38 protein-coding genes and 2 tRNA genes are annotated in these 45582 nt (G+C 38.8%); 31 read left to right on the forward strand and 9 right to left on the reverse strand.

The window, feature by feature from the left end:
* Nucleotides 1-535 precede the first annotated feature (535 nt).
* The 5 genes from H5116_RS10800 to ihfA all read left to right on the forward strand — a co-directional run bounded on the left by H5116_RS10800 (nucleotide 536) and on the right by ihfA (nucleotide 6331).
* On the forward strand, nucleotides 536-1591 hold the full coding sequence (locus H5116_RS10800; RefSeq protein ID WP_182716116.1) for a DUF2066 domain-containing protein: 1056 nt from the start codon (nucleotides 536-538) through the stop codon (nucleotides 1589-1591).
* The gene (gene hda / locus H5116_RS10805) at nucleotides 1591-2301 is read left to right on the forward strand and encodes a DnaA regulatory inactivator Hda (RefSeq protein WP_002960693.1); all 711 of its coding nucleotides are present in this window, start codon (nucleotides 1591-1593) and stop codon (nucleotides 2299-2301) included. Before H5116_RS10800 ends, hda begins: the two co-directional genes overlap by 1 nt.
* Before the next feature lie 344 nt (nucleotides 2302-2645).
* Nucleotides 2646-3626 carry a phenylalanine--tRNA ligase subunit alpha gene (pheS, locus tag H5116_RS10810; RefSeq protein ID WP_182716117.1) on the forward strand — a complete coding sequence of 327 codons (981 nt, stop codon included), beginning with the start codon at nucleotides 2646-2648 and terminating at the stop codon, nucleotides 3624-3626.
* Between the two features lie 15 nt (nucleotides 3627-3641).
* A complete protein-coding gene (gene pheT, locus H5116_RS10815; RefSeq protein ID WP_002960691.1) occupies nucleotides 3642-6029 on the forward strand; it encodes a phenylalanine--tRNA ligase subunit beta in 2388 nt (795 codons plus the stop codon).
* A 2-nt stretch (nucleotides 6030-6031) separates the two neighbouring features.
* Nucleotides 6032-6331 carry an integration host factor subunit alpha gene (gene ihfA / locus H5116_RS10820; RefSeq protein ID WP_002960690.1) on the forward strand — a complete coding sequence of 100 codons (300 nt, stop codon included), beginning with the start codon at nucleotides 6032-6034 and terminating at the stop codon, nucleotides 6329-6331.
* 238 nt (nucleotides 6332-6569) lie between these two features.
* Here ihfA and H5116_RS10825 read toward each other — a convergent pair whose 3' ends face one another.
* Entirely contained in the window at nucleotides 6570-7370 is an 801-nt protein-coding gene (locus tag H5116_RS10825; RefSeq protein ID WP_024596170.1) for a DUF2989 domain-containing protein, read from the reverse strand.
* 174 nt (nucleotides 7371-7544) lie between these two features.
* Between H5116_RS10825 and H5116_RS10830 the strand changes: the two genes are divergently transcribed.
* The 10 genes from H5116_RS10830 (at nucleotide 7545) to ccoG (ending at nucleotide 20662) form a co-directional block, all read left to right on the forward strand.
* Nucleotides 7545-8987: a glyceraldehyde-3-phosphate dehydrogenase gene (locus H5116_RS10830; RefSeq protein ID WP_002960684.1), complete on the forward strand. Its 1443-nt coding sequence runs from the start codon at nucleotides 7545-7547 to the stop codon at nucleotides 8985-8987.
* Between the two features lie 183 nt (nucleotides 8988-9170).
* The gene (locus tag H5116_RS10835; RefSeq protein WP_002960683.1) at nucleotides 9171-10298 is read left to right on the forward strand and encodes a M14-type cytosolic carboxypeptidase; all 1128 of its coding nucleotides are present in this window, start codon (nucleotides 9171-9173) and stop codon (nucleotides 10296-10298) included.
* Nucleotides 10299-10676: 378 nt separating this feature from the next.
* Complete coding sequence (locus H5116_RS10840) at nucleotides 10677-12179, forward strand: sodium:alanine symporter family protein (RefSeq protein WP_002960681.1); 1503 nt, start codon at nucleotides 10677-10679, stop codon at nucleotides 12177-12179.
* Between the two features lie 139 nt (nucleotides 12180-12318).
* Nucleotides 12319-12645 (forward strand): hypothetical protein, encoded by a 327-nt coding sequence (locus H5116_RS10845; protein WP_002960680.1) that lies wholly within the window; start codon nucleotides 12319-12321, stop codon nucleotides 12643-12645.
* A gap of 1 nt (nucleotide 12646) precedes the next feature.
* Nucleotides 12647-12928: a YeaC family protein gene (locus tag H5116_RS10850; protein ID WP_007378333.1), complete on the forward strand. Its 282-nt coding sequence runs from the start codon at nucleotides 12647-12649 to the stop codon at nucleotides 12926-12928.
* Complete coding sequence (locus tag H5116_RS10855; RefSeq protein ID WP_182716118.1) at nucleotides 12918-15599, forward strand: DUF349 domain-containing protein; 2682 nt, start codon at nucleotides 12918-12920, stop codon at nucleotides 15597-15599. Before H5116_RS10850 ends, H5116_RS10855 begins: the two co-directional genes overlap by 11 nt.
* A 95-nt stretch (nucleotides 15600-15694) precedes the next feature.
* On the forward strand, nucleotides 15695-16249 hold the full coding sequence (locus tag H5116_RS10860; protein ID WP_182716119.1) for a DUF1439 domain-containing protein: 555 nt from the start codon (nucleotides 15695-15697) through the stop codon (nucleotides 16247-16249).
* A gap of 68 nt (nucleotides 16250-16317) precedes the next feature.
* Nucleotides 16318-17622: an AarF/ABC1/UbiB kinase family protein gene (locus H5116_RS10865; RefSeq protein ID WP_182716120.1), complete on the forward strand. Its 1305-nt coding sequence runs from the start codon at nucleotides 16318-16320 to the stop codon at nucleotides 17620-17622.
* Nucleotides 17623-17715: 93 nt separating this feature from the next.
* The gene (locus H5116_RS10870; protein ID WP_182693059.1) at nucleotides 17716-19134 is read left to right on the forward strand and encodes a sigma-54-dependent Fis family transcriptional regulator; all 1419 of its coding nucleotides are present in this window, start codon (nucleotides 17716-17718) and stop codon (nucleotides 19132-19134) included.
* Nucleotides 19135-19279: 145 nt separating this feature from the next.
* Entirely contained in the window at nucleotides 19280-20662 is a 1383-nt protein-coding gene (gene ccoG, locus H5116_RS10875; protein ID WP_182712924.1) for a cytochrome c oxidase accessory protein CcoG, read from the forward strand.
* 40 nt (nucleotides 20663-20702) lie between these two features.
* Here the strand turns inward: ccoG and H5116_RS10880 are convergent, their stop codons facing one another.
* The 3 genes from H5116_RS10880 to H5116_RS10890 all read right to left on the reverse strand — a co-directional run bounded on the left by H5116_RS10880 (nucleotide 20703) and on the right by H5116_RS10890 (nucleotide 22953).
* Complete coding sequence (locus H5116_RS10880; RefSeq protein ID WP_182693656.1) at nucleotides 20703-21113, reverse strand: hypothetical protein; 411 nt, start codon at nucleotides 21111-21113, stop codon at nucleotides 20703-20705.
* 73 nt (nucleotides 21114-21186) lie between these two features.
* Nucleotides 21187-22101, reverse strand: a complete 915-nt coding sequence (locus tag H5116_RS10885; protein ID WP_182671832.1) for a M14 family metallocarboxypeptidase — start codon at nucleotides 22099-22101, stop codon at nucleotides 21187-21189.
* A 114-nt stretch (nucleotides 22102-22215) separates the two neighbouring features.
* Entirely contained in the window at nucleotides 22216-22953 is a 738-nt protein-coding gene (locus H5116_RS10890; protein ID WP_182716121.1) for a hypothetical protein, read from the reverse strand.
* A gap of 271 nt (nucleotides 22954-23224) precedes the next feature.
* Between H5116_RS10890 and H5116_RS10895 the strand changes: the two genes are divergently transcribed.
* Nucleotides 23225-26074 carry a UvrD-helicase domain-containing protein gene (locus H5116_RS10895; protein WP_182716122.1) on the forward strand — a complete coding sequence of 950 codons (2850 nt, stop codon included), beginning with the start codon at nucleotides 23225-23227 and terminating at the stop codon, nucleotides 26072-26074.
* Nucleotides 26075-26200: 126 nt separating this feature from the next.
* Complete coding sequence (locus tag H5116_RS10900) at nucleotides 26201-28471, forward strand: bifunctional diguanylate cyclase/phosphodiesterase (RefSeq protein WP_182716123.1); 2271 nt, start codon at nucleotides 26201-26203, stop codon at nucleotides 28469-28471.
* A 23-nt stretch (nucleotides 28472-28494) separates the two neighbouring features.
* On the opposite strand, the gene H5116_RS10905 is transcribed toward H5116_RS10900, so the two are convergent.
* The 3 genes from H5116_RS10905 to H5116_RS10915 form a co-directional block, all read right to left on the reverse strand.
* Nucleotides 28495-28893 (reverse strand): hypothetical protein, encoded by a 399-nt coding sequence (locus tag H5116_RS10905; protein WP_002960664.1) that lies wholly within the window; start codon nucleotides 28891-28893, stop codon nucleotides 28495-28497.
* A gap of 1 nt (nucleotide 28894) precedes the next feature.
* Nucleotides 28895-29809 (reverse strand): zinc dependent phospholipase C family protein, encoded by a 915-nt coding sequence (locus H5116_RS10910; protein ID WP_182716124.1) that lies wholly within the window; start codon nucleotides 29807-29809, stop codon nucleotides 28895-28897.
* A 98-nt stretch (nucleotides 29810-29907) separates the two neighbouring features.
* Nucleotides 29908-30495: a hypothetical protein gene (locus H5116_RS10915; RefSeq protein WP_024596834.1), complete on the reverse strand. Its 588-nt coding sequence runs from the start codon at nucleotides 30493-30495 to the stop codon at nucleotides 29908-29910.
* Between the two features lie 262 nt (nucleotides 30496-30757).
* Here H5116_RS10915 and H5116_RS10920 point away from each other — a divergent pair, with 262 nt between their 5' ends.
* Both H5116_RS10920 and H5116_RS10925 read left to right on the forward strand, forming a co-directional pair.
* On the forward strand, nucleotides 30758-32395 hold the full coding sequence (locus H5116_RS10920) for a cyanophycinase (RefSeq protein WP_182716125.1): 1638 nt from the start codon (nucleotides 30758-30760) through the stop codon (nucleotides 32393-32395).
* Between the two features lie 92 nt (nucleotides 32396-32487).
* On the forward strand, nucleotides 32488-32736 hold the full coding sequence (locus H5116_RS10925) for a hypothetical protein (RefSeq protein ID WP_024596835.1): 249 nt from the start codon (nucleotides 32488-32490) through the stop codon (nucleotides 32734-32736).
* 439 nt (nucleotides 32737-33175) lie between these two features.
* Here the strand turns inward: H5116_RS10925 and H5116_RS10930 are convergent.
* Together H5116_RS10930 and H5116_RS10935 are read right to left on the reverse strand one after the other, a co-directional pair.
* Nucleotides 33176-33252 (reverse strand) — tRNA-Pro (locus tag H5116_RS10930).
* Between the two features lie 111 nt (nucleotides 33253-33363).
* Nucleotides 33364-33987, reverse strand: coding sequence for an arylesterase (locus H5116_RS10935; RefSeq protein WP_182716126.1), 624 nt, complete (start codon nucleotides 33985-33987; stop codon nucleotides 33364-33366).
* Here H5116_RS10935 and H5116_RS10940 point away from each other — a divergent pair, their 5' ends adjacent.
* The 12 genes from H5116_RS10940 (at nucleotide 33988) to H5116_RS10995 (ending at nucleotide 45506) form a co-directional block, all read left to right on the forward strand.
* A complete protein-coding gene (locus H5116_RS10940) occupies nucleotides 33988-34701 on the forward strand; it encodes an ABC transporter ATP-binding protein (RefSeq protein ID WP_008137049.1) in 714 nt (237 codons plus the stop codon).
* Nucleotides 34691-37192: an ABC transporter permease gene (locus H5116_RS10945; RefSeq protein ID WP_182716127.1), complete on the forward strand. Its 2502-nt coding sequence runs from the start codon at nucleotides 34691-34693 to the stop codon at nucleotides 37190-37192. The genes H5116_RS10940 and H5116_RS10945 overlap by 11 nt, the downstream gene beginning before the upstream one ends.
* A 130-nt stretch (nucleotides 37193-37322) precedes the next feature.
* Nucleotides 37323-37847 (forward strand): crossover junction endodeoxyribonuclease RuvC, encoded by a 525-nt coding sequence (gene ruvC / locus H5116_RS10950; RefSeq protein ID WP_002960649.1) that lies wholly within the window; start codon nucleotides 37323-37325, stop codon nucleotides 37845-37847.
* 2 nt (nucleotides 37848-37849) lie between these two features.
* A complete protein-coding gene (ruvA, locus tag H5116_RS10955) occupies nucleotides 37850-38467 on the forward strand; it encodes a Holliday junction branch migration protein RuvA (RefSeq protein ID WP_002960647.1) in 618 nt (205 codons plus the stop codon).
* Between the two features lie 7 nt (nucleotides 38468-38474).
* Nucleotides 38475-39482, forward strand: a complete 1008-nt coding sequence (ruvB, locus tag H5116_RS10960) for a Holliday junction branch migration DNA helicase RuvB (protein WP_002960645.1) — start codon at nucleotides 38475-38477, stop codon at nucleotides 39480-39482.
* A gap of 963 nt (nucleotides 39483-40445) precedes the next feature.
* Nucleotides 40446-41150 (forward strand): protein TolQ, encoded by a 705-nt coding sequence (tolQ, locus tag H5116_RS10965; protein WP_002960643.1) that lies wholly within the window; start codon nucleotides 40446-40448, stop codon nucleotides 41148-41150.
* Complete coding sequence (gene tolR / locus H5116_RS10970) at nucleotides 41137-41565, forward strand: protein TolR (protein ID WP_002960641.1); 429 nt, start codon at nucleotides 41137-41139, stop codon at nucleotides 41563-41565. The genes tolQ and tolR overlap by 14 nt, the downstream gene beginning before the upstream one ends.
* 4 nt (nucleotides 41566-41569) lie before the next feature.
* On the forward strand, nucleotides 41570-42496 hold the full coding sequence (tolA, locus tag H5116_RS10975) for a cell envelope integrity protein TolA (RefSeq protein WP_182716128.1): 927 nt from the start codon (nucleotides 41570-41572) through the stop codon (nucleotides 42494-42496).
* 9 nt (nucleotides 42497-42505) lie between these two features.
* Nucleotides 42506-43864, forward strand: coding sequence for a Tol-Pal system beta propeller repeat protein TolB (gene tolB, locus H5116_RS10980; RefSeq protein WP_182716129.1), 1359 nt, complete (start codon nucleotides 42506-42508; stop codon nucleotides 43862-43864).
* Nucleotides 43865-43898: 34 nt separating this feature from the next.
* A complete protein-coding gene (pal, locus tag H5116_RS10985; protein ID WP_002960636.1) occupies nucleotides 43899-44441 on the forward strand; it encodes a peptidoglycan-associated lipoprotein Pal in 543 nt (180 codons plus the stop codon).
* Between the two features lie 13 nt (nucleotides 44442-44454).
* Nucleotides 44455-45204, forward strand: a complete 750-nt coding sequence (gene ybgF / locus H5116_RS10990; protein ID WP_033021320.1) for a tol-pal system protein YbgF — start codon at nucleotides 44455-44457, stop codon at nucleotides 45202-45204.
* 226 nt (nucleotides 45205-45430) lie between these two features.
* Nucleotides 45431-45506, forward strand: a tRNA-Lys gene (locus H5116_RS10995).
* The last annotated feature ends 76 nt before the right edge of the window (nucleotides 45507-45582 follow it).

Raw genomic sequence — 45582 nt, forward strand, 5'->3', positions numbered from 1 at the left:
GTGAAACGAAACAGCGCCGATGATAGTGTAGCATTTGCTATGTGAAAGTAGGACATTACCAGGCTTCAAATTGTAGAGAGCCCGACTAGAAATAGTCGGGCTTTTTTACGTCTGCAGAAAAGTGAGATATGCGCAATTAACGCACACTCACAGCAATATTCATCTCGTAGGTCGGGCGAGCGTAGCGACTCCCGACACAAAGAGAGTGTAGCATTTGCTATGTGACTCTCCACCGCTGTGGGCACTACGACATCCTACTGCGTAGCGCACCGACTTCAAATTGTAGAGAGCCCGACTAGAAATAGTCGGGCTTTTTTACGTCTGAAGAAAAGTGAAATGCGCGCAATTAACACACATTCACATCAACAGCATCACGTAGGTCGGGTGAGCTTAGCGACTCCTGAAGTTAATTTAATCTTTTTTATTTTTTATAAAAGCTAATTACTCTCATTTCCTTAGATAACAAATTTAATTTTGCTTTGTTACTGTCTTTGATTTAGGATCAAATCAGTTTAAAACCAAGAACTAACAGCCTGTGTATAGATTATTAATTAGCGCCATATCCATTTTATTTTGTTTTTCTGTGTCGGCAGTTGAAGTAACTGATCTATATCAAGATATTTTAAAAGTGGATGACAAAACACGAGATACTCGATTAGCTGCGAGTCGAAAAGCTTTGCTTAATGTTTTAGTGAAAGTAAGCGGTGATGAAACTGCGGATCAAAATAAGTTAGCGCAGCAACGTACTAAAGATATTTCTGATTATATGCTTAAGTTTGAATATGACGAGAGAGCAAATGGACAATTGAAACTCGTTGTTAAATTTGAAGCTCGAAAGATCAACGCGCTAATCAAAGAGTTAAACTTACCTTTATGGGGAGTACAACGTCCATTAGTCGCAATATGGTTAGGTATTGAAGACAATTGGCGCAGAGAATTAGTAACACAAGAAAGTTACCCGCAGTTAGAGCAGTTAATTTATGACAAAGCAGGGCGTCGTGGTTTACCTGTCGTTGTTCCATTACTTGATTTACAAGATCGACGTCTAGTAGGTATTCCTGAGGTATGGGGTAACTTTTCTGAACCAGTAGAAGAGGCCTCTAAACGCTACAGTGCTGAGCGAAGTATTACAGCAAGAATGTATAAAGAAGCTGATAGCGAAAATTGGATTTTAGATTGGCGTTTTACTAATGACGATCAATTTGATTCAAATAGATTAACGGGCGATAAGCAGCAAATAGTGAGTCAAATGATTGATACCTTAGCACGAGGTCTTGCAAGCGAGTATGCAATTGACCCAAATGCTTATTATGAACAAGCAACTGCTACGCTCACGCTAAAAGGCACACAAAGTTTTGTTGATATAGAATTAGCGAAACGAAGATTATTGAGCCTAAGTGTTGTTACGCAAGTCAAAATTGTTCGTAAAACACCGGAATTTGTTGAATTTAAATTAAATCATACTGGTAACTTGAGTGATCTTAAAAAAGGGTTAGGGCTAGACTCTTCATTTAAAGATTATGAGGATCCACGCGCATTTTATCATGTTGTTGATAAAAATAGCTTAGAGTATCAATGGGTAACACCATAATGCTAATGTCTGAGCCGATGCAAATGGCACTACCGGTTACTTTACCGGATGACGAAACATTTGCATCGTATTTTGGAGGAGAAGACTCTTTGGAGGTTAATCACCTAAAAGATAGCTTTTCCAAATTAGCAAAAACGTTTCAGTATACATACCTATGTGGTTTAGGTGATTCGGGCAAGTCTCATCTTTTATATGCAACCTGCATAAAAGCACAAGAGCGTGGCTTATCTAATATGTTGCTGTCTATGCGCGAAGTAATTGACTTTGGACCTATGGTATTAGACGGTTTAGAAGCACTTGATGTTCTATGTATTGATGACGTGCATTTAGTTGCAGGGAATGATGCGTGGGAAAAAGCACTATTTAACTTTTTTAACCGATTTAACGAACCCGGTAAAATGTTAGTAGTAACTGCTGATTTACTTCCTAGCATGCTCAATATATCTCTGCCTGATTTAGAGTCTCGTTTAACGTGGGGAACAACCTTCCAAATTCGTTCTATGAGTGATGACGATAAAGCACAAGCACTTGTTAAGCGCGCTCACATGCGCGGCCTTGAATTAAGTGATGAGTGTGCACGCTTTTTATTAACCCGTTTAAGCCGTGATATGCGAGCTTTATTAGATGTACTCGACAAATTAGATCATGCATCTATGGCTGCACAGCGAAAATTAACTATTCCTTTTATAAAATCAACGTTAAAGCTGTAGTAGGTCTAGAATCTAGACCCTGCTTTCAGTTATCATAAGCTATTATCAGAGCGTGTTTACCTTTCCTGATTGGAATTTGTTTAATTTAAGTGGGCTTTAATCGCGTCGTGAGGACATTAGCATAGTTTTTATATGCAATACCCGAACAACAAAGAGAGTAGCCACAAGATAAACACTTCGAACAACACGTGTTTGGTCTTTATTTAGGGTTATTGCATGACTTATGTAGGAAACTACAGCCGAATGCTTAACCTTATTTAATAGCCAACCACACAGTTGAGAAGCAATCTTGAAAGGCCAACACGCTCTTAAGCAATCACCTTCTGTGAAAGATCAGGTATCGAATGAACTTAGAAAACATATTAGCGCAAGCACTTGAGGCGGTAGCCAGTGCCAGTGAAATAGCGCAGTTAGAAGATATCAGGGTTAATTACCTTGGTAAAAAAGGCGAAATCACTAGCTTACTTAAAACGTTAGGTAAAATAGCACCTGAAGAACGTAAAGAAGCAGGCCAAGTTATAAACCAAGCTAAACAGGATGTGCAAGCTGCTATTAACGAAAAGCGTGAATTGCTTGCAAGTAAAGTACTTGAAGAAAAGCTAGCTGCTGAAACTATAGATGTAACTCTGCCAGGACGTGTTATGCCTACCGGCGGTTTACACCCAGTTACGCGCACTATTGAGCGTATAGAAAGCTTTTTTGGTGAGTTAGGTTTTGAAGTTAAATCTGGTCCAGAAATCGAAGACGATTTTCATAACTTTGATGCGCTAAATATCCCTGAGCACCATCCAGCACGTGCTGATCATGATACCTTTTATTTCAATCCTAAATTAGTACTACGCACACAAACTAGTGGCGTGCAAATTCGTACTATGGAAACTGAGCAGCCACCACTGCGCATTATTTCACCTGGACGTGTATACCGTAACGATTACGACCAAACACATACACCAATGTTCCACCAGGTTGAAGGTTTAATGGTTGATACTGATGTTAGCTTTACGGAGTTAAAAGGTATTTTGCATGATTTTTTACGTAACTTCTTTGAAGAGGATATGGAAATTCGTTTCCGTCCTTCATTCTTCCCATTTACAGAACCTTCAGCTGAAGTAGATGTTATGGGTAAAGACGGTAAGTGGTTAGAAGTACTAGGCTGCGGCATGGTACATCCCAATGTACTTAAGTCTGTGGGCATTGACCCAGAAAAATACACCGGCTTTGCCTTTGGCATGGGTGTAGAGCGTTTAACAATGTTGCGCTATGGCGTAAACGATTTGCGTGCATTTTTCGAAAATGACTTAAAATTCCTGAACCAGTTCCGTTAAGAGTGAAACAATAAAATGAAATTTAGTGAAAAGTGGTTAAGAGAGTGGGTTAATCCTGCTATTGATACGCAAGCTCTTTCGGAACAGCTTTCAATGGCTGGTCTAGAAGTTGATGGTGTTGAGCCTGCTGCTGCCAAATTTAATGGCGTAGTTGTTGGTGAAGTTGTTGAATGTGGTCAACACCCTGATGCAGATAAACTTCGTGTTACCAAAATTAACGTAGGTGGCGATGAGCTACTTGATATCGTGTGTGGTGCACCAAATTGTCGTTTAGGTATTAAAGTTGCTGTTGCAACTGTGGGCGCTGTACTTCCTGGTGACTTTAAAATTAAAAAAGCCAAACTACGCGGCCAACCTTCAAACGGAATGCTATGTGCTTTTGTTGAGCTAGGTATTAGCGAAGAAGGCGACGGCATTATGGAATTGCCAAGCGATGCACCAGTAGGCACTGATTTACGTGACTACCTAGGTCTTGATGACAATATTATAGATGTTGACTTAACACCAAATCGTGGTGATTGTTTAGGTATTAAAGGCCTTGCTCGTGAAGTAGGTGTTTTAAATAGCATTGACGTAAATGTATTAGATATCCCAGCGGTTACGCCAACAATTGATGACAAAGTATCAATTGAGCTAGTTAACGAAGATGCATGTCCTCGTTACCTTGGCCGTGTGATAAAGGGCATTAACCTTGATGCTGAAACACCACTTTGGATGGTTGAAAAATTACGTCGTAGTGGCGTACGTTCTATCGATCCTGTAGTTGATGTTACTAACTATGTATTACTTGAACTTGGTCACCCAATGCACGCGTTTGATTTAAATGCGATTGAAGGTGGTATTAAAGTTCGTAGTGCAAACGCAGGCGAAGAACTTGTTTTATTAGACGGTAATACCGCTAAATTAAACGACACAACACTTGTGATAGCCGATCATAATAAAGCACTTGCAATTGCGGGTATTTTTGGTGGGGAGCAATCAGGTGTTACAGATAAAACATCTGATATATTACTTGAAAGCGCATTTTTTAATCCTGTAGCAATTGCAGGACAAGCACGTAGCTACGGTTTACACACTGATGCTTCACACCGTTATGAGCGCGGTGTTGACTTTGCTCTACAACACGATGCAATGGAACGTGCAACAGCACTTCTTCTTGAAATTGTGGGTGGTCAAGCAGGTCCAGTAGTTGAAGCTGTTGCGGCTGATAAACTACCAAAAGTGACTGAAGTACGTCTTCGTCGTGCACGTTTAGACCGTGTTATTGGTCATCATATTGAAGATGCTAAAGTAACAGATATTCTTACGCGTTTAGGTCTTGATGTTAAAGTAGAAAATGAAAGCTGGAGTGCGGACGTACCAAGCTACCGTTTTGATATTCGCATCGAAGAAGATTTAATTGAAGAAGTAGCACGTGTTTACGGTTACAACAGCATTCCAAATGTTGCACCAACTGCAAAACTTAAAATGACGACACATAACGAAGCAACTATTGCGCTTAGCAAGTTCCGCAATACGTTAGTGACTCGTGGTTACCAAGAAGCAATTACGTACAGCTTTGTAGACCCTAAAGCACAAGCTATTTTACACCCAGAGTGTAAAGCAATGGTATTACCGCATCCTATTTCAATTGAAATGTCAGCAATGCGTGTAAGTTTAATGCCGGGTTTATTAGCGTCTGTAGCGTATAACCAAAATCGCCAACAGCCTCGTATTCGTTTATTCGAACATGGTCTTAAATTTATAAGCGACGAAAGTGCAGAAAATGGTGTTTACCAAGTACCGGTTATTGGTGGTGTTATTACGGGTCTTGTAAATGGTGAACATTGGGTTGAAGAAAAACGCAATGTTGATTTTTACGATTTAAAAGGTGATGTTGAAGCCTTACTTGCAATTACCAATGACATTACTCGCTTTGAAATTAAAGCCGAGCAGTCAGATGGACTTCACCCTGGTCAATCAGCAGTAATATATGTTGATGGTAAAAAGGTTGGTTTTTTTGGTGCTTTACATCCTCAAGCTCAAAAGTCGTTAGATATCAACAACGCAACTTTTGTTTTTGAAATTGAAATGTCAGCAATAGAAAAAAGAAATTTACCGCAAGCCGAAGGGGTGTCTAAATTCCCTTCAAATCGCCGCGACATCGCGATTTTAGTGGCAGACAGCGTTAAATCTGGCGACATTTTAAGCGTGATCGAAAAAGTTGGCGGAAATCAATTGGTTGACCTAAACTTATTCGATGTGTATAAGGGCAAAGGTATTGAGCCAAATTATAAGAGTTTGGCGATTGCTCTAACACTGCAAGCGGTTGATAGAACACTCGAAGAGAAAGATATCAATCTAGTAGTTGATAACGTGGTGGCCGAATTGGCCGAACAGTTTAATGCATCGTTGAGGGACTAGATATGGCGCTTACTAAAGCCGACATAGCTGAACACCTATTTGAAAAGCTCGGGATCAATAAAAAAGATGCCAAAGATTTAGTTGAAGCGTTTTTTGAAGAAATCCGCTCAGCGCTAGAAAAAGGCGAGCAGGTTAAGCTCTCTGGATTTGGTAACTTTGATCTTCGAGACAAAAAAGAAAGACCAGGCCGCAACCCGAAAACAGGCGAAGATATTCCTATTTCGGCACGTCGCGTGGTGACTTTTCGACCAGGTCAAAAGCTTAAAACCCGCGTAGAAGTGGGCACAAGCAAAGCAAAATAAAAAAAGGCAGCGTAAGCTGCCTTTTTATTTGCCTGAATAACCTAGTTATTAAATTATACCAACCTGCATAAATCTTTGATCAATTTAAGGAATTAAATAACACTATAACGTCGTTAAAATATTTTTATCTAGAACAACTAGATACCAAATTTTTGCCTAGTTCTAGCGTAATTTCCTTAACGTTAAATAGACCCCATACATAAGCAGATTGGTATTAGGTTATTTTTGCGATTATAAATTAAAACTCTCGAGGAGATACAAAATCACCTGCCATTATTTGCTGAAATGTTTGCTCTGCAAGTACATCTAGGCTATCTAAGCTTTTACCATTTGCGACTAATTTCTGCTCAATTTCAAATACATCAATATTTTCAATCCCCGACATTTGCGCTACTTTAGAAAATATATATGCGTGCTTAAACTTATCATGTTTATAAAAAAGACTAATAAGTGATGTATACACTTCCGGATTCGGTATGTTGTCTTTTTTATTGAGCTCTAGAGTTTTATAAAGTAAATCAATGGTTTTTTCATCATCAAATTTAATATAGTACGATGCTAAAAAAAATTGCATTTCGGCACTTTGCGTTACACTTTTATCATTTTCTATAGCCAATAATTTAGTCAACGCACTTTGGTTGTTATTTCGTGACCATTGGTAGTAGAGCAAACCTGGGTGGTTTGTATTTTGGGTATCTTGATATAACCGAGTCATTTCTTTAATACTCGTTAGTTGACCATCAATACGTGACGTTTTTTTAGCTTTTAACTTAATATGTTCAATTTTAGCGGCCAAAGTTATGCATTGGTTATAAGATTCAAAGTCCTTGAGTAATTGGTATTTATTTTCATCAGTAGGGTCTTTGTATTCTATGTAGCGTTTGATAATTACATCAGAACGCTCATCCTTGCAGTGACTGTCTTTGTTTAAGTCGCTACAAAAGCCAGGTGTTTCTTTGCACACTTGTGCGAGTGTTAACGGCTCTTCACACCCTGCCAATGTTAGCAAACCCAATAGTACACTTGCTTTTTTAAGCATCCCTTAACCCCAAATGAATATTTACTTTGTTATTCTAACGCAATCATTTAACGCCTAACAGTAGAGAATAACTTCAGTTTAAATTAGAATAGCCCTGCCTGAAGTGCATTACTCTCAAAATATAGTGCATTTTTAAAGGCTATCCGTTCAAAATGATAAACTTAGGTAAATAAAATGACCTCATCTCACGAGTTAGAATACACAAATAGTTGGCAAGAGCGCCAAGATTACGCAGAAAGCATGCAACCAATCATTGGTAAGCTTTACCGTAATCGTGGTATCGAAATCGCTGTATATGGCCGTCCTCTCGTAAATGCCAGTACTATCGATATTATCAAATCTCACAAAACCGTTGCTCAGTTTGAAGGCACTAAATTACGTTTGCGCGAAAGCTTCCCATTTTTAGAAGCTATCAGCAAAATGGAATTAAACTCAGCACGTATTGATATTGGTAAGCTTGCATATAGTTATTTGTTCACTGAAGCCGCAAAAGGTCGTTCAGTAGAAGAGTTTGTAAAAGATGAACTTGCAGAAATAACAGACTCACCAGCGAAAGAGCCACGCGATGTAGTATTGTATGGTTTTGGTCGTATCGGTCGTTTATTAGCGCGTTTATTAATTGAAAAATCAGGTCCATATTCAGATTTACGTTTGCGCGCTATTGTTGTGCGTGGTGGTAAAGATGGGGATCTTGAAAAGCGTGCAAGCTTACTGCGTCGTGATTCAATTCACGGTCCATTCAATGGCTCAATAACGATTGATAAAGAACGCAATGCAATTAAAGCTAACGGTAGCTACATTCAAGTTATTTACGCTAACTCTCCTAGCGAAATTGATTACACTCAATACGGTATCGACAATGCATTAATTGTTGATAACACCGGTATTTGGAAAGACGAAGCGGGCCTTGGCCAGCACCTAGAGTGTAAGGGCGCTGCAAAAGTATTATTAACAGCTCCTGCAAAAGGCAATATCAAAAACATCGTATATGGTGTTAATAACAAAGATATTTTACCTGAAGATAAAATTGTTTGTGCAGCAAGCTGTACAACCAATGCAATTACACCAACGCTTAAAGCATTAAACGATAAGTTTGGTATCAATAATGGCCATGTTGAAACTGTACACTCGTACACGAACGATCAAAACCTTATTGATAACTACCACAAAGCAGAGCGCCGTGGCCGTGCCGCAGCACTCAATATGGTAATTACTGAAACAGGTGCTGCAAAAGCGGTTTCAAAAGCATTACCAGAGCTTGAAGGCAAGTTAACAGGTAACGCAATCCGCGTACCTACACCTAATGTGTCGCTAGCTATTTTAAATCTTAACTTAGCAACAAGCACATCAGTTGAAGAGCTAAACGCATTTTTACGCGATACAGCACTTCATTCAGACTTACGTGATCAAATTGATTACACTGCATCAACGGAAATTGTATCTACCGATTTAGTAGGTAGCCGTTACGCAGGTGTTGTTGATTCACAAGCAACAATTGTTGAAGATAACCGTATTGTTTTATATGTATGGTACGACAATGAGTTTGGTTACAGCTGCCAAGTAGTTCGTTGTATGCGCGATATGGCCGAAGTGTCATTCCCAAGCTTACCTCGCTAATTTATTTGCAGTGACTTAAAAGCCAGCATGTTGCTGGCTTTTTTGGTCGTGTATTATTTTTAAAGCGTATGCCTTGTGATAGGCTTTAATTAAGAAGATGCACATTCGTTTTACTATTTATAAAATAATGTCAGTTCTGTGAATTAATAAGCAGATAAACTTATTCAACCTAAAGGTTTTTTCATGAAAATCAGCAGCAATTTCGACAGTGGTAATATCAAAGTTATTGAAGCCACCGATCCTTTAAATATTCAATTAGAAATTAATAAAGATCACCAGTCTGAATTTTATCAGTGGTTTCACTTTCGTCTTGAAACAACACCTTACCAATTGCATAAGTTAAATATTAATGAGCTTGATAAATCAGCTTACCCAGATGGTTGGGAAGGGTACCAAGCCGTTGCATCATATGACCGCCAAACATGGTTTCGTGTACCATCAAGCTATGAAAATGGCACATTAAGCTTTGAAATTGAACCAGAGTGCGGCAGCGTATATTTTGCTTACTTTGCGCCATACAGTTACGACCGCCATTTAGATTTATTATCTTGGGCACAAAGCCAAGGCGCTTGCCAATTAATAACGCTTGGTGAAACACTCGATGGCCGCGATATGAGTGTGCTTAAAATTGGTGAGCCAAGTGAAGACAAGAAAACCATTTGGATCACAGCACGTCAACACCCAGGTGAAACAATGGCGCAGTGGTATGTTGAAGGTCTACTGCACAAACTTCTTGATGACGAAGACCCACATGCAGCTGCGCTTCTATCAAAAGCAGTTTTTTACGTTGTGCCTAATATGAATCCAGACGGTAGCGCACGCGGACATCTTCGTACTAACGCTAAAGGTGTTAACTTAAACCGTGAATGGCAAACACCAAGCATGGAAAATAGCCCTGAGGTTTACTTAGTGCTTAATAAAATGCGCGAAGCTGGCTTAGATATGCACTTAGACATACACGGCGATGAAGCTATCCCATATAACTTTGTGGCAGGCAGTGAAGGTATTCCAAGTTACGATGAACGCTTAAAAGGTTTAGAAGATAGCTTTAAAGCTGCGCTTTTAACTATTACACCTGAGTTTCAAGATGAGCATGGCTATCCAAAAGATGAGCCAGGTCAAGCTAACCTAACGGTAGGTTCATCAGCTACGGCTGAAGAATTCAAAGCATTAACGTACACAATTGAAATGCCATTTAAAGACAACAACGATTTACCTGATCCAGATTACGGCTGGTCAGATCGTCGTTCGTATCAATTTGGTCAAGATACATTAGCGGCTATTGTTAATGTTGTTGATGATTTAAGATAAAACGTTTATCTAAAAGGGTATCAATGTTTTGATACCCTTTTTGCTTTTAATAAAACCCCTTGTATAAAAAAATAATAATCATATAGCAGCTTTATTCTTAAAACGTTTTCAACGCTTCTTCGCTGCGTATCATCACCGTATCGGTACAAATCAATCTACTTTCATTTAAATACTACAGATGTAGTGCCTTTCGCCAAGCGTGTAATTATATATTTTGAAAATTAAGTGTTAACAAAGTTAGGTTACTTAAGTTAAGATTAATTAAATCATGAGTCGGGACGGGAGAGGTAAAACCTTATTTCGTAAAGCTTATGTAGCGTAGTAGCTAAAGCAGAGTCTCGTAATTAAAAATAATAAATATAACTATAGAGGATATCCATGGAAGCTTTTGTAAGTGCTGTTAATGATGTTGTTTGGAGTAATGCACTCATCTATTTATGCCTAGGCGCAGGCTTGTTTTATTCAGTATTAACTCGATTTGCTCAAGTTAGACATTTTAAAGAAATGTGTAAGTTATTATTTAGTCCTAACACGTCTGATAAAGGTATCTCATCTTTTCAAGCCCTTGCAGTATCGTTGTCTGGACGAGTAGGCGTTGGTAATATCGCTGGCGTTGCTGCCGCTATCGGCTTTGGTGGGCCAGGCGCAATTTTTTGGATGTGGGTTGTTGCATTTTTAGGTGCAAGCACTGCATACGCAGAGTCTACTTTAGGCCAAATTTATAAAACAGAAGAAGATGGGCAATACCGTGGTGGCCCAGCGTACTATTTTGACCGTTGTTTAGGGCAAAAGTGGCTAGCTGTTTTATTTGCTGTTTCGGCGATTATTGCCTGTGGTGTTTTTCTACCTGGTGTACAAGCAAATGCAGTAGGTAATGCGTTTACCCAAGTGTTTGGCAGTGGCAACATGGTTACTACTAGCTTTGGTGACGTAGGTAGCTTTAAGTTAGTCGCTTTAGCAATCATCCTTATTGTTTTAGCGTTTATTATTTTTGGCGGTATAAAGCGTATTGCAAACTTTACGCAAGTAGTAGTGCCATTTATGGCACTGGGTTACATAGTACTGGCATTAATCGTGGTATTTTTAAATTTAGATAAAGTAGCTGATATATTCTATTTAATTATTAGTGATGCATTTACTGCACAGGCTGGTTTTGGTGCCGCTATTGGTTGGGGCGTAAAGCGTGGTATATATTCTAATGAAGCTGGCCAAGGTAGTGGGCCTCATGCTGCAGCCGCTGCAGAGGTTGATCACCCAGCTCAACAGGGTTTAGTACAAGCTTTTTCGGTTTATGTTGATACCATTTTTGTGTGTACTGCAACAGCATTAATGATTTTAATAACGCAGCAATATAATGTTGTGGGTGATTTACCAGCAGGACAGTTTATTGTACAAAATGTCGATGCAGCGACTGAAGTTGGCTCAGCAGCCTTTACTCAAATGGCTTTATTTAGTGTATTTGGCAGCTTTGGACAAGCATTTGTCGGTATTGCATTATTCTTCTTTGCCTTTACCACAATACTTGCTTATTACTTCATTGCAGAGACAAATATTGCTTACTTAAATCGTTACTTTAAAGGCAATATCCCGCTTGTCCTTGTGAAATTTGTGATTATGTTCATGGTTGCATACGGTATGGTTAATAATTCAGGTTATATCTGGACTATTGGAGATATTGGCGTTGGCTTAATGGCTTGGATTAACATATTGGGTATTTTAGCTATTTTCTTTGTAGCTAAGCCAGCTTTGTTATGTTTGAGCGATTATGAGGATCAGAAGAAAAAAGGCGGAAAAATCACATTTGACCCAGTTAAATTAGGGATTAAAAACGCCTCGTTTTGGGAAAAGCGTTTAGAGAAACAGTCAAAAGACGCTGAGTAATTAAACTTAGTGGGCAACTTAGAAAATTATAGCCCCTAAATCAGTTGTTGGTTTGAATTCAAAAAAGACAACGAGAAATAAAACAAGTACAATAAAGGCGCCGAAAGGCGCTTTTTTTATGCGTAGTATGGAGAGAAGTATGGCGATTATTCGTTGCCCAAAATGTGCAAAATCAATTTCAGATAAACATAAGCAATGTCCGCATTGCGAAAGCAACATTGCAGAGCTAAACGACGAGCAAGTTTTACAACTTCAGCGCGAACAGCGAATTAAAAAAAAGCAGATGTTTATAAATCACTCCTTTTTGGCGCTTATCTTATTTTTAGGTGGTTTTTTCTGCTTGTACTTTTTACAACCGCAAGAAGAAACACTTCAGTGGTATGCTTACACTGCCGCAATAGGCATAGGCTGTATCTGGTACCTTATAAATCGTATTATTTTAGTGACTCTAAAAAAGAAAAAATGACATGAACATCGACAATCTTGTACAAAATATTACTCCCGAATTATTCGAACGCTTACAATACGGTGCTTCTACTGGCAAGTGGCCAGACGGTACCGTTTTATCAGATGAACAAAAGCAACAAACAGTGCAGTTGGTTATGTTGTATCAAGCAAAGGTGGCTCAATCAAACGAGCAATTTACGATTGGTGCTAATGGTGAAATGATCCAAAAGACAAAAGCTCAACTACAAAAAGAATTCAAATCAGACAACGAAATAGCTAGGTTTAGTGAACATGATCTTTAAGCACCTTTTTACACCTAAGTGGAAACACCCAAAGCAACAAGTACGTCTTGATGCTATCGAAAAATTAGACATTGAACGTGATGCAACCATATTAAACACGTTAGCACTTGAAGATAGCTCAGCTGAAATTCGCCGTAAAGCGCTGCAAAAGGTAAACAATTTGCCGCTATGGTGGAAAGCGTATAAACAAGATCAAGCATTAAAAGATATAGCAGAGCTGCAAATATCTAATGCTGTTTTAAATAGCGAAAGTACATTAACAGCGCAAATCAAAAGTGAATACATAGAGCGTTTTGCACCTGTTAAAACACTCGAAAAGTTAGCATTTGCAGAAAAAGAACTGCAAGTACGCGTTAAATTATTAAAACGTTTAGCAAATCCAAAATTAGTAGAAAAAGCATTTAAAGAAGGTAGCGAAGAGCTACAAACTCAGTTAGTTGAACTTGTTATTACCCATCAATTGATTAAGCCATTAGTAAAACATGCAAAAGGTGATGCAAAAGCAGCACTTGAAACGCATATTGAAAATGAGCGTTTAGCAATTGAAATGCCACTTCAGGTTGAAAGTGCAACACGTGTTATTTTAGCTAAGTTAAATGCTTTACGTGAAAAAACAGATTTTGGTGTTGTAAATTCACAAGCCGGCGAATTAATGGCCCAGTGGCAAGCACTTGAGCTCAAATGGTTAAGTGATGAACGTGTAAAGCTGCTTGATGAAAAATATATTTCTATTACTACTAAGTTAGATGCACACATTGAACAGCTAAAAGCAGTACATGACAAAGAGCAGCAGCAATTAGCGCAACAACAGCGTCAATTATTAGCACTTGCAACACTTGAAGCTTTGGGTGAAGAAATTGAAAATGCCTTACAGCTTGGTCTTGAAACTCCAGAGCAAATTCAACAAGATTGGCTTGATGCAAAAGTAGCGCAAGCTAAGCAAGCTATTAGCGAAACAGAACTTACTAATAATGCACAATCAAAACTCGCTGTAAGCAAGTTAGAAAAACTATTTACTCAAGTTGCTAAATTACCCGAGCTAACAACGGCTATTAAAGAGTACAAACTCGCTTTTGCAGCATTATGCGAAATTAAGCCAGCAGAAGATTTAGCGCAATACGATGCAACTCTAACTGAATTTAATAATGGCTTTAAAGCAGCGCGTAATCATTTGAATGTTTTAGATGGCGCACTGCAAAGTACCTTTAAAACACAGTTAAATGGGCATAAAAAGCAATTTTTAGCACCAATGAATGAGCTAGTTAAGCCACTTGAAAAAAACCAAAGCCAAGCAAAGCGCAAAGCTCGTGATGTTAAGCGCCTAATTGAAGAAGGTCGTTTTAATGTTGCTTTTGGCGTGTTTAAAGGCTTTGAAGAGTTATTTAATACACTTACTGAGCAATATCAGCAGCCACTTGTAAACATAAAAGCAGACCTTGAAGCGCAACTTGCAGATGCGAAAGATTGGCAAAAATACGCTGCAGCACCAAAGCGTAAAGCTTTATTAGAAGAAGTAAGTGCATTAGTAAGCGAAGAGTGTACAGACCCACAACAACGCGCAGAGCAAGTAAAAGCGCTACGTAAACGTTGGAATGAGTTAGGTCGTTTAGACACAGATGAAGAAAAGCTACAAGGTGTGCAGTTTGATGAACAAATCGAGTTGTTATTTGCGCCTTGCCGTAGTTACTTCGCAGAGCAAGAAGTGCAACGCGAAGCATCAAAAGCACAGCGTGAAAGTATTATTAACGACATGCATGCGCTCCATTTACAGCCAACTGCTGAGGATGATTTTGATTGGAAACAATATGAAAGCCAATACAATCGTTTAAATAAAGCGTGGCGCAGTGTGGGTAAAGTTGACCCTAAAACATACCGTACACTAAACGATCGTTATAAAAATGAGCAACAACAAGTACTGGCTTTATTAAACGCATTTCATAAAAGTAATGCAGCACTTAAAAATGAGTTAGTAGAAAAAGCGCAGCAATTATCACAAAGCGATGATTTAGCCGCTGCCTGCCAAGAGTTGAAGCAAATGCAGCAGCAATGGCAAACCATTGGCTTTGCTGGTTTAAAAGCTGAAAATGCGTTATGGCAAAAGTTTCGTCAGTATAACGATGAAACATTTACTAAGCGTAGTAGTGAGTTTGAGCAGCAAAAACTCGAGCAAAACGAGTCAGATAAACAAGCAATTGCAGAACTTGCTGAGCTTGAAGCAGCACTTAGTGATGTTAATCAAAGAGCGCAGTTGCACGACCTAGAAACAAAAGTGAAAGGGTACACGCAATTTAGATCGTTAGCGCCAAAGGTTACTAAGCTACTAGCTGCTATTGAAGATAAACTTGCATTGCTTACGAGTAAATCTGAGCAAGCTAATTTAGATGCATTAATTACTGCACTTGAAAACAATGAAGCGTTACCAAGTCAGTATCAAGCACCGCTTAAAACAACATTAAGTAAAGAGCAACTTATTACTCGCATGGAAATACTAGCGAACGTAAGTTCAACCGATAAGTCACTTAGAATGGCAGAACAAGTAGCCATGCTAGATGACAAACATCGTGGCGATCATGCTGATTTAAACTATTATTTAAAACAGTTATTAGCGCTCAGTGACGGTTCAGTTGAACCTGACACACTAACGCGACTTAAAGCGACACTTGCAGCTTAATAAAACCAGCATAATATGTGCTGGTTACTATTTTACTAAGCCGCTTTAATAGCGGCTTTTTTATGTATCACTAATTCATAAACAAAAGGGTTCTCATGAGAATTTTAGTTATTATTGCAGCGTTATTTTTAACTGCCTGTAATACCACGCAAGGCATATCAGTATATTCATTTACCAACTCTGAGGTTGAATCTGTACTGGGTAAGCAATTACCAAAGTTAAGTGAAAAAGTAAGCTTAATGGGTTTACCAGTTCAGTTTGATGTAAACGACTTAAGTGTCAACATTGGACCTGATAACCGCGATGTTGTTGTGCTTGGTGTCGATTCTAGCGCTGAAATTAATGCATTCGCTCTTAAATACCCTGTGCGTTTAAAGCTGCAAATTGAAGGTAGCCCATTTTACGACAGTGAGAAAAAAGCAGTGTTTTTACGTAATATTAAATTACTTGATTCGAGTGTAGATGCCGGCGGTTTTAAAGGTAATTTAGGTGCGCTTGATAGCCAAGCAATGGATGTTATTAATGCTTTTTTAGCGGTTAACCCAGTTTATACTCTAAACATGGATGACCCTAAAATGATGCTACTTAGTAAACTTCCACTTGATATGAAAGTGGTTGAAGGCGCAATTAAGCTAGTACCTCGTCTATAAGTAGATCTACCTACTTACAATATACGTATTGATTAGCCTGACTTTCAGGCTAATTAGGTTTTAATATTATGGCGGCTCCTCGTACTGTCCCCACTTCTCGGCTTTCTCGATTTGCAAAATTAGGCTCACTTGCCACAGGTGTTGCTACCAACATGTTAGTTGATGGTGCTAAGAGCGCGCTAACTGGTAAAGGTTGGGATAATAAAAGCTTACTGCTACAACCTAAAAACATTGAAAAACTAGCCACACAGCTATCACATTTACGTGGTGCAGCAATGAAACTGGGGCAATTGCTTTCAATGGATGCGGGTGATCTACTTAGTCCTGAATTAGCTCAGTTACTTGCTTTACTTCGCTCAGACGCGAACCCAATGCCTCATAAGCAGCTTGTTGAAGTGTTAAAAGAGCAATGGGGGGATGAGTGGCTAGCGCGTTTTTCTCATATTGAGTTAAGACCTTTTGCAGCGGCTTCTATAGGGCAAGTTCATTTAGCTTATAAAGAAAATGGCGTTCAGCTTGCTGTTAAAATTCAATACCCTGGTATTGCTAAAAGTGTAGTAAGTGATGTCGATAACGTTATTTCTTTATTAACGATTTCTCGTTTATTGCCAAAAGATCTTAATATTAAACTACTTATTGGTGAGGCTAAGGCACAGTTATTAGCTGAGGCTGATTATAAACGTGAGGCTCAGTACTTAATACGTTATAAAAATGCATTAGCAACTAATCCCCACTTTAAAGTACCCAACGTATATCCAGAGCACAGCACACAACAAGTGCTAACTATGGAATATATAAAAGCAGAACCTATTGAGAGCATTACAGAGCTACCAGATAGTCAAAAAAGCTTTGTTGCAGAGCAACTTATTGATTTGTTTTTTAAAGAAATGTTTGAATTTAAATTAATTCAAACCGACCCTAACTTTGCCAACTTTCATTATCAGCTTGATACACAAAAAATTGTTTTATTTGATTTTGGTGCAACGCGAGAAATATCAACCGAGCTTAGCTTAGCGTACTTAGCCTTATTTAAAGCGGGTAGCGAAAACAACCGAGAAGGTGTACTTAAAGCGGCATCACACATAGGTTATTTTAAAAATGACTTAGTTGACGAGTATAAAAACAACGTCATTGATTTATTTTTAATGGCGTGCGAGCCGCTAAGAGCAGAAGGGGAATTTGATTTTAAAAATAGCGAACTCGCGCTCAAAATTAAAAATGCAGGGCTTGCCCTTAGTGCGCAATCTCAACAATGGCATACACCGCCCGTTGATGCGCTATTTATCCACCGAAAACTTGCAGGACTTTATTTAATAGCCGCAAGGCTAGGTGTAAAAATAGATGTAAAAACGTTATTTAAGCACTATTTATAGCGTTTTAACTTACGCGTAAGTGCACTTTAAGTAATGAGTGCACTTAGCGTATAAAATTGCCATAATGCTCGCGATATTTCGCGAGGTGTATTTATGATAAAACAATTTTTAAACGATCCTAAATTATTGCTAAACGCAGTAGGTGAGGGCATATACGGTTTTGACCTATCGGGTAATGCGGTATTTGTTAATCCTGCCGCTGAGCGCATGACAGGTTGGTGCGCTGAGGAACTATTAGGTAAAAAAATACACCAATATCATCACCATACTCATGCTGATGGCACACCTTATCCCGCTGATGAATGCCAAATTTACTGCACCATGTTTGATGGAAAACGTCGTGAAGTTAAAAATGAAGTTTTTTGGCGTAAAGACGGTAGCTCATTTGCAGTTCAATACACTTCAACACCGGTTTATCAAAATGATAAGTTAATTGGTGCTGTAGCGGTATTTCGCGATATATCACTGCAACAGCAAACACAAAATGCACTGCAAGAGGCACTTGAGCAAGTAAAGCATTTAAGTGAGCAGCTAAAAGATGAAAATAACTACTTAATTGCAGAACTTAACGAAGATTGGCAAGACTCAGGGCTAGTTGGACAAAGCCATATATTTCAAACCATGTTAGATCAAATAAAACTGGTGAGTGAAACCGACAGCACAGTGCTTATACTTGGCGAAAATGGCACGGGTAAAGAGTTGGTAGCCCGTAACTTGTATAGGCTAAGCAAACGTAGTGAACAAGCCTTTATAAAAGTAAATTGCGCTGCATTTACACCGAGCTTGCTAGAGTCGGAATTGTTTGGCCATGAAAAGGGCGCGTTTACAGGTGCCAATGACCGCCGTAAAGGGCGCTTTGAACTTGCTGATAAAGGCACCTTGTTTTTAGATGAAATAGCAGAGCTTCCACTTGAGGCGCAAAGTAAATTACTGAGAGTCCTGCAAGAACAAGAGTTTGAGCGTGTGGGTGGCAGCAACACGCTAAAAGTAAACATTAGAGTAATTGCAGCGACTAATCGCGACCTGTGGGAAATGGTACAAAAAGGCACGTTTAGAATTGATTTGTATTATCGGCTCAATGTATTTCCTATAAAAGTACCTGCCCTTAAAGATCGAAAAGAAGATATTCCTTATTTATGCGCTAATTTGATTGCGCAGCTAAATAAACGGCTCGGGAAAAATTTAAAAGGGCTAAGTAAAAAAGCAATTACGCAGCTGCAGGCTTACGATTGGCCAGGCAATATTAGAGAGCTGCAAAATGTACTTGAACGCGAAGCTATTTTATCTAATCAAGCGGTACTTCAGCTAAGTCAGCCTTTGCAAGCGGGTGGTGAAGTAGTTATTAATCCTTCACTTACGCTCGATGAAGCGCAAAAGCAGCATATAACCTCTGTTCTTGTGTTATCGCACTGGCAAATATCAGGTGATAAAGGAGCGGCAGTTAAATTGGGCTTACCTGAGAGTACACTACGCTCAAAAATGCGAAAGTTAGGGATTGCTAAAGATTCGTGATATATCGCGAAGTGCGTTTAATGTCGCGAATTTTATTTTATTGCTTTGAAATAAACCGTTTAATATCAATAATGTAAATAAATTTTCAGCTTGGTCTGAAAGTTGCAAATGCTTGCGTAATACCCGTCATTATGAAGCAAGTACTATGAAGTTTGATATTAAAGAAGAAGACATGATCATTAAGCCCTATAACACCGAAGGGCCAATTTATATCCGCGAGCAAAAAGGATTTTTTCAGCGCATACGCCGTAATTTAGGTTGGCTGTTAATGCTAACTTTTATTGCAATACCGTGGATCCAATATAACGGTCAACAAGCTGTGCTGCTTGATGTGGCAACGCAAACCTTTACTATTTTTGGTTTAACACTCCTTCCTCAAGATTTTATGATTTTAGCCTTGCTATTCATGGTGGGGGCTTTTGCGTTATTTTTTGTAACCAACTGGCTTGGTCGGGTTTGGTGTGGATACACGTGCCCGCAAACAATATGGATGCTCATGTTTTCGTGGGTAGAGCAGCGCATAGAAGGCACGCGAAATCAGCGAATTAAATTAGATAAATCTCAGTGGACGCTAAGTACTTGGCGCAAAAAAATAACTAAGCACAGTGCGTGGATTATTATTTCAGTTTTAACCGCCACCTCGTTTATGGCGTATTTTATTCCAGCAAAAAGTTTGTATATGGAAATGCTTACATTTGAATGGTCAGGTATTACGAGCTTTTGGGTGTTTTTATTCGCTTTTTGTACTTACGGTAATGCAGGGTTTTTACGCGAAAAAATGTGCACGATTGCTTGCCCGTATTCTCGTTTTCAGGCTGTTATGTTTGATAAAGATACGTTGCTTGTTACCTATGATAGCAAGCGCGGTGAAAGTCGTGGACCGCGTAAACGCAAAGCCGATCCAAAAGAGCTTAACTTAGGTGACTGTGTAGACTGTAACTTATGTGTAGAGGTTTGCCCGGCAGGTATAGACATTCGAAATGGCTTACAATATGAATGTATAAACTGTGGCTTATGTATTGATGCTTGCGACGATACCATGGAGAAATTTGGTTATCAAAAAGGCTTAATTAAATACGCCAGCGAAAAACAAATGGAAGGCAAAAAAACCAATCCATTTAGATTAAAACTAATAGGATACGGCGCATTAACGGCTTTGTTAATCATTTCTATGTTTGCATGGATGCTGCAACGCACACCAATAGAAGCCTCAGTACTACGCGATAGGAATGCGCTTTATAGAGTGAACTACGAGGGCCTGGTAGAAAACCCTTATACACTTACTATTATTAATAAAACGCAGCAAGCACTGCATTACAGTATTGCCATAGAGGGCTTGCCAGAAGCAACACTCTCAAGTCCAAGTTCTACACTTATACAGCCAGGTGCAATGAAAAGAGTCCCCGTTACTGTAACAGCCGATGGTTACAATATTGCGCACAAAGTGAGTAAGTTACAATTTATAGTAACAGCGCAAGAAGATGCCAGCATTACTATAACCAAAGACAGCCAATTTTATAAAAATTAGTACAGTATAAGCTCTATATAAACAACGACTTGAGCTCTACCTAGCTCAAGTCATTGTTTAATTCATTTAAAATAAAATGCTTTGCAGATTCTAGATTATCAAAAAGACAATCTTTGAAAGTAACGTCTCTTTTGGCGTTTTGCATTATTCGTTGCATTTGGCTTATAGCAATAGGTGATGTAAGCACAAACGCGCTAATTAAACAGTTGTTTTGCTGCATGCTGTGGCTTATGGCTACCATTTCTTGCTCGGCCTGTGGGGTTGCAGCTACAACGTTTGATGAGTCACTTATATAACCCCATTTTTCGCCTTTAAATGATTGAATGGTTTCAAAAAGCGCTGTTTTAAAATTACTTAAAAGCTCAAGTTCTAGGTTTCCGCTAAATTGTGCAATAACTATATTATTTTCAAGCGATAAATTAACGTGTCCGTTTTCATTTTTGTATTCCATTAATACCTCCTAAATTAGCTTTTTATCTAAATTTAGTTTAGCAGCCAATAGGGTACAAGCGGCTGCAAACTTATTAAAGTGCTTTAATATAGTTAAGGGCGCTTTTAATAACCGCTACTTGCGCCAAAATACATTCTTCATCTGTGGCTGTTGGACTATCAGGGTATACCTCTGTTGTGGTTACATAGGGTGCATCTGTAAAGCCCATACACAAACCTAAATCGCGTGCTGCGTAATTAATAACGCCAAATTGCTCTTGAGGGACGCCTATTAACTGGTTATTTTCATCACTCGGTGCAATGTGCGTGACCTTTGCTACATCTTCGATAATTACTTTTTGAAATTCAGGCTCAGGCTTATTGGTATCGGCCACTAAATAAAACCCATCAGGTATGTTCCAATTAGTGTTTGTCGTGCCTTCACGGGCAGCAAGTGCGGGTCTAAATTCACTGTTATCGCTGTCGGTTGTTTCGTGTAAATCAATATGAGCAACTAAGTCTACATTGAGTGATTTTACAAACGCCATAATAGCTGCTGACTCTTGTGCTGGGCTGCCTTCGTAAAATGAGCGGTTAGGATCAATAGCATCAGGGTTCCAGCGGTTTATTGTTTCATATCCCCAAGGGCTAATGCAGGGCGCAACAACAATATTAAACTGCTCAGAGTGTTGCATAGCGGATGTTTTAGCAAATCTAAGTGCGCCATGTACGCCACTGGTTTCGTAGCCATGTACACCACCGGTGATTAAAACAGTTGGCTTATTGGCATTAAAGTTAGGCGTTTTTAATATATATAATGGGTAAGTACCAGCGGCGTAATTAAGCTCGCCGTATTGCTCTATATCTAAGGTGCTTTTAAGGTCATTAATTAGCGTTACGACTTCGTTTTGGTAACTGCGTTTAATGTTTTGGCGTGCTAACCACTGGGCTTTATCGTTGTTATTCCATTTTTTGCCTGGTGTGCCAATAGGGTATGTGCTGTTAGTCATAATAAACCTTTATATCAACTGTTATTTGTTCTCCTATAAATAAGGAGGGCAATTACAATTGGTAAAATTACTTAATAAAGGCGTAGCTTAACGCTGAGTAAATTAGCGTGCAAATTAAAACGTTAAAGTCATATTTTTAATAGCGCGTGATTGCTGGGCTTTAATATAACTTTGGTTTGCGAACTCACCCGAAATACTACCTACTCGTTCACGCCTTACACTAACGGTTAAACTACACGTTTTACTTTGATCTACTTGCGAGCTGCTAAACATATCTAAGCTTTGCAAATCTATTTCAAGGCGCGAAGTGCCAAGCGCAAAAAGCATTGATTGTAAAAGTGTTTCATTATTATTGTTAGTGCAGCTACTGCTAAGTCCTACTTGACTAGTACTATTGGGATCAGTGCCATCTAACTGAACTGTAAGGGGACTATTAATACTAAAAGTTTGGTTGTTACTCGGGGTTAAAATAATAAAATTTAAAGGTAGTTCCACACCTGAATTCGCATTTATGCCATCGTCTCGTTTAAATTTTATATCAAACTGTTGGTTATCATCAGTAGCATTTATATACGCTTGGTAATCAACGTCTAAAAAGTCGGTATCTTTTGTAAGTACAATAGCAGTGTTATTAACAACAGCTTGCAATGAGTCGCTATCGCTTAAAATAATGTTTGAGCCATTAGCATCTCCCGCATTTAGCTCTGCGTTAACACGCGTGCGGTTACCGTCAGAAATCAGTTCAAAGCCTGCCCAAATTCCTTTTGTTTTTACTAAATTCGACTCTGTTTCTGTTGTACAGGCGCATAATAATAAAATTAAAGCAGTTGTGGTAATGCACTTTTTAAGCATGTTAGCTCCTTTTAACCACTGAATTAGCTATAAGTAATTGTTTAATTGCGGATATACCTGGTAAATATATTAAGTGTATTTGTGCATTGTTACACAACACACTATCTGTAAATGTTTAAAATTGTTAATGGTTGTGAGTAAAATGATAACATTAAGTTTTAAAAGTCAGCCTGCTAAGAGGTTGCTTGATAAATGACTATTATTTAGCGTTAAATGTAATATAAAAGAGTATGTTACAATCAAGCCAAAGCATATCTTCATATTGAGTATTATGGCGCAGTATATTGCTACTCCAAGTTGGCTAGGCCGTTTTTTTACCCGTATTAAACACGTAACTATTGAACAAGAGCGCCTTGTTGTGCATTTTAGAAGTGCTCCCGCACGGACATTTTTAATTAAAGACTTTGATAATTACTCAATACTTAAAAATCGTTTATTTAGCGCCAAAATTAATTTGTGCGATAGTAGCAATACATCAATTAGCTTTTTAAACAAAGCACAAGCTAAGTCTTTAAATACCGCCCTTAATACGCAATTTTCAGCCATGCTTGAGCAAAAAGTAAATAACGCCAAGGCTTTGCTAAAGCGTTATGCTTTAGATGAGTTTTTACGTGATAGTTCCATGAAAATACTTAATAACGAAGTATTTTTACTTGCTAAACAATACGCTCAAAGTACAAATACATGGCAACAACACTTATCGCCAAGCAGTATTAAATTTTTAAATATACTGAGCTCCACACCCAATTCTCACGATGCAATCGCACAGCTGCGCCATAAATATGAAAAAAAACAGCTAACTCTTAAAAATGACTTTTTTAATCAAGTAGAGTCAAATCCATTAACAACAGAGCAGCGCTTAGCGGTTATACGCGATAACGATAAAAACCTAGTATTAGCGGCAGCAGGCACAGGTAAAACATCTGTGATGGTCGCAAAATCGTTAGATCTAATAGCGTGTGATATTGCCAAGCCTGAGCAAATTTTGGTGCTGGCCTATAATAAAACAGCAGCAAATGAGCTTAAAGAGCGCTTTATTAAACGCGCCACGTATGCAAAATTGCATACCAAAGCACCCACTATTTTAACGTTTCATGCGCTTGGGCTTAAATTATTACAAAGTGCTAAAAAGCCAATCGAATTGTCAAAATTTGCAACCGACCCAGTTCAATTAAATAGTTGGTTAACTGGGTGGGTAAGTAAAAAAATACAAACCGAGCCACAGTTTTTAAAAGTATTTGTAGATTTACTCCATGAGCCGATTGATATATTTAGCTTTAAAGATAATGCACAGTACGAGCGGTACGTACGCGATAACGAATACCGTAGCCTTGCGGGTCATAAAGTAAAAAGTTATCAGGAAGTGCTTATTTCAAACTGGCTACATTTGAATTGCGTGGCGCACAGTTATGAGGTGAATTATCACTTTAATCAAGGCGCAGAGCTAAGTGGGCAATACCAACCAGACTTTTATATACCTCAATACGATATTTACTTAGAGCACTTTGGCATTGATAGGCAAGGGAATACTCGTGCCGATATAGATAAAAAACACTATAACGAGCAAATTGCATTTAAGCGTAAGTTACATAAACAAAATGGCACCACTTTACTCGAAACCTTTCATTACAACTGGGTAGAAGGAAAGCTAGAGCAAACTCTCGCTAAACAATTAAAGCAGAATAATGTTGAATTAACACCTTTAAGTAACGACGAAATATTTCATACTTTAAATAACTCAGGACAGTTACAGCAAGGCATTGATAAGTACATAAAATGCTTACAAGCTATTCGAGTGGAGCAACTAAGTAATAAGCAAATAGCGCAGCGCATCAAGCAAAGTGGTATTAAAAACTATCAACAATATGCAAACTTGTTAGTGCAAATTCATGACGCTTATATAAATGAACTAAGCACGCAAAATGCCATTGATTTTGACGACATGATTATTCAAGCAACAAAGGCGATAGTAAGCGGAGATTTTAATATTCCATGGAGCCACATTTTAGTTGATGAGTTTCAAGATATATCAAGTGCGCGTATGGTTTTTTTAAATGCCATATTAAAATATGGCAAAGGAATACGCTTTACTGCGGTAGGTGATGACTGGCAAGCAATTTATCGGTTCTCGGGTGGTAATTTAGCGCTTACTACACGCTTTAATGAATCAGTGGGCAGCCACTCACTTACTATGTTGCAAAAAACATTTAGATATAACAATAGTATTAGTGATGTAGCGGGGCGCTTTGTAATGCAAAACCCTGAGCAATATAAAAAGCAGATCAGCACACATACGCAAGTAACCACACCACAAGTTATTTTGTTAGACGATTTATACCAAGGCACTAAATCGATAGAAATAAAAGTACAGCAGAGCATAAGCACTATTCAAAAAAACGATGCATCAGCGAGCATTGCCATACTTAGTCGATACCGATACATGTTAAATAGCGTGCAGCAGCATTTAAAAGATAAAAAGCATACAAACCCTCTTTATTTTTGGACATTGCATAGCGCTAAGGGGCTTGAAGCCGATTACTGTATTATTATTGGTTTTGAACAAGGTAAATTAGGGTTTCCTAGCGATAATCAAAATAACGTCCTGGTGGAGTCGTTATTACCAGTGCAAGATGAATTCACTCACTCAGAAGAAAGGCGTTTGCTTTATGTAGGTATTACGCGCGCAAAACATAAAGCGTATTTAATTGCAGACCCTTATGCATGCTCAGCGTTTGTAAAAGAATTAGTAAATGACAATTATCCCATTCAAATCGCTTCAACGTTGTTTAATAAGTCGCAACTAAAGCAAAGAGAGTGTAGTACGTGCAGCGACGGTTTAATTGTGCCAAAAACGGGTCAATATGGTGATTATTATAGTTGTACTAATACGCAGATTTGCGAAACTAAATTACGAGTGTGTAAAAGCTGTAGTGGCCCATCGATTGATAAAAACACGTACTCACAATGTGTGAATACAGAGTGTAAAACGCAGCACCCAATTTGTGAAAAGTGTGGTCGCGAAATGCGTAAACGCAAATCTAAGCACGGTGAATTTTTAGGATGCAGTGGTTTCGCTCTTAAAGAAGATAACTGTAAAAACACTCGGAAAATAAATGCTTAACGGCTTACAAGTAGGTTTACACCTGTCTATTTTATAGAACAATGTAAATAGAAATTATATTCATTTGATTGATTTTAACAAGCTATCAATGTCTAATAGAAGAATGAGCTTTAACTGTTGTTTATTATGCATTTTTTCAATAGGTTCTTTTTATTAAACGATCACTATTCAGCCCCTGGTCAGGTTGCTAATTGGCGAATAAGTGCACTGCGCATTATTCTATCTTTAGTAATGGTGTTATGTTTTGCTGTGGCGTGCCACACGTACACAAGCGCTATTGAATTTAACTTAATTTATATTGTTGTATTAACAAGCAGTTTTCTTGCTACTGCATGTGGTTTACTTATAGCAAGTAAGCGTTTTTATCACTTTAGCGCTCATGCACTTTTAATAGCTATTGTAGCTGCTAGCGTGTCAATGAACTTATTTTTAACAGACCTAGAGCTTGCTAAAGTGGGTTCTATGTATATGTATTCCTGCCCGATAATAGCACTTATGCTACTTGGTTATAGAACAGCCCTTGCTTATGGCGTATTAAATATTGCGCCGTTTTATATGATCATCAATAACGTTAATTTATCGGGTTTAACCGGCATAGCGCAACAACTTCCCGACGCTGACTTATACATTACAGGGCTTATATTTTTATTTTTTAACATTTGTATTCCCCTTGCTGTGGCGCGCACTATTGTGGCTGCTAAGCGTTTAAACAAAACAATGATAAGCGCTAATACACACCTTAAAGATAAAAATGAGCTTTATCGAAGCCTGTTCACCGAATCAAATAAAGCCAAAATTATTGTTGACGAAAACCTTGTCATTACTGATTTTAATCAACATGCTATTGATATGTTTGGTATAAAAAAAGAATTAAAAGAAGGAAGCGTTAATCTTTCTCATTTATTTCCGGCCTTAGTTTTTGACGACTCTAATGCTCAAAATAAAATTGTGAAGTACAAAAAAAGTTATTTTAAAGCCAGTTATCAGCAAATAACAATGAGTACAAACTACCGTGTATATGACTTTTACGATTGCACGCAAGAGCAGCTCATTAAACAAAATTTATCGATGATGGAACAAGAAAATAAACGTTTACGCTTTAGAGACTCGCAAACAAAACTACCTAATAGAGAATGGTTTGAGCTGCAATGCGACAGATTAACAAGCAAATACCAAAAAGGTTTTTATATCGTTGTTGCGCAAAGTGCAAATAGTGAATACTTAAATTTGAAGCTCACTAAAGCCGACTCTCAAGCATTACTTATTAACGCGTACAAGCGTTTAAAAGCGATGCCAGATGGGCCTCTTTTGTGTGCTCATATAGGAGTAGGAAAGCTTGCTTTTATAATTGGCGCAAACTCGCAAAACGAGCTAGAAGATAAGCTATTAATGCAAATAAAAAATACATTAGATAAAACTTATAATGTGTTTGGCACTAAGTGTCAGCAATCATTTTTATTTGGTTTTGCAAAGTATCCTGATCACGGAAAAAACAGCACAACAGTACTTAGCAATGCGTGCGAAGCACTTAAAGTTGCAAACTGTAATATGCCTCTAAGTGGTTATAACGAAAAACAATCACAAGCTTTTATCGAAAAATACGAAATTTCGATGTTGCTAGACGAAGCGCTTCAGCAGGGCGATTTGTCGGTACACTATCAACCTAAAGTAGATGCAACGGGTCAATGTATTGGGCTTGAAGCTTTAGCGCGTTGGAACAGTCCAATACTAGGTAATGTGTCGCCAGTGGTATTTATTCCTATTGCCGAAGAATACAGAATGGTCAGTAGGTTAACCGATCTGATTATTCAAAAAGTCTGCGCTCAAATTTCCAATTGGACTAAGGCGGGTTTACCGAGTGTGCCGGTGGCAATAAATATATCTCTAATTGATTTTAGCCAAACCGATTTTATGTCAAAACTGGTTAAATACCTTGCCGACTTCAACGTAAAGCCACCTCAAATAGAGTTAGAACTGACTGAAACCTCTCTTGAGGCAAACCAAGCGCATTCGCTAAAGCTTATGCAAACACTGCAATCGTGGGGTTTTACTATTTCGGTTGATGATTTTGGAGTGGGGTATTCTAATATTGCACGCCTTGCCGATTACCCTATTAACAAGCTCAAGTTAGATCGCTCATTAATCAGCCAAGTAACAAGCTCTACGCGTCAAAAAAGTTTAGTTAAAGCGGTGCACGTTATGTGTGAAGAGCTTGATATTAAGTGTGTAGCCGAAGGAGTAGAAACCCAAGAGCAAGTAGCAATAATGGCGCAAATGGGGTGTAAAGAATTTCAGGGCTTTTACTTTGGGAAACCAATGTCAGCCGAAAATTTTGCAGAGCATGTTAGCCGCCATGGCTTAGTGTTTAACCCCAAAGAGATGACGGCTCAACTTTAAATGTATAGCAGGTATTTTATTACCTAGTTACAGAGCTGTTGGGCGTTTATAGTTATTTCGCACTGATGAATAACTCCTGCTCCCCAATGCTGTATATCTGATTGAGCAGTACAGCCTGCATCTTCAATTAAAGCCGTATTGGCATCACATAAAAGTAGCACTGCGTTATCATCTTGTACGTTTACAATAAGCGTGTATTCCCCAAAAGGTGCAAGTTTGCTTAAATCGTTATTAACAGCGGCTTTTAATAACTCATCAGTTGTTGAATAGGATGTTTCACTAAATTTTAGTGTGCCATCAACGGCTGTAGCAATATCTTTTAATTGTGAGGCTAAGTCGGCCATCACTTCTGGATTGTTTTTTTTAGGAGTGTAGCAACCGCTAAGTAATACTATGAGGCTTATATAAAGTAAGTGTTTCATTTTATTTGCTCCATACCGTCATCGTGTTGTGTTCATCGTAGCCTGTATCTAGGTTCCAATTTTTAATTGCACTGTAATCAGTATCTAAAAATACGGCATTGGCAATAATGGTTATGTAGTGCTGAATGTTACTAACGGCAAAGTCAAAAATATCGTTGTAATGCATAGGCTCGTGCGGCGTTTTTAGATGTTCAATAAAAGTGGGGTCTACTTCGTTTGGGCGAGGATAAAACAAGCCTAAATCAGCAGCAACATGGCGTGCACAGGCAAATAATCGATAGCTTTCTTCAACATTATTTACTACAAGCTGAAAACCGTTATGCCATGAATTAAAGTTAGGAGCGTGTTGTGCTGCGTAGCTTGGGTGAACCGTTAATAAAGCATGTCGCCAAATTTTTGCAATATCGGTATCAAAATTATCGTCTTTTTTAGTACAAGATCCAATATTTTGTTGCACGCGGTCAGCATAACCTAACTCACCTAAGTTTAAACGTTGCCAAATAAACGCGTCTTGATTCATTTCGCAGGTACGGTGCGCCGTTTGGTTTTGCGCGTAAGGGCCTACTTTTAATTCAACAACCGGATGCACTGTTATATCTGCAGCAACATGGGCCATATAACCGCATAACCAGGAAAAACACTTTTCAAATGCTTCACCTTCAAGTGTTTTACAGTATTCAATCATTGCTTTAAGTAAATCGCCTGTGTGCTCATAGTGCATTAGGTCGGCCCACGCATTTTGGCTAGGCTGCGCTACAGCTAAGTAAGGATAATCGGGGGCTACACAGCCTAGTTCAAGGTATGCTTGGCGTTGGCTTAAAATAAGCTTTGCTTTTTTAGGCATATCCATTTTAGCGAGTGACTTGGTTTGCGTTGCAATATTAACAGCAGTGATGTGCGCAAAAGCACCTGGCATTGTCATATCCTTATGATTTATTAATAAGGGTACAGATTAACATTGAGAGGGGGTTAAATAAAGCCAACTAAATGCAAGTATAGCGGGGTAAACACCTATTAAATTAGCTGCTCAACTAATTGGCCATTCTCGTATAATTTAGCATGTTGACGCTTATGTTCTTCAAATAGGTAAGCTCTAAGTTGCTCTTGACCGCTATGAATTTGCGTTATTTTAGCGGCTATACCTTGCGTGCTTTGCCTTACGGGTTCTATTTCCATCGAAATACTTTGTTTGTTAGGTAAAATAAATTCCATGTGCTGTGATTTATTTAAATGGTTACCTTTTCTGAGGGGTTTTAAAAACATCCCCGTGTTTGATATTGATTCAATTTTAAACCCTTGGCTTTTAATATTTAGCTCACTCCAGCGCCAACTGCGCAGTGTGCCTTGTGTGTCTATTACTTCGGGGGCGGTTAAAATCGGTTTGATTATACCGGCGCTATCAATTTTCAAGTCCAACGGAAACCATAACTGATAGTGTGCAACCTCTGCGAGCAGGGTTAAATTAGCGCTACTAAGTAAGTGAGCAATATTGGCTGGTACTGAACTTTGTAACGTTAAAACGTGACTGTTGTGAGCATGTGACTTTGTATTGGGCTTAAATAACTCAGCAAAAAAATTTATCTCTTCATTAGAAAAGTCCATATTTCATCCCAGTTACATAAAATAATTCACCACCGTAATTTAAACAATGAAATTGGTCAATAAATGCTCCGTTTAAATTTGTTTAGATAATATTTACAAAGACAGAGGGGCAAACTAAACAATGTATTTAAATGCAGTGCTTAACCCGAACGTTTTTCAGAGACTTGAATTATTTAACATTTATAAAAATATATTTAGGCGCAAGTGGCTAGCTGTTAAACTACAGCACATTAGTTTTATTATTTATATTAGAGTTTACATTATGATATGTGCATTTTTACGTGATCAACAGCCGAAGTTACTGGGTATGGTAGTGGCATTGTTCGGTGCCGGTTTTTCAATAAATGCAGTAGCTCAAGAGCAAAGCCAAACTTTAATTTTAGTGGGGTCAGAGCTTACTACCTGTACTAGCGCCAAGCTTAATAATTGCCAAAAAGAGGCTGTTATTGATGGTAAGTCACATAATTTATATACACTTAGCAGCTCTCAAATAAAAAACATCGCGCAGCATTGGCCTAATAATAATGTTGAGGCAAAAACGGCTGTATTAAAAACACTTAAAACCATACAAAGTAAATCGTCAAATAGCGTATCAAAAACAGATTTACTCTGGCAGTGGCGCGATAAAAATAATCAGCAATTAGAAAGTCTAACTCAGCAAGAGTACAACTTTGTATTTGATATGCTAGAAGTACCGCTACTTAATAAAAACGGTGAGCGTTTAAAAGAGCAAGTAAATACCGATTTTAATAATGAGGTTGCGACTAATAATATTTTACAATTTGTGTCGGGCAGTTTAAAAGTTAATAACCCAAAACCAACCATGCTTGCTATTACGGCTTCGAGCCGCGACCCTTATGAGTCGGCAGATGTAGCGCAAAGTCTTTTGGCACAATCAAATATAAACACTCAATGGTTAGCACTAACGCCAGCGCTTGCTAAAGCGATTACGAGTAACTCGTGCGATGAATTACCAGCGCTTAGAAATACATTAATGAATGTGTATAACCGTGAAGTGATTTATCCCGATCGCACAAAGGCCGAATACGCTTTATGTAAAAATGGCACTAATGCACTTGTATCACTTATTAAAAATAGTACCGGTGTGATGTTTAATAGCGGTAATGCAGCATTAACTCATAAGGTATTATTTGATCAAAACAATAACCCATACCCGTGGACGCAAGCATTGCAAACTCGCCCAGTAATTGTAGGTGAAGGAGCGGGCGCAGCAATCCAAAGTAAAGTGACGGGCATGCTTACAAATACGACAAGCCTTGAGGTACTTCGTAAAAGTGAAAATAACACTAATGCTGGTGGGCTGGGCAGTTTTAACTTTGGTGTACTAGATACTCAATTTAGCGAACAAAACCGTACATTTAGGCTTGCAGCAGCGCTAAATAAAAACGAAGTGAAAAATACTAAAACAGAGATTCGACATGGTTTTGGTATTGATGAAAATACAGCCTTAGTTGTTATTAAATCGCCAGAAGGTAGCTTAATAACCGTAATAGGCAAAAGTGGTGTAGTGCATTTGGCTAACCAAGGTAAAGCCCAACCTGGGAGTAAGAGCTATAGCTATTCGTACTGGCCTACAAGCAGTGTAATTGAAATTACCAATAATACGTTTACATTAAGCGCACGCACAATAGATGAAGCGTTACCCGCTATAAAAATACCTCCACTGCCAGTGCAGCGTTTTGGCTCAATTTTAACAAATTCAAAACTGCGTTCACTTACTCAAGCGATGTGCCTAAGCCAAGAGCAAAGTGCGGTAGCCCAACAAGACGAGTTTATAATTAGCCTTACAGCAACGAGTGAGACGCAGTATCATCGCGTAAATGCAAAAGAGTTTGGTTGTGCGCTAAGCAATTTAGAGTTAGCTATAAAGTCGGTTTAGTGACTAACCTGAGCCAAGGGTTTAAGTTTTTGGCTCTTCTATATAAAATAGCCACCATAATGATTTAAAAGCCTTACTAAAAGAGTGTTAAAATGAATAAAGAAAATGATGTAATTTCTAGTCTAGCCGAATTAGAAAGCTTTTTATTAAATGTAGAAAACGGCGGTCTTGGCCTTAAGGGTGTTTCGGGCGTTGGTATGGCAACAAACAATAGTGATGGTAGTCGTTTTGTAGCCGTGTTTGACGATAATCAAAAATTACTTTTAGCGCGCGGTATTACAGAAGATGTATTCCAAACAGGGCAAGATATGGTACGTAATGGTGTAGGGCGCAAGCACTAGTACTTTAATAAAAAAGCGCTTAGAGCGCTTTTTTATTTTAATTTCAATAAATTGAAATCAAATGCCTTCATATAGATTCCACAAAGGCCACTTCAAGTTAATAACAATTAAATACAACCCCCATCAAAAACCACAAAACTAGCCAGCTAAACTCAGTTTTATTAAGTGCGCTTAGTTAAATAAGATAGTGCTACGGATAAATTGTAGAGTCAAAACAGATGGATTTTGGCTATATTTTGAAGAGAAGTTTAACTTTTTGATATAAAGGGAGTTTATACCAATTCGCTTAATTAAGTGATCTATTTTTAGGATGGAAAAACGTGTTGATAGCTAGGCAAAAAATTCGCTATTTAGTTGTTCTAAATGAGAATTTTTTAACACAGGTAGCGACAAGTTTAGCTCCGCAAAATGATTAAGTATTATAGCGGATTGGTATTAATGGTCGGTATGGAGAGATTCGAACTCTCGACCCCTGCCACCCCATGACAGTGCGCTACCAAGCTGCGCTACATACCGACGTTGTTTGCAATAGTACGTGTATTTTTTTAAAAATCAATAAGCGATTGTTTGTTTGGGTGTTTATTACGCAAGAGGCCTAAAAAGGCGCCCTTGCGGTGTATTAATTAGCTAGTCTTTATTTAGCCACTTTTTGATCGAGTCATACATCTCATCTCGTATTAATGGCTGAGCTTTTTTGTTAGGGTGTAAACTATCGTTTTGCATTAGATCAGATTGACTGGCAATATCTAGCATAAAAAAGTTCATTAAATGCGCATTTGTCTCTTCGCTAACGCGCGAAAAAGTGTCAGTAAACATTTTACTGTAACGCGGGCCGTAATTAGGGGGAATGTAAATCTCCATTAAGGCTGTCATCGCATTAGCTGCTTGGCTTTTTTGAATAAGAGACGTTAAGTTAGTTTGCATTTTTTTAACTGGGAAACCACGTAAACCGTCATTAGCACCTAGCTCAATAAGTACATGAGTGGGTTCGTATTGCTCAAGCAATGCATCTAAACGGCGTAGGGCTCCACCAGATGTTTCGCCACTAATACTGGCGTTGATAAGTTCAATGTCGGCGTGTTCGTCATCGTATTTATCTTGTAACAATTTTACCCAGCCTTCTTCTTGTTGAAGTCCGTAGGCTGCGCTTAAACTGTCACCGAGTATTAAAATCGTGTTTTCGGCTGCTGCGCTCAGCGGTTTGATAACTAAAAATAAAATGAATACTAAACGAAGGATTGAATGAGTCATATGTCAGCGCTTTCTCAATTAAATATAATTCAGGTTAATGGTTTGTCTAAAGTAGTCTCTACCTTTGAAGGTGAGCTGCCCATCCTCAGCGACATCAGCTTTAATGTCAAGCATGGCGAGTCTGTTGCTATTGTTGGCACATCGGGCTCAGGTAAATCTACGTTACTCAGTTTATTAGCAGGGCTGGACACCGCCAGCAGCGGTGAAATATTTTTAGATGGTGAACCATTACACAATTTAGATGAAGAAGAGCGTGCTGCACTGCGCGCCGCTAAAATTGGATTTGTGTTTCAATCGTTTATGTTAGTACAAAGCTTAACTGCACTAGAAAACGTTATGCTGCCAGCAGAGCTTGCTGGCGAAAGTGATGCGAAAGAGCAAGCAATTGCTTTGCTTGAAAAAGTAGGCTTGAGCCATCGAATTGATCATTACCCGTCGCAACTCTCTGGCGGTGAACAGCAACGTGTTGCTATTGCGCGAGCATTTATTGGTACACCTAAAATACTATTTGCTGATGAGCCTTCGGCTAATTTAGACAGCAAAAACGGTAAAATGATTGAATCCTTATTATTTGATTTAAATACTCAGCACGGCACCACGCTTATTTTGGTAACTCACGATGAAGGGCTTGCACAAAAATGTGAGCACATTATTCAAATAGAAGCGGGTTTACTGGTAAAAAGCCAAGTAGAGGACGTTGCTAATGTGGGTTAAGTTAGCGCTTAAATTATTTTTACGAGAATTTCGCCGTGGTGAGCTCACGGTTATAAGCGCAGCTATCGCTCTTGCTGTGTTAACCGTGCTTACATTGTCTATGGTTACTGAGCGAATAGGGCAAAGTATTGCGCAAAAAAGCAGTGCTTTTATTGCAGCAGACCGTGTACTTGCAAGCGACCATGTTCTGGACACCGCTTTTATTACTCAAGCACAGAGCCAAAATTTAAAAACGGCGCAAATGGTGTATTTCGACACTATGTTGTTTGCCGATGATGAGATGCAGTTTAGCTCAGTAAAAGCGGCATCTAATGCGTACCCGCTAAAAGGGCAGTTAAAAGTTAAAGATACCCTAACCGGTGAAACTAAGGTTGCTAATAGCGGGCCAACGCCGGGTAATGTGTGGCTAAGTGAGTCGGTATTTTACAGTTTAAATATTGATATAGGCGCGCAAGTAGAGCTTGGCGCGGCATTATTTAATGTTTCAAAAGTTATTGTAGAAGAGCCAGACGCGCCATTTAATGTATTTTCGAGTAGCCGTCGTGTGCTTATTAATATTGACGATGTGGCAAAAACCGAAGTTGTGCAGCCGGGTAGTCGTGTTTATTACCGCCAGCTTTATGCAGGTAGTGAGGCCGACATAAATAGCTTTTACGAGTGGCTTAAACCACAAATGAAAGAAAACCAACAGTGGTATGGCGTTAAAGACCGCCAATCACCCATTTCAAACAGCTTAAACCGCGCTGAGAGCTTTTTATTACTTGCTGGTTTACTAGGCATTATTTTGGCTGCAGTGGCTATAGCTGTTTCAGCAAAACGTTATTGTGAACGCCAATACGACCCAGTAGCGATGATGAAAACGCTCGGCGGTAGCCGCTCAATGATCCGCAAAATATACATGCTTCATTTATTGCTTGTATGTGCAATGGCGGTAAATATTGGGCTGTTAATTGGTTATGGCTTGCAAGAAATAGCAACAAGTTACTTATCAAAAAGTATGGGCACAGAGCTGCCTTTAGGTGGCTTTAAACCTTGGCTGGTGGCTATAAGCACTGGCGTAATTTGTGCCGTTATGTTTTCTATTAAACCATTATTTGATTTATTTGATATTCCACCGCTTAGAGTTCTGCGCCGTAACTTAGGCGACAAGTTGGCAGTAAGTCGTGTGCATTTAGGTATGAGTGCGTTAACCGTGTTTTTATTAATGTGGTTATTTAGTAACAACATAAAAATAACGCTTATTTTGTTTATATCAACACTTGCGCTAATTGGTGTGCTGTTTTTAGTATCTAAATTAATATTTGGTGGTGGTCGAAAGCTAGGATTAAAGCCAGGTAATAGTTGGTCGCTTGCAATTGCATCTATCCAAAAGCGTGCAAATGTGAACGCGGTACAGTTAATTAGTTTTTCGTTAGCGATTAAATTACTGCTGTTTTTAGTGGTACTTAAAAACGACATGATATCTGATTGGCAGTCGCAACTTCCAAGCGACGCGCCTAATGCGTTTTTGGTTAATATTACGCAAAATGAGCTTGAGCCAATTAATGAATATTTAGCTCAAAAAGATATTCAGGTATCAGAGTTTTATCCAACTATTCGTGGGCGCGTAAATGCGGTAAACGGCGAGTTGGTAGCACGTTCTGTATCGCTGCAAGACAACGAAAAAAAAGACGAAGAAGCACGTGCAGGTATTGGTCGTGAGCTAAATCTTACATGGCTTAAAGATGTGCCTGACCAAAATGAAGTAACACAAGGCTCGTGGTTTGGTGACAATGCGATGGCTGAGGCTTCAGTAGAGGAGTCGATGCTTGAGCGTTTAGATGTTGAGATAGGCGATACGCTTACATTTTTAATTGGTTCGCAGTCGTTCGACGCTAAAATCACCAGTGTGCGCAAAGTAAATTGGGCCACGCTTAAACCTAACTTTTTTATTATTTTAAGCCCTGATGTACTTGCAGATTTTCCCGCAACATATATTTCGTCGGTACGTATAAATCCAGATCAAAAACGTGACTTTAGCCAGTTATTACGTACTTACCCTACTATTACAGCCATTGATATTGATAACTTTGTTAAGCAAATACAAACTACTATTTCGCAAGTATCGCTCGCCATTGGCTTTGTACTTGCAATTGTTGTGCTGTGTGGCGCGCTTGTACTTATATCGCAAGTGCAAGCTAGTTTAGGTGAGCGTATGCAAGAAATTGTAATACTGCGAACGCTTGGCGCTAAAAGCCGATTAATTAAAAACGCGACCCTGTATGAGTTTTTATTACTCGGCGGTTTAGCTGGTTTAGTGGCTGCATTTTTTAGTGATATAGCGCTTTTGATTGTGCAGCAACAAATGTTTGATTTAGCAGGTAAGTTACACCCACATATATGGATTATTGGTCCGGTAGCTGGCGGCGTATTTGTGGCAGGTTTAGGTTATTTAATGATTGCCCGAACACTTAAACAAAACACCCAAGGATTAGTGCGTGCCCTAGGGTAAGCTTAAACTAACATGTTCCTGTAAATGCCCACCTAGTACGTGGGCATTTTTGTTTTTCTTTGTACTGGTAATTTATACAGTACTCTGGCATTATTAGCGTAATTTAAAAATAATAACAATGGAGCGCTGTTTGGCCATCATTTTAGGGATCGATCCTGGTTCACGTTTGACCGGATATGGTGTTGTTGCCCATCAAGGTTCTAAATTTACATACTTAGGCAGTGGCTGTATTAAGTTAGCCGATCATCCTTTTCCGGTTAGGCTTAAAATGATCTACCAAGGCATTACACAGCTTATTGAGCAGTTTTCGCCAGAAACCTTTGCCATTGAAAAAGTATTTATGGCGCACAACCCCGATTCAGCTTTAAAACTTGGCCAAGCTAGAGGCGCTGCTATTGTAGGTGCTGCAATGGCCGACTTGCCCGTATTTGAATATTCAGCTAGGCAAATTAAGCAAGCAGTAGTAGGTAACGGTGGCGCTGATAAAACTCAAGTGCAACACATGGTAAAAAATATTTTAAAACTACCTGGTACGCCACAAGCCGATGCAGCTGATGCACTCGCTATTGCCATTTGCCACGCTCACTCAGAACAAAATTTAATTAAACTAGCGGGCAGCGCAAGCAAAACCGTTAGAGGACGTTTAAGGAAATAATTATGATAGGCCGCTTAAATGGTATTTTAGTCGAAAAACAGCCACCAGAAATATTACTCGAAGTAAGTGGTGTAGGTTACGAAGTACAAATGCCAATGACCTGTTTTTACGATTTACCAAAAATTGGTGAAAATGCGATTGTTTACACTCACTTTGTAGTGCGTGAAGATGCTCAACTATTATTTGGTTTTAATAATAAAGTTGAACGTGCTTTGTTTAGAGAGCTATTAAAAGCAAATGGCGTAGGGCCAAAACTTGGCTTAGCTATTTTATCGGGCATGTCGGCAAAACAATTTGTAAGTTGTGTAAATAACGAAGACTCAACATCGCTTGTTAAATTACCCGGTGTAGGTAAAAAAACAGCCGAGCGTTTAGTACTTGAAATGAAAGACAGGCTAAAAGATTGGGGTAATGATTTATTTACGCCATTTAGTGACAGCGCAGTAATAGAGCCAATGAGCGATGCGACAATTGCTAATAATGCAGCGGATGATGCCGTATCGGCACTGCTTGCATTAGGTTATAAATTGCCACAAGCTCAAAAAGCAGTAAAATCGATAAGTAAACCCGATATGTCTACTGAGGTTCTTATTAGAGAATCTTTAAAATCTATGTTGTGAGTAACCCATGATTGAAGCGGATCGCTTAATTGATGCGACTGAAAAAACAAATGAAGACTCTATAGATCGTGCAATAAGACCAAAACTTTTAGCCGACTACAGAGGCCAGCCTCATGTTAAGCAGCAAATGGAAATTTTTATTGAAGCTGCGCGAACTCGTGGTGAAGCGCTCGATCATTTATTAATATTTGGCCCACCTGGGCTTGGTAAAACCACGCTTGCAAATATTGTAGCCAATGAATTACACGTAAGTATTAAAACAACATCAGGCCCTGTACTTGAAAAAGCAGGCGATTTAGCTGCTCTACTTACTAATTTAGAAGAGGGCGACGTACTGTTTATCGATGAAATACACAGGCTAAGCCCGCAAGTTGAAGAGATACTGTATCCCGCAATGGAAGACTACCAGCTTGATATAATGATTGGTGAAGGCCCAGCTGCGCGTTCTATTAAATTAGACTTACCTGCATTTACACTCATTGGTGCAACCACACGAGCAGGCTCGCTTACATCGCCACTGCGTGACCGTTTTGGAATTGTGCAGCGATTAGAGTTTTATTCTGTAGAAGATTTGTCGCACATAGTAGGGCGCTCTGCACATTATCTTGGTTTAGAAATGTGTGACGATGGCGCTACCGAAATTGCCCAGCGCTCACGCGGCACACCACGTATTGCAAACCGCTTATTACGCCGTGTACGCGATTACACTCAAGTAAAATCTGACGGTACAGTAAACGCCGATGTAGCTAAGCAAGCCCTTGATATGATTGACGTAGATAAAAGTGGTTTTGATTATATGGACCGCAAATATTTACTCGCCATAATCGAAAAATTTATGGGCGGCCCTGTCGGGCTCGACAATGTAGCGGCTGCTATTGGCGAAGAGCGCGAAACAATAGAAGATGTAATAGAGCCATTTTTAATCCAGCAAGGATTTATTCAACGTACACCACGTGGGCGCATAGTGTCTGACAGTGCATACCATCACTTTGGTTTACTTCCTAAAAAAGACTAGCCTATATACTTTACTTGCTGTGGTTTATTGCGCAGCAGGTAATTGTTTCAGTATCCCTTTGTTTCAAATTATTATACCCAAAACCTCAACACACTGTTGCAAATGTTATTTCAAAATACAAATACGCTTTATAGTTAACTGTTAATTCACAGGGCGTTAAGACTCGCGAGGCTATCCTGCGTACCATTCAAACTAGTAAGCGAATTACTTATTGTAAATTAGGTAGGGCAATTATTAGTTTATAAATAAAATATGTAGCGCGCTAAATTGCAGGCAAAAAAAAGCCCGCAAAAAATGCGGGCAAACAACAAGTTGAAGGAAGTAATCTAGGGGAACTACGTTTTACTAAATTTGGTTTTATCCAGAAAGAGTAAAACAATGTAATACGATAAAATATCCTATTACTAAGAACTTGGCTTAATGAAACTATCTCATTCAGTGCGCTAGCTCGGTATGGGGGAATAATACGTAAGTTTACTTTTTTGTTCAAACTAGAAAATTTGTATTTTCAGATTAGAAAAACTAATTTAGTGAATTTTATTGTTGTTTGAATCTTGTGCGTTAATTAATCGTTAAATTTATAAGTTTATGAAATTTATAACTTAAGTAATTTATTTCGTTATATCTCGGTATTAGTTTTACTATTACGTGCAGGTGAGGCTTATAGGTTTTGAGTGTTTATGCTCTTATTTTGAATAAACGGCGCATTTTATGACGTTTCATGTATATATTTACGCATATTTATAGTTAGCGAGTTTGTTTAAAAGTTTAAATAAAATACTGAGGCAAAGGGAAATGCAAACTAAAGCTGTTTTTTAACGTTTTTTGTTGCCTATTCATAGCAATACCGTTGTCAGCTTGAAATGGACTAGATACACTAGATGCAACTTTTGGCCGTGTAAGCGGTCATATTTACACAAATTAACCAATTTGCCGTATTTTGAAATTATTTAGGAGTTTAACGTGGGATCAGGGCTTAATTTTTTAGATCTAATTTTAGAAGCAAGTTTGCTTGTTCAATTAGTAATGTTAGGGCTAGTTGCCATGTCTGTAATGTCGTGGACAATTATATTTCAACGTAAAAAAGCAATATCGGATGCGCTAATAAATGCTAAGAAATTTGAGCAAAAGTTTTGGTCGGGTATCGATTTAAGCAAATTATATAACGAGATATCGTCACGCAGCGGTCAGTCTCAAGGCATTGAAGCTTTGTTTACTTCGGGCTTTAAAGAGTTTGCTCGTCATAAAAAGAATACATTTCAAAGTGCGAGTATTGTTATGGAAGGGACGCACCGTTCTATGCGCGTTGCGCTTTCTCGTGAAATTGAGAAAATGGAATCTAGTCTATCGTTTTTAGCAACAGTAGGTTCTATAAGTCCGTACATCGGTTTGTTCGGTACAGTGTGGGGTATAATGAATGCCTTTATTGCACTAGGTGAAGTTAAGCAAGCTACATTACAAATGGTAGCACCAGGTATTGCAGAGGCACTTATTGCGACTGCTATGGGTTTATTTGCGGCGATCCCTGCTGTTATTGCTTATAACCGTTTTTCAAACAGTGTTGAAAAGCTTGAGTCTCACTATATTAACTTTATGGAAGAGTTTGCTAATATTTTACACCGTCAAGCAGCTACACAAATAGAGGCACAAGCGAATGTATCAGCGTAAAAAGCGCCGTCCGGTCGCAGAGATTAATGTAGTACCTTACATTGATGTAATGTTGGTACTACTTATAATATTTATGGCTACAGCACCGCTTATTACGCATGGTGTAAAAGTTGATTTACCTAAAATGGAAGAGTCTGATTTAGTTGATACTAAAGATACTCCGCCTATTATTGCCTCAATAGATGCACAAGGTAAATATTACGTGAGTGTAGGTACTGATCCAGAAGAGCCTATGGAAGCACTTGATGTGGCTGCGGTTATAAAATTACAGCTAATGAAAAACCCTGACGTGCCGGTAATGATTAAAGGCTCGGGTAAGGTGTCGTATCAAGAAGTATTATTACTAATGGATTTTTTGAAAAATGCAGGCGTACCATCAGTAGGATTAATGACTGAATCCTTTGAGGGGAAGTAGCTGTATGAATAGTTCAGTAGTAAAATCAATAGTACTTCATTTAGGGATTGGTGGATTTTTGTATGCTTCTGCAAATATTCATCCGCCAACACCTAAAGTAATGGAAGTAACGCTTAATTCGGCTATACCTACGCCAGATAAAGCGGTATCAGCCGTTACAGTTGATCAAAAACAAGTTGAGCAAAAAATTGCTGAACTTCAAAAGAAAGAAAAAGATAAAAAAAGTGCTGAAGATAAACGTATCCGTGATTTAGAACGCAGAGCGGCCAATGCACGCAAGCAACGCGAATCAGAAGCACGTAATATTAAAAAGCTAGAACAAGAGCGTAAAGCTAAAGAGAAAGAAAAAGCGCAAGCCGAGGCAGAAGCTAAAAAAGCACGTGCCATTGAGCAAAAAGAGCGTGCTAAAGCTAAGCAAGCCGAAAATCAAAAGCAAGAAGCTGAAAACGCAGCAAAAGTAGCAGCTGACAAACGCAACGCTGAAGAAGAAGCGCTTAAAAAAGCAGAAGCTGAGCGCAAAAAGCGTGAAGAGGAAGCAAAAGAGCGTGCTGCTGAGGCCGAACGTAAACGCCAGCAAGCAATGCAAGAGCAAATGTTACAAGAGCAACTTGCCAAAGAGCAGGCTGCCCGTAGTAAAATACGTCAGCAACAAGTGGTGAGCGAAGTTGATAAGTACCGTGCATTAATTATGGCGCGTATTCAGCAAAACTTACTGATTGATGAAAAAATGAAAAACCAACAGTGCCGAGTTAATATTCGTTTGGGCTTTAATGGTTTAGTAACGCAAGTTAAATCATTAGGTGGCGACAAGTTAGTATGTGAAGCTGCATTAAGAGCTGTGCGAATGGCTGACACATTACCGGTATCTAAAGATAAAGACGTATTCGAAAAACTTAAGAATATTAATTTAACAATCAAGCCAGAATTTTAAAGGAATGATATGTTCAACAAAATAAAAATAGCCTGTTTAGTTTTACTGTTTGGGTTTACGGGTGTTGCTAATGCAGCGCTTGAAATTGTAATAACAGAAGGTGTAGACGGTGCAAGGCCTATTGCCATTGTACCTTTTAAATACCAAGGTGTTGGTCCAATTCCTGAAAAGCTAAGTGGTGTTATTGCTGCCGATTTAATGCGCAGTGGTAAGTTTAAACCTGTTGATGTGGCGCAAATGCCGCAACAGCCAAGTAAAGATGGCGAAATTGATTATGCGTCTTGGGTTAATAAAGGTGTTGAAGCTGTTCTTGTTGGTGAGGTTGAACAACAAACTGATGGGCGTTATTTAGTTCGCTATGAGTTAGTTGATGTGATTCGCGGCCAAATTACCGGTGGCAATACGCAAATGATGAGTAACGGTAAGTTAGTTAAAAGCCAAGATCATATTTTAGAAGCGCGTGAAAGTGTTATTGGCGAGAGTGGTTTTCGTCGTTATTCACACCGCATTAGTGATGTTATTTATGAAAAGCTAACGGGTGAAAAGGGCGCGTTTTTAACTAAAATTGCATATGTAATAGTACGTGATAACGAGCCTAAACCTTATCAACTAGTCGTTGCTGATTACGATGGTTTTAACGAACAGGTATTACTTCGTTCAAAAGAACCATTAATGTCGCCAGCATGGTCACCAAATGGTACTAAACTAGCGTATGTAACGTTTGAAAACCGTCAAAGCCAAATTTACATTCAAGATATATACACAGGTAAGCGTGAAATAGTAGCAAGCTACCGTGGTATTAATGGTGCACCGCAGTTTTCGCCAGATGGTAAAAAGCTATTATTAGTGCTTTCTAAGGATAAGACGGGTGCGACAGAAGTTTACATGCTTGACCTTGCTACACGTAAAGAAACACGCTTAACAAATCATCGTAGCATAGATACTGAGCCATCTTGGTACCCTAATGGCCAAGATATTGTGTTTACATCTGAAAGGGGTGGTAATGCTCAGATTTATAAGTTAAATTTAAAAACAGGTAGGTCACAACGACTCACCTTTGATGGTGATATGAACCTTGCTGGTTCTATAACACCAGATGGAAAAGAATTAGTGATGGTTAACCGTACCAACGGGCAGTACCATCTTGCTAAGAAAGAGCTGGCTACAGGTGCGTTTCAAGTATTAACGAGAACACGCCTAGATGAATCACCGAGCATAGCGCCAAATGGTTCGATGATTATATACAGCACGCTCCATAATAATAAACAGGTACTTGCGCTAGTATCGATGGACGGCCGCTTTAAAGCACGGTTACCTGTGCTAGACGGACAAGTAAAGGCACCAGCTTGGTCGCCATACTTACAGTAATATTACTGGTTTACTCAAAATAGGAATCTACTCAATGCAACTTAACAAAATACTTAAAGGCCTGCTAATTGCTGTGCCAGTAATGACATTAGCAGCTTGTAGCTCATCTTCTGATATTGATGAAGGTGCTGCAAACCAATCAAATCAAGGCGTTGTTGAGCAATCAACTAACACTGATACAGTTGAAGTAGCTACAATCTCTCCTGAGCAACAAGCAGAAGAGCAACTTCGTCAAAAGTACGAAGCACTACGTCAAGAGCAAGTAATTTACTTTGACTTTGATAAAGCGACTGTTGAAGGTAAGTACGCTGATTTACTTCGTGCACATGCTGAGTTTTTAGTTCAAAACCCATCAGTTAAAGTACTAATTGAAGGCCACGCAGATGAGCGCGGTACTCCAGAGTACAACATTGCACTAGGTGAGCACCGTGGCCAAGCAGTTGAAAAATACCTATTAAGCTTAGGTGTTTCAGCTAGCCAAATGTCAGTGGTAAGCTACGGTGAAGAGAAGCCAATGGTTAAATCTCGCACTGAATCAGCTTTCGCTAAAAACCGCCGTGCGGTACTAGTTTACTAAGATAAGAGATATTATGAAGCCGAAAATTATTTTGGCAGCCATGATATTGAGCGGGAGCACCCAGTTAATGGCTGCTCCCGCTCCTGTTTCAGAAGCTGCAAGTTCACAATCAAGTATTGAGAAGCGATTAGCGTCGCTTGAGAATATGATGCAGTCGCGTAACTTTTTACAAGTAGAGTTACAGCAACAACTTAACTTGTTACAAGACGAAGTAAGTCAAATTCGCGGTGTAACTGAAGAGCAAAGCTACAAACTTGAAAAAGTACTGCAGCGTCAGCGTGAGTTGTATCAAGAAATTGAAAACCGCGTGAGCCAGGCTTATACACAGCCAACAGCAGCTCCAGTAGTCGATCAGGCGCAGCCAAACGATGCACAGAGCTACAGCAGTGACTTATCTGAAAATGAAGCGTACGAGCGTGCTGTTGCGTTAATAATGAAAGATAAACGTTATGATCAAGCGATTCCTGAATTTCAAACGTTTTTAACTACCTATCCAAACTCTGTATATGCGTCTAACGCGCATTATTGGTTAGGGCAGTTGCTTACTATTAAAAATGATGGCGTAAAAGCGGTGGAGCATTTTAAAGTGGTTGTTAACGAATTTCCAAATTCTAATAAACGCCCTGATGCAATGCTAAAGTTAGGCACACTTTTACAAGATCAAGGTTCAGCGGCGCAAGCACAAAAAATATTGAGCGATCTTATCAATCAATACCCAAGTACTACCGCTGCAAAACTAGCAACTGATCGTTTGGGAAACTAAAGTTCACCAGCGATTAAATTTCTAGTTAAGGCGAGCAAACTACATGGAAACTCTCGAAGAATCTTGGATTTGCATGTAGTTTGAGCACAAACGGTTTAATTTTGTGCATCTAGACATAAAAACTTAAAAAAAGAGACAATTTCGGTTGCACTCATTTTATAAATAAGTATTATAAGCGCCCGCAGCAAACGAATGGTTACCCCACTCGAAATGCGACAAAAAGAGCGGGTTATTAGCTCAGTTGGTAGAGCAGTTGACTTTTAATCAATTGGTCGATGGTTCAAATCCATCATAACCCACCATTCTTTGAATGGTCTTTTATCGGCGGATTTACGTACAATACTAAGTTGTTATAAAAAGCAACGTCAGAGCGGGTCA

Source organism: Pseudoalteromonas sp. SG45-2 (assembly GCF_014164115.1).
Classification (GTDB): domain Bacteria; phylum Pseudomonadota; class Gammaproteobacteria; order Enterobacterales; family Alteromonadaceae; genus Pseudoalteromonas; species Pseudoalteromonas distincta.

Excerpts from the sequence above, each read along its gene's own strand:
- H5116_RS10905 (WP_002960664.1), bottom strand. The coding sequence starts at position 28,893 with ATGAAACACTTACTTTATATAAGCCTCATAGTATTACTTAGCGGTTGC.
- ccoG (WP_182712924.1), top strand. The coding sequence starts at position 19,280 with ATGAAGTTTGATATTAAAGAAGAAGACATGATCATTAAGCCCTATAAC.
- H5116_RS10940 (WP_008137049.1), top strand. The coding sequence starts at position 33,988 with ATGTCAGCGCTTTCTCAATTAAATATAATTCAGGTTAATGGTTTGTCT.
- H5116_RS10880 (WP_182693656.1), bottom strand. The coding sequence starts at position 21,113 with ATGGAATACAAAAATGAAAACGGACACGTTAATTTATCGCTTGAAAAT.
- H5116_RS10850 (WP_007378333.1), top strand. The coding sequence starts at position 12,647 with ATGAACATCGACAATCTTGTACAAAATATTACTCCCGAATTATTCGAA.
- H5116_RS10895 (WP_182716122.1), top strand. The coding sequence starts at position 23,225 with ATGGCGCAGTATATTGCTACTCCAAGTTGGCTAGGCCGTTTTTTTACC.
- H5116_RS10910 (WP_182716124.1), bottom strand. The coding sequence starts at position 29,809 with ATGCCAGGTGCTTTTGCGCACATCACTGCTGTTAATATTGCAACGCAA.
- H5116_RS10855 (WP_182716118.1), top strand. The coding sequence starts at position 12,918 with ATGATCTTTAAGCACCTTTTTACACCTAAGTGGAAACACCCAAAGCAA.
- H5116_RS10890 (WP_182716121.1), bottom strand. The coding sequence starts at position 22,953 with ATGCTTAAAAAGTGCATTACCACAACTGCTTTAATTTTATTATTATGC.
- pal (WP_002960636.1), top strand. The coding sequence starts at position 43,899 with ATGCAACTTAACAAAATACTTAAAGGCCTGCTAATTGCTGTGCCAGTA.
- H5116_RS10860 (WP_182716119.1), top strand. The coding sequence starts at position 15,695 with ATGAGAATTTTAGTTATTATTGCAGCGTTATTTTTAACTGCCTGTAAT.
- H5116_RS10835 (WP_002960683.1), top strand. The coding sequence starts at position 9,171 with ATGAAAATCAGCAGCAATTTCGACAGTGGTAATATCAAAGTTATTGAA.
- tolR (WP_002960641.1), top strand. The coding sequence starts at position 41,137 with ATGTATCAGCGTAAAAAGCGCCGTCCGGTCGCAGAGATTAATGTAGTA.
- ruvB (WP_002960645.1), top strand. The coding sequence starts at position 38,475 with ATGATTGAAGCGGATCGCTTAATTGATGCGACTGAAAAAACAAATGAA.
- H5116_RS10845 (WP_002960680.1), top strand. The coding sequence starts at position 12,319 with ATGGCGATTATTCGTTGCCCAAAATGTGCAAAATCAATTTCAGATAAA.
- H5116_RS10900 (WP_182716123.1), top strand. The coding sequence starts at position 26,201 with ATGCATTTTTTCAATAGGTTCTTTTTATTAAACGATCACTATTCAGCC.
- ihfA (WP_002960690.1), top strand. The coding sequence starts at position 6,032 with ATGGCGCTTACTAAAGCCGACATAGCTGAACACCTATTTGAAAAGCTC.
- H5116_RS10825 (WP_024596170.1), bottom strand. The coding sequence starts at position 7,370 with ATGCTTAAAAAAGCAAGTGTACTATTGGGTTTGCTAACATTGGCAGGG.
- H5116_RS10865 (WP_182716120.1), top strand. The coding sequence starts at position 16,318 with ATGGCGGCTCCTCGTACTGTCCCCACTTCTCGGCTTTCTCGATTTGCA.
- ybgF (WP_033021320.1), top strand. The coding sequence starts at position 44,455 with ATGAAGCCGAAAATTATTTTGGCAGCCATGATATTGAGCGGGAGCACC.
- hda (WP_002960693.1), top strand. The coding sequence starts at position 1,591 with ATGCTAATGTCTGAGCCGATGCAAATGGCACTACCGGTTACTTTACCG.
- H5116_RS10870 (WP_182693059.1), top strand. The coding sequence starts at position 17,716 with ATGATAAAACAATTTTTAAACGATCCTAAATTATTGCTAAACGCAGTA.
- tolB (WP_182716129.1), top strand. The coding sequence starts at position 42,506 with ATGTTCAACAAAATAAAAATAGCCTGTTTAGTTTTACTGTTTGGGTTT.
- H5116_RS10920 (WP_182716125.1), top strand. The coding sequence starts at position 30,758 with ATGATATGTGCATTTTTACGTGATCAACAGCCGAAGTTACTGGGTATG.
- ruvA (WP_002960647.1), top strand. The coding sequence starts at position 37,850 with ATGATAGGCCGCTTAAATGGTATTTTAGTCGAAAAACAGCCACCAGAA.
- H5116_RS10915 (WP_024596834.1), bottom strand. The coding sequence starts at position 30,495 with ATGGACTTTTCTAATGAAGAGATAAATTTTTTTGCTGAGTTATTTAAG.
- tolA (WP_182716128.1), top strand. The coding sequence starts at position 41,570 with ATGAATAGTTCAGTAGTAAAATCAATAGTACTTCATTTAGGGATTGGT.
- H5116_RS10830 (WP_002960684.1), top strand. The coding sequence starts at position 7,545 with ATGACCTCATCTCACGAGTTAGAATACACAAATAGTTGGCAAGAGCGC.
- pheT (WP_002960691.1), top strand. The coding sequence starts at position 3,642 with ATGAAATTTAGTGAAAAGTGGTTAAGAGAGTGGGTTAATCCTGCTATT.
- H5116_RS10885 (WP_182671832.1), bottom strand. The coding sequence starts at position 22,101 with ATGACTAACAGCACATACCCTATTGGCACACCAGGCAAAAAATGGAAT.
- H5116_RS10840 (WP_002960681.1), top strand. The coding sequence starts at position 10,677 with ATGGAAGCTTTTGTAAGTGCTGTTAATGATGTTGTTTGGAGTAATGCA.
- pheS (WP_182716117.1), top strand. The coding sequence starts at position 2,646 with ATGAACTTAGAAAACATATTAGCGCAAGCACTTGAGGCGGTAGCCAGT.
- H5116_RS10945 (WP_182716127.1), top strand. The coding sequence starts at position 34,691 with ATGTGGGTTAAGTTAGCGCTTAAATTATTTTTACGAGAATTTCGCCGT.
- H5116_RS10935 (WP_182716126.1), bottom strand. The coding sequence starts at position 33,987 with ATGACTCATTCAATCCTTCGTTTAGTATTCATTTTATTTTTAGTTATC.
- H5116_RS10925 (WP_024596835.1), top strand. The coding sequence starts at position 32,488 with ATGAATAAAGAAAATGATGTAATTTCTAGTCTAGCCGAATTAGAAAGC.